The 57,237-nt window shown below is 41.7% G+C and carries 63 protein-coding genes, 1 pseudogene and 1 riboswitch (2 of these 65 running past the window's edge); of the genes and pseudogenes, 59 read left to right on the top strand and 5 right to left on the bottom strand.

Annotation, left to right across the window (positions count from 1 at the left end; translation table 11 throughout):
* From EV207_RS02540 to EV207_RS02515, 6 genes are all read left to right on the top strand, one after another.
* On the top strand, positions 1-479 hold the 3' portion of the coding sequence (locus EV207_RS02540) for a response regulator transcription factor (RefSeq protein WP_207902908.1). It extends 244 nt beyond the left edge of the window; only the last 479 of its 723 coding nucleotides appear in the window; its start codon lies beyond the left edge, outside the window; the stop codon is at positions 477-479.
* A complete protein-coding gene (locus EV207_RS02535) occupies positions 479-2,284 on the top strand; it encodes an ATP-binding protein (RefSeq protein ID WP_132743316.1) in 1,806 nt (601 codons plus the stop codon). The genes EV207_RS02540 and EV207_RS02535 overlap by 1 nt, the downstream gene beginning before the upstream one ends.
* Before the next feature lie 55 nt (positions 2,285-2,339).
* Positions 2,340-2,517: riboswitch (cobalamin riboswitch) on the top strand.
* Between the two features lie 134 nt (positions 2,518-2,651).
* Entirely contained in the window at positions 2,652-3,608 is a 957-nt protein-coding gene (locus EV207_RS02530) for an ABC transporter substrate-binding protein (protein WP_132743314.1), read from the top strand.
* Positions 3,574-4,626, top strand: coding sequence for a FecCD family ABC transporter permease (locus EV207_RS02525; RefSeq protein ID WP_132743312.1), 1,053 nt, complete (start codon positions 3,574-3,576; stop codon positions 4,624-4,626). Before EV207_RS02530 ends, EV207_RS02525 begins: the two co-directional genes overlap by 35 nt.
* Before the next feature lie 3 nt (positions 4,627-4,629).
* Positions 4,630-5,814, top strand: a complete 1,185-nt coding sequence (locus EV207_RS02520) for an ABC transporter ATP-binding protein (RefSeq protein WP_132743310.1) — start codon at positions 4,630-4,632, stop codon at positions 5,812-5,814.
* A 648-nt stretch (positions 5,815-6,462) separates the two neighbouring features.
* Positions 6,463-8,889, top strand: a complete 2,427-nt coding sequence (locus EV207_RS02515; protein WP_243646915.1) for an immune inhibitor A domain-containing protein — start codon at positions 6,463-6,465, stop codon at positions 8,887-8,889.
* A 35-nt stretch (positions 8,890-8,924) separates the two neighbouring features.
* On the opposite strand, the gene EV207_RS02510 is transcribed toward EV207_RS02515, so the two are convergent.
* A complete protein-coding gene (locus EV207_RS02510) occupies positions 8,925-9,170 on the bottom strand; it encodes a ferredoxin (RefSeq protein ID WP_132743308.1) in 246 nt (81 codons plus the stop codon).
* A 135-nt stretch (positions 9,171-9,305) separates the two neighbouring features.
* Between EV207_RS02510 and EV207_RS02505 the strand changes: the two genes are divergently transcribed.
* The 5 genes from EV207_RS02505 to EV207_RS02485 are packed head-to-tail and all read left to right on the top strand — an operon-like array spanning position 9,306 to position 13,180.
* Positions 9,306-10,364: a YpbB family protein gene (locus tag EV207_RS02505; RefSeq protein WP_132743306.1), complete on the top strand. Its 1,059-nt coding sequence runs from the start codon at positions 9,306-9,308 to the stop codon at positions 10,362-10,364.
* Positions 10,357-11,856: a RecQ family ATP-dependent DNA helicase gene (locus EV207_RS02500; protein WP_132743304.1), complete on the top strand. Its 1,500-nt coding sequence runs from the start codon at positions 10,357-10,359 to the stop codon at positions 11,854-11,856. Before EV207_RS02505 ends, EV207_RS02500 begins: the two co-directional genes overlap by 8 nt.
* Positions 11,849-12,430 carry a CPBP family intramembrane glutamic endopeptidase gene (locus EV207_RS02495; RefSeq protein ID WP_132743302.1) on the top strand — a complete coding sequence of 194 codons (582 nt, stop codon included), beginning with the start codon at positions 11,849-11,851 and terminating at the stop codon, positions 12,428-12,430. Before EV207_RS02500 ends, EV207_RS02495 begins: the two co-directional genes overlap by 8 nt.
* Before the next feature lie 3 nt (positions 12,431-12,433).
* Positions 12,434-12,670: a hypothetical protein gene (locus tag EV207_RS02490; RefSeq protein WP_132743300.1), complete on the top strand. Its 237-nt coding sequence runs from the start codon at positions 12,434-12,436 to the stop codon at positions 12,668-12,670.
* A 60-nt stretch (positions 12,671-12,730) separates the two neighbouring features.
* Positions 12,731-13,180: a DUF2663 family protein gene (locus tag EV207_RS02485; protein ID WP_132743298.1), complete on the top strand. Its 450-nt coding sequence runs from the start codon at positions 12,731-12,733 to the stop codon at positions 13,178-13,180.
* Positions 13,181-13,216: 36 nt separating this feature from the next.
* On the opposite strand, the gene EV207_RS02480 is transcribed toward EV207_RS02485, so the two are convergent.
* Genes EV207_RS02480 through EV207_RS02470 form a run of 3 tightly spaced genes read right to left on the bottom strand, consistent with a single transcriptional unit; the run spans position 13,217 to position 14,352 of the window.
* A complete protein-coding gene (locus tag EV207_RS02480; protein ID WP_132743296.1) occupies positions 13,217-13,786 on the bottom strand; it encodes a manganese catalase family protein in 570 nt (189 codons plus the stop codon).
* A gap of 39 nt (positions 13,787-13,825) precedes the next feature.
* Positions 13,826-14,092 carry a spore coat protein CotJB gene (locus tag EV207_RS02475; protein ID WP_132743294.1) on the bottom strand — a complete coding sequence of 89 codons (267 nt, stop codon included), beginning with the start codon at positions 14,090-14,092 and terminating at the stop codon, positions 13,826-13,828.
* An 8-nt stretch (positions 14,093-14,100) separates the two neighbouring features.
* The gene (locus tag EV207_RS02470) at positions 14,101-14,352 is read right to left on the bottom strand and encodes a spore coat associated protein CotJA (RefSeq protein ID WP_207902909.1); all 252 of its coding nucleotides are present in this window, start codon (positions 14,350-14,352) and stop codon (positions 14,101-14,103) included.
* Positions 14,353-14,526: 174 nt separating this feature from the next.
* Between EV207_RS02470 and EV207_RS02465 the strand changes: the two genes are divergently transcribed.
* The 6 genes from EV207_RS02465 to EV207_RS02440 all read left to right on the top strand — a co-directional run bounded on the left by EV207_RS02465 (position 14,527) and on the right by EV207_RS02440 (position 20,121).
* Positions 14,527-14,898 (top strand): hypothetical protein, encoded by a 372-nt coding sequence (locus EV207_RS02465; RefSeq protein ID WP_132743290.1) that lies wholly within the window; start codon positions 14,527-14,529, stop codon positions 14,896-14,898.
* 1 nt (position 14,899) lies between these two features.
* A complete protein-coding gene (locus tag EV207_RS02460) occupies positions 14,900-15,691 on the top strand; it encodes a metallophosphoesterase (protein ID WP_132743288.1) in 792 nt (263 codons plus the stop codon).
* 133 nt (positions 15,692-15,824) lie between these two features.
* Complete coding sequence (locus EV207_RS02455; protein WP_132743286.1) at positions 15,825-16,427, top strand: genetic competence negative regulator; 603 nt, start codon at positions 15,825-15,827, stop codon at positions 16,425-16,427.
* A 144-nt stretch (positions 16,428-16,571) separates the two neighbouring features.
* Complete coding sequence (locus EV207_RS02450) at positions 16,572-17,495, top strand: D-alanine--D-alanine ligase (RefSeq protein WP_132743284.1); 924 nt, start codon at positions 16,572-16,574, stop codon at positions 17,493-17,495.
* Between the two features lie 240 nt (positions 17,496-17,735).
* A complete protein-coding gene (locus EV207_RS02445) occupies positions 17,736-19,016 on the top strand; it encodes a Glu/Leu/Phe/Val family dehydrogenase (RefSeq protein ID WP_132743282.1) in 1,281 nt (426 codons plus the stop codon).
* Positions 19,017-19,110: 94 nt separating this feature from the next.
* Positions 19,111-20,121 carry a YpdA family putative bacillithiol disulfide reductase gene (locus EV207_RS02440; protein WP_132743280.1) on the top strand — a complete coding sequence of 337 codons (1,011 nt, stop codon included), beginning with the start codon at positions 19,111-19,113 and terminating at the stop codon, positions 20,119-20,121.
* Positions 20,122-20,183: 62 nt separating this feature from the next.
* On the opposite strand, the gene EV207_RS02435 is transcribed toward EV207_RS02440, so the two are convergent.
* Entirely contained in the window at positions 20,184-21,158 is a 975-nt protein-coding gene (locus EV207_RS02435) for an asparaginase (RefSeq protein ID WP_132743278.1), read from the bottom strand.
* 82 nt (positions 21,159-21,240) lie between these two features.
* On the opposite strand from EV207_RS02435, the gene prsW reads away from it, so the two are divergent.
* The 42 genes and pseudogenes from prsW to EV207_RS02230 form a co-directional block, all read left to right on the top strand.
* The gene (prsW, locus tag EV207_RS02430; RefSeq protein WP_132743276.1) at positions 21,241-21,930 is read left to right on the top strand and encodes a glutamic-type intramembrane protease PrsW; all 690 of its coding nucleotides are present in this window, start codon (positions 21,241-21,243) and stop codon (positions 21,928-21,930) included.
* Positions 21,931-22,049: 119 nt separating this feature from the next.
* Positions 22,050-22,907, top strand: a complete 858-nt coding sequence (gene sleB / locus EV207_RS02425) for a spore cortex-lytic enzyme (RefSeq protein ID WP_132743583.1) — start codon at positions 22,050-22,052, stop codon at positions 22,905-22,907.
* Between the two features lie 16 nt (positions 22,908-22,923).
* Positions 22,924-24,246 carry a germination protein YpeB gene (gene ypeB, locus EV207_RS02420; RefSeq protein ID WP_132743274.1) on the top strand — a complete coding sequence of 441 codons (1,323 nt, stop codon included), beginning with the start codon at positions 22,924-22,926 and terminating at the stop codon, positions 24,244-24,246.
* A gap of 179 nt (positions 24,247-24,425) precedes the next feature.
* Positions 24,426-25,097, top strand: coding sequence for a (d)CMP kinase (gene cmk, locus EV207_RS02415; protein WP_132743272.1), 672 nt, complete (start codon positions 24,426-24,428; stop codon positions 25,095-25,097).
* On the top strand, positions 25,097-25,681 hold the full coding sequence (locus EV207_RS02410) for a lysophospholipid acyltransferase family protein (RefSeq protein ID WP_207902906.1): 585 nt from the start codon (positions 25,097-25,099) through the stop codon (positions 25,679-25,681). Before cmk ends, EV207_RS02410 begins: the two co-directional genes overlap by 1 nt.
* Positions 25,682-25,811: 130 nt before the next feature.
* Positions 25,812-26,963: a 30S ribosomal protein S1 gene (gene rpsA, locus EV207_RS02405; RefSeq protein ID WP_132743270.1), complete on the top strand. Its 1,152-nt coding sequence runs from the start codon at positions 25,812-25,814 to the stop codon at positions 26,961-26,963.
* 93 nt (positions 26,964-27,056) lie between these two features.
* The gene (locus EV207_RS02400) at positions 27,057-27,674 is read left to right on the top strand and encodes a YphA family membrane protein (protein ID WP_132743268.1); all 618 of its coding nucleotides are present in this window, start codon (positions 27,057-27,059) and stop codon (positions 27,672-27,674) included.
* A gap of 83 nt (positions 27,675-27,757) precedes the next feature.
* Positions 27,758-29,074 carry a ribosome biogenesis GTPase Der gene (der, locus tag EV207_RS02395; RefSeq protein ID WP_132743266.1) on the top strand — a complete coding sequence of 439 codons (1,317 nt, stop codon included), beginning with the start codon at positions 27,758-27,760 and terminating at the stop codon, positions 29,072-29,074.
* Between the two features lie 9 nt (positions 29,075-29,083).
* Positions 29,084-29,683: a glycerol-3-phosphate 1-O-acyltransferase PlsY gene (plsY, locus tag EV207_RS02390; RefSeq protein ID WP_132743264.1), complete on the top strand. Its 600-nt coding sequence runs from the start codon at positions 29,084-29,086 to the stop codon at positions 29,681-29,683.
* A 20-nt stretch (positions 29,684-29,703) separates the two neighbouring features.
* Entirely contained in the window at positions 29,704-30,759 is a 1,056-nt protein-coding gene (locus tag EV207_RS02385; RefSeq protein WP_132743579.1) for an NAD(P)H-dependent glycerol-3-phosphate dehydrogenase, read from the top strand.
* 81 nt (positions 30,760-30,840) lie between these two features.
* Entirely contained in the window at positions 30,841-31,101 is a 261-nt protein-coding gene (locus EV207_RS02380) for a stage VI sporulation protein F (RefSeq protein WP_132743262.1), read from the top strand.
* Between the two features lie 223 nt (positions 31,102-31,324).
* The gene (locus EV207_RS02375) at positions 31,325-31,507 is read left to right on the top strand and encodes a DUF2768 domain-containing protein (protein ID WP_132743260.1); all 183 of its coding nucleotides are present in this window, start codon (positions 31,325-31,327) and stop codon (positions 31,505-31,507) included.
* 61 nt (positions 31,508-31,568) lie between these two features.
* Positions 31,569-32,282, top strand: coding sequence for a hypothetical protein (locus tag EV207_RS02370; RefSeq protein WP_132743258.1), 714 nt, complete (start codon positions 31,569-31,571; stop codon positions 32,280-32,282).
* A 208-nt stretch (positions 32,283-32,490) separates the two neighbouring features.
* Positions 32,491-33,969 carry a stage IV sporulation protein A gene (gene spoIVA / locus EV207_RS02365; protein ID WP_132743256.1) on the top strand — a complete coding sequence of 493 codons (1,479 nt, stop codon included), beginning with the start codon at positions 32,491-32,493 and terminating at the stop codon, positions 33,967-33,969.
* 290 nt (positions 33,970-34,259) lie between these two features.
* Entirely contained in the window at positions 34,260-34,532 is a 273-nt protein-coding gene (locus tag EV207_RS02360; RefSeq protein WP_132743254.1) for an HU family DNA-binding protein, read from the top strand.
* Positions 34,533-34,624: 92 nt separating this feature from the next.
* Positions 34,625-35,239, top strand: coding sequence for a GTP cyclohydrolase I FolE (gene folE, locus EV207_RS02355; RefSeq protein ID WP_132743252.1), 615 nt, complete (start codon positions 34,625-34,627; stop codon positions 35,237-35,239).
* A gap of 39 nt (positions 35,240-35,278) precedes the next feature.
* The gene (mtrB, locus tag EV207_RS02350) at positions 35,279-35,503 is read left to right on the top strand and encodes a trp RNA-binding attenuation protein MtrB (RefSeq protein WP_132743250.1); all 225 of its coding nucleotides are present in this window, start codon (positions 35,279-35,281) and stop codon (positions 35,501-35,503) included.
* A 149-nt stretch (positions 35,504-35,652) separates the two neighbouring features.
* Positions 35,653-36,435 carry a heptaprenyl diphosphate synthase component 1 gene (locus EV207_RS02345; RefSeq protein WP_132743248.1) on the top strand — a complete coding sequence of 261 codons (783 nt, stop codon included), beginning with the start codon at positions 35,653-35,655 and terminating at the stop codon, positions 36,433-36,435.
* A 3-nt stretch (positions 36,436-36,438) separates the two neighbouring features.
* Complete coding sequence (locus EV207_RS02340; protein WP_132743246.1) at positions 36,439-37,185, top strand: demethylmenaquinone methyltransferase; 747 nt, start codon at positions 36,439-36,441, stop codon at positions 37,183-37,185.
* Positions 37,176-38,144 (top strand): heptaprenyl diphosphate synthase component II, encoded by a 969-nt coding sequence (gene hepT, locus EV207_RS02335; RefSeq protein ID WP_132743244.1) that lies wholly within the window; start codon positions 37,176-37,178, stop codon positions 38,142-38,144. Before EV207_RS02340 ends, hepT begins: the two co-directional genes overlap by 10 nt.
* Positions 38,145-38,227: 83 nt before the next feature.
* Entirely contained in the window at positions 38,228-38,671 is a 444-nt protein-coding gene (gene ndk, locus EV207_RS02330; RefSeq protein ID WP_132743242.1) for a nucleoside-diphosphate kinase, read from the top strand.
* 57 nt (positions 38,672-38,728) lie between these two features.
* Positions 38,729-38,893, top strand: a complete 165-nt coding sequence (locus EV207_RS23845) for a hypothetical protein (RefSeq protein WP_424511337.1) — start codon at positions 38,729-38,731, stop codon at positions 38,891-38,893.
* A 21-nt stretch (positions 38,894-38,914) separates the two neighbouring features.
* Positions 38,915-39,217 (top strand): annotated as a pseudogene (locus EV207_RS23840) (CheR family methyltransferase); the annotation flags it as partial.
* Between the two features lie 5 nt (positions 39,218-39,222).
* Entirely contained in the window at positions 39,223-40,389 is a 1,167-nt protein-coding gene (aroC, locus tag EV207_RS02320) for a chorismate synthase (protein WP_132743240.1), read from the top strand.
* Complete coding sequence (aroB, locus tag EV207_RS02315; RefSeq protein WP_132743238.1) at positions 40,389-41,462, top strand: 3-dehydroquinate synthase; 1,074 nt, start codon at positions 40,389-40,391, stop codon at positions 41,460-41,462. The genes aroC and aroB overlap by 1 nt, the downstream gene beginning before the upstream one ends.
* A 310-nt stretch (positions 41,463-41,772) precedes the next feature.
* Positions 41,773-43,284, top strand: coding sequence for an anthranilate synthase component I (gene trpE / locus EV207_RS02310; RefSeq protein WP_132743236.1), 1,512 nt, complete (start codon positions 41,773-41,775; stop codon positions 43,282-43,284).
* Positions 43,277-44,299, top strand: a complete 1,023-nt coding sequence (trpD, locus tag EV207_RS02305) for an anthranilate phosphoribosyltransferase (RefSeq protein ID WP_132743234.1) — start codon at positions 43,277-43,279, stop codon at positions 44,297-44,299. Before trpE ends, trpD begins: the two co-directional genes overlap by 8 nt.
* Positions 44,292-45,059 (top strand): indole-3-glycerol phosphate synthase TrpC, encoded by a 768-nt coding sequence (gene trpC, locus EV207_RS02300; RefSeq protein WP_132743232.1) that lies wholly within the window; start codon positions 44,292-44,294, stop codon positions 45,057-45,059. Before trpD ends, trpC begins: the two co-directional genes overlap by 8 nt.
* On the top strand, positions 45,056-45,721 hold the full coding sequence (locus EV207_RS02295) for a phosphoribosylanthranilate isomerase (RefSeq protein WP_207902905.1): 666 nt from the start codon (positions 45,056-45,058) through the stop codon (positions 45,719-45,721). Before trpC ends, EV207_RS02295 begins: the two co-directional genes overlap by 4 nt.
* Entirely contained in the window at positions 45,705-46,913 is a 1,209-nt protein-coding gene (gene trpB / locus EV207_RS02290; protein WP_132743230.1) for a tryptophan synthase subunit beta, read from the top strand. Before EV207_RS02295 ends, trpB begins: the two co-directional genes overlap by 17 nt.
* Entirely contained in the window at positions 46,897-47,772 is an 876-nt protein-coding gene (trpA, locus tag EV207_RS02285; RefSeq protein ID WP_132743228.1) for a tryptophan synthase subunit alpha, read from the top strand. The genes trpB and trpA overlap by 17 nt, the downstream gene beginning before the upstream one ends.
* Positions 47,720-48,796, top strand: coding sequence for a histidinol-phosphate transaminase (hisC, locus tag EV207_RS02280; RefSeq protein ID WP_132743226.1), 1,077 nt, complete (start codon positions 47,720-47,722; stop codon positions 48,794-48,796). The genes trpA and hisC overlap by 53 nt, the downstream gene beginning before the upstream one ends.
* Positions 48,793-49,893, top strand: a complete 1,101-nt coding sequence (locus EV207_RS02275; RefSeq protein ID WP_132743224.1) for a prephenate dehydrogenase — start codon at positions 48,793-48,795, stop codon at positions 49,891-49,893. The genes hisC and EV207_RS02275 overlap by 4 nt, the downstream gene beginning before the upstream one ends.
* An 18-nt stretch (positions 49,894-49,911) precedes the next feature.
* Positions 49,912-51,195, top strand: a complete 1,284-nt coding sequence (gene aroA / locus EV207_RS02270) for a 3-phosphoshikimate 1-carboxyvinyltransferase (RefSeq protein WP_132743575.1) — start codon at positions 49,912-49,914, stop codon at positions 51,193-51,195.
* A gap of 295 nt (positions 51,196-51,490) precedes the next feature.
* Positions 51,491-52,750, top strand: a complete 1,260-nt coding sequence (locus EV207_RS02265) for a tetratricopeptide repeat protein (RefSeq protein WP_132743222.1) — start codon at positions 51,491-51,493, stop codon at positions 52,748-52,750.
* Positions 52,751-52,808: 58 nt separating this feature from the next.
* Positions 52,809-53,351, top strand: coding sequence for a ReoY family proteolytic degradation factor (locus EV207_RS02260; protein ID WP_165886811.1), 543 nt, complete (start codon positions 52,809-52,811; stop codon positions 53,349-53,351).
* A 91-nt stretch (positions 53,352-53,442) separates the two neighbouring features.
* A complete protein-coding gene (locus EV207_RS02255) occupies positions 53,443-53,907 on the top strand; it encodes a DUF2487 family protein (RefSeq protein ID WP_165886810.1) in 465 nt (154 codons plus the stop codon).
* Positions 53,908-54,030: 123 nt separating this feature from the next.
* Positions 54,031-54,537, top strand: a complete 507-nt coding sequence (locus EV207_RS02250; RefSeq protein ID WP_132743216.1) for a Rieske (2Fe-2S) protein — start codon at positions 54,031-54,033, stop codon at positions 54,535-54,537.
* A 3-nt stretch (positions 54,538-54,540) separates the two neighbouring features.
* Entirely contained in the window at positions 54,541-55,212 is a 672-nt protein-coding gene (qcrB, locus tag EV207_RS02245; RefSeq protein ID WP_132743214.1) for a menaquinol-cytochrome c reductase cytochrome b subunit, read from the top strand.
* Positions 55,213-55,243: 31 nt separating this feature from the next.
* On the top strand, positions 55,244-56,011 hold the full coding sequence (locus EV207_RS02240) for a menaquinol-cytochrome c reductase cytochrome b/c subunit (RefSeq protein ID WP_132743212.1): 768 nt from the start codon (positions 55,244-55,246) through the stop codon (positions 56,009-56,011).
* 82 nt (positions 56,012-56,093) lie between these two features.
* Positions 56,094-56,681 carry a lipoprotein heptaprenylglyceryl N-acetyltransferase LhaT gene (gene lhaT, locus EV207_RS02235; protein ID WP_132743210.1) on the top strand — a complete coding sequence of 196 codons (588 nt, stop codon included), beginning with the start codon at positions 56,094-56,096 and terminating at the stop codon, positions 56,679-56,681.
* Positions 56,682-56,736: 55 nt separating this feature from the next.
* On the top strand, positions 56,737-57,237 hold the 5' portion of the coding sequence (locus EV207_RS02230; RefSeq protein WP_132743208.1) for a sporulation protein YpjB. 285 nt of this gene lie beyond the right edge of the window; 501 of the gene's 786 nt are visible here — the first part of the coding sequence; the start codon lies at positions 56,737-56,739; its stop codon lies beyond the right edge, outside the window.

Below are 57,237 nucleotides of genomic sequence, written 5' to 3'. Positions count from 1 at the left end.
TGCTGACGGCAAAGGGTGAAGAGGCTAACAGGGTACAAGGATTCGAAGTAGGAACAGATGATTATATTATCAAACCGTTCAGCCCGCGTGAAGTTGTTCTGCGAGTCAAAGCGCTGTTGCGCCGCTCTTCAAAAACTAAGTTTTTGGAAACAGACACCACGGCGAAAAATGTCCTTGTTTTTCCGCATTTGACCATTGACCATGATGCACATCGTGTGACGGTCAATCAGAATGAGGTAAATTTAACGCCAAAAGAATATGAATTATTATACTATCTTGCTCACTCTCCTGATAAAGTCTTTAACCGTGAAGAGTTGCTTAAGGATGTATGGAATTACGAGTTTTTCGGTGATTTGAGGACAGTGGACACCCATGTCAAACGGCTCCGGGAAAAATTAAACCGCGTATCTGAAAAGGCGGCGAATATGATCGTCACAGTATGGGGTGTCGGTTATAAATTTGAGGTGGGTACGGATTGATGATCTGGCGGAGTGTTGTCGGCAAACTTTGGCTGACCATTCTTTTGCTCGTATCCGTCGTCTTGTTTTTTTTAACCGTCCTGCTGCTGCAATTCTTTGAGAATTTCCATGTAGGTGAAGCAGAGAACCAAATGAAACAAATAGCCTTAAAGGTATCCGATATTGTTTCAAGCAGCAACGAGTCAAAGGAATCGTTATTAACATCTTCCGAGATCGTTGATTCCCATTCGGCAAGAGCGGTTATTATTGGGAACGATTCTTATTGGGTGTCACCTAATGAAAATAATCTTCCTAAACTTCCAAAACGTTTTTTTGAAAAAGATGACACATTAAGCAGAGCACAGACGCTAAAAGGAAATAATTATGTTGTCAAACAGGGTGATTTTCCAATAAAAGTGAATGGCGTCGTGTCACACAGCCGGATGATGGTCGTCGGGGTTCCTATTAAATTCAGTAATGGCCACCACGGTGCGGTCTATGTGTTCCAATCTCTTGATGTGATTCAGGATACAACAAATAATGCAAAAAAGCTGATATATATCAGTGCTTTTATTGCGATTATCCTAACAACTTTTTTTGCCTTTTTCCTGTCAACAAGAATAACCGCGCCGCTCCGCAGCATGCGTGAAGCAGCATTACAGGTTTCACAAGGTAAATTCGATACCGAGGTCCCTGTTTTAACAAAGGATGAAATTGGCGAACTTGGTACAACCTTTAATAGGATGGCCGGGCAGTTAAAGCAGAACCTGACAGCATTGAATCAGGAAAAAGAACAATTGTCAGGGATATTGGAGAGCATGGCTGACGGTGTTATGACCTTTGATCGAGAGGGTCAATTGCTTATTCTTAATCCCCCGGCAAAACGATTTCTGCACGCTTGGCGCTATGAAGACGGAGAGGGACCCGCCCCTGATCAAAAAATACCAGAACCCGTTCAAGCCTTGTTCCATACAGCGGTGACAACAGAGAAAAAGGACGTAGCTGAAGTCTCATACCAAGGCCGTTCTTGGGTGATTGTCATGACCCCTCTTTATGATCAGGCTGTTGTCCGCGGGGCTGTCGCTGTGCTGCGTGACATGACTGAGGAAAGACAGCTTGATCAATTAAGGAAAGGCTTTATCGCAAATGTAAGCCATGAATTGCGGACACCGATCGCCATGCTGCAGGGATACAGTGAAGCGATTGTTGATGATGTCGCCGAAACGGCGGAAGACAAAAAGGAAATGGCCAAAATTATTTATGACGAATCACAACGGATGGGGCGGCTTGTCAATGAATTATTAGATTTGGCCAGACTTGAAGCAGGCCACTTCCAACTCAATCAAACGGAGGTCGAGCTAGGGGACTTCTTTATGAAAGCTGTCCATAAATTTAAAACGCTAGCAAAGGAAGAAAACATCCTGTTGACACTTAATGGTCCTGAACACCCGGAATCCACCTTGACATTTGATCCTGACAGAATTGAGCAGGTTATCACTAACCTTGTCGATAATGCCATTCGCCATACTTCCAAAAATGGCACTGTCACAGTTGATGTTGAAGAAAATGAAAATGGTGTTGTTGTTAAAGTTCATGACACAGGATCGGGAATTGCCCAGGAGGACTTGCCTTTTGTGTTTGAGCGTTTCTATAAAGCAGACAAAGCTAGAACAAGAGGGAAATCCGGTACGGGGCTCGGCCTCGCTATTGCAAGGAACATTGTTGAGGCTCATGAAGGCAAGATCATAGTGAACAGCAAAATGGGAGAGGGAACGACATTTACGTTCTTTTTACCACGAAAGATGAAGAAACCCGCGACAATTTGACGATTTTAATTGGTTAATAATACACGGTGTGCTATGATAAAAAATGGAAAAATAAATAATCATTCGAAAGTAAGGTGCAGTATTGCTTAATAGGGAATTTGGTGCGAAACCAAAGCTGTCCCCGCAACTGTTAGTGCTGACGATATGGATGAACCACTGCACGAAAGAGTGCGGGAAGGACCATAAAGGCTAAAGGCACGAGCCAGTAGACCTGCCTGACTTCAATCATCGTTTCATGATCTTCGGGGATTTGAGATTCTTAAGCGGCTGTTACGATTCATGTGAACATGTTTAACAACCATCATAACTTGCCCGAGAACCTCATCCTATGTCAGGGATGGGGTATTTTTTTGAAGGAGAGAAATCTATGAAAAGAACTAGTCTAATTTTTATGTCTCTTTTGTTTGTTTTAACACTAATCCTGTCGGGATGCAGCGGTGCACAGGATCACAAAGATCAATCCGCTGACAAAGGAAAAACCGGACAAAACAATCAATTCCCAATGACTATTAAGGACGCTTCAGGGAAAAAAGTAACGATAGAACATCAGCCAAAAAGGATTATTCCTCTTGTTCCGAGCAATACGGAAATTGTTTATGCGCTTGGACTTGGTGATCATGTTGTCGGTGTGACAGATAATGATGACTATCCTGCTGAAGTCAAGGAAAAACCGAAAGTCGGCGGTTATCAGTTAAATATTGAAAAGATTTTATCACTAAAGCCTGACCTTGTTCTTGCTCAGCAGCTTTTGGGCAAACAACAGATTCACAGGCTCAGACAATCTGGTCTGAATGTCTTTGTCGTTAAGAATCCAACATCTTTCAAAGAATTATATGGGTCGATTCAAATGATCGCCAAAATGACTGGAACCGGGAAGAAGGGTGACGAAGTCATTTCTGGTATGAAGTCAAAAATAAAAAACGTACAAGAGAAGTTGGCGAAAAGACCTCACCCAGACAAACAAAAGAAGGTATGGGTCGAAATTTCCGGACCTCCGGAAATTTACACAACAGGCAAAGGCACATTTATGGATGAGATGCTGAATAAAATTGATGCAAAGAATGCTGCAGAATCATTATCAGGTTTTCCAAAAGTATCGGAAGAACAGGCAGTAAAGTATAACCCCGACGTGATTGTTCTGACATATGGCGGTGCTAAAGATATCAAAAAGGTTGAAGACCGCAAAGCTTGGAATCAAGTTTCAGCTGTTAAGCATCATCACGTCTATACCATTGATGAAGGGATCATTTCAAGACCTGGTCCAAGGATGGCAGAGGGAGTCGTTCAACTTGCAAAAAAAGTCTATCCGGACGCGTTTAAATAGATTATCGCGTTATACGATATCAATATTACTAGCATTATTAATAATTGTATTAGCCACAGCAATCGGGAGTGTACCACTCCCTTTTTTATCTGTCATAAATAGTATCGCTCATCACCTGTTTGGGGCGAGTATTTTGGATGTGAACCGGACAAATGACAATATTATATGGCTGATTCGCCTTCCGAGAGTCCTGCTCGCATTTCTTGTAGGCGCATCACTGTCGGCGGCAGGCTGTGCCTTGCAGGGACTTTTGCGCAATCCGTTAGCCGATCCCTACACTCTGGGTGTTTCTTCAGGTGCATCGGTCGGGGCGGTTTTTGTGATTTATACTGGTTTTACCCTTCCGTTTGCCGGAGTATACACATTGCCGATCATAAGCATTTTGGCAGGCGGTGCAACGTTAATTGTTATACTGGGATTGACCAGGATGATTAATAGAGGGATGACCGTAGAAATTGTCATATTGGCAGGAATCATCACGAGCTCCTTTTTAGCATCGCTTGTCTCGCTGATGGTGGCGTTATCCGATAAAAATTTAAAGAACATTGTGTCATGGCTGCTTGGAAGTGTTGCCATGAAGGGCTGGTCATATCTTTGGATCCTCATCCCTTTTGCCGCTATTGGCTTCATTCTTTTGCTAATGAATCGTTCCGAGTTAAATTTACTTTCAGTCGGAGAAGAAAATGCACACTATCTCGGGTTATCCATTAAGCAGAGAAAGGCTGTTATTCTCATTGCGGCGACTTGTCTGACAGGAGCGGCAGTGGCAGTTTCAGGGACGATTGGGTTTGTCGGCTTGGTTATCCCTCATATGCTGAGATTAATATGGGGACCAAATTACCGTGATTTATTAGCCCTTTCGTTTATTAATGGCGGGACTTTTCTTACGGCAGCTGATCTTGTCTCTAGAACAATTATTGCACCAACCGAATTACCTGTGGGTGTCATTACTTCAATTATTGGCGCGCCTGTCTTTGCCGTGATTTTAGTCTACCAACGAAGAAAAGGGGGCGTTTAACCGATGCTCACCGGCAAAAACTTAACGATTAAATACGACCATTTTACAGCAGTAAAAGATGTTAGCTTTGAGGTTAAGCCAGGTGAATTTTTTGGCATCGTCGGACCGAATGGCAGCGGCAAATCAACACTGTTAAAAGCTGTGAGCGGTCTGTTGTCTTATGAAGGGACAATAATGGTTCGGGATGAAAATATTAAGACATATTCTTCCAAAAAAAGGGCGCAGAGCATCGCCGTCCTGCCCCAGAGAATCGAACTCTCCTTTTCATATCGTGTCATTGAAATCGTAAAGATGGGAAGGTACGCTTATCAGAAAGGGCTACTCAAGACATGGCTTCCGAAAGATGAAGAAAAAGTCCGGGAAGCTATGGACCAAACCGGCATCGCCCATTTCGCGGAAAGGGATATTCAAACATTGAGCGGCGGTGAGCTTCAAAGGGTTTTTCTCGCAAGGGCATTAGTCCAGGATCCTCTCCTTTTACTTTTGGATGAACCAACCAACCACTTGGATATTTCAAACCAAATCAAACTTTTGGAGCTTATTAACCAACTATCAAGGGATAAGGGTCTTACCATTGTCGCCATTTTCCATGATTTGAATATCGCCGGATTGTTTTGTGATCGGGTCATGATGTTAAAGAAGGGACAGGTCCAAACGATTGACACCCCTCAACAAGCATTGCAGGAAGAGAGACTTAAAGACATATATAATCATGACCTGCTGCGCGGTGACCACCCGACTCTTCCGGTACCGACTATTAATATACAAAGGGAAATGACTAATCGGGCGCAACTTAATTGGGAGCCGGGGGAAGATAATCAGGGACGTTTTACAATCGACTTTAACACTCCGTTAAAAGTAATGGGAAATCAAGGTATGCGGTCAGCATTTGAATGGAAGGACCACATCTGTATTGGTCAGCTTCCTGACCTTAGACTAGTAAAAAAAAGGCATAAGGAATGCTCGATGCTTGTTGGGAAAACAAATGGCAGATCAAATTGCATCGTCCTTCTACTCGATGGGAAAATCACTGAACCTGAATATTTAACCTATTTTCAAACTGTTCTGCTTGAGCTTGCACGCAAAACACCTGATCAAGCCCCAATGCCTATTTATATAGCAGCCACTCAGAAAGGTCATCCAATCGATCCTCAGGAAACCATTTGTTGGATGAAGACATGTTTATAGGGTTTTAACTGTAGAATAACTGAATATATATATAAGAACAAAAATGATTTGCTGTTTCAGCAAAGGGGCGATAGGTATGCCATCACATTTCTTTAGGATGTTATTGTTTGTCATTTTATTAATAACATTGGCTTGGCCTATCTATAGCTTTTTTTATTTTCCTGAATACAAAGTTCCTTTCATCGCATTACTAATCATGCTTATACTCATAGATATGTTTTTAATTTCTGCTATATTTTTTTAACATAAAGAAAACTTGGCTTACGCCTGCGCCTTTAATGGCGGAAGCCTTAGTTGCCCTTATGTGCGTAAGAAAGTTTATACTTTCTTATTAACTGAAAAATCCCCCAATCAAATTGATTGGGGGATTTTTATTAGGATTTTATTTTTGTTCTTGAAAACGTTGTCTTAGAATGATTATCGATGAAAAAAAGGCCATTTGTACTATTTAATAGTTATAAAGTCCTTGTTAATAAATTTAACGACAGGGTCTTTAGTTGTCTTTTTATCAAAAATCTTACAAAAAGAAGGTAATAACGACCATTTACTAGAAATATTTTAATTGTTTGAAAGTCTAATGACGGTGTTTTTTAGGGGGGATAATCAAAAACCGTCAAAAAAAATTATTATTTGGAGGGGATTAGTCAATTGAAACATTGGAAATCTAAATTGAGTGTACCGTTACTGTCAGCAGGACTCGTCTTTAGCGCTGTCGCACCGGCATCCGCAGCGGATAACCATTCGACTGTAAGCGCCAAGGAACCAACAAATGTGCTGGCAAATGGCAAATATCAAAGCGGACCGTTTGATCCAGGCATGGTCAATGAAGACAAATTATTAAAGAGCCTGATTAAGCAAGGTGTGATTGACAAGGATTCATCGAAAAAAACTCAGCAGAAGCAACTAGCTACATATATCAACAAACGTGAAAATAAAACCAAGGCTGAGGTCGATGAAAAAGCAGAAACGAAGGCACAGCTTAAATTAGGGATTAAGCCTGGCAAGACAGAAAAAGCCAAAAAGACAGCAAAAGATAAAAGTAAAAAAGACCCTTCTTTTACAAAAGGAAATGGGCATAAATACGGCCATAAAAATAAACTTCGGAGTATTCGCAAAGATGGCTGGGACGGCAAGGTTAGAAATGATAAGGTGCTGATCCTAAAGATCGACTTCCCTGACTATGCCCATGACAGCATTACAAAAGATGAAACAGATATGTATTATGATAATTATACCAAAGAACATTTCCAAAATATGATCTTTGGGAAAAACGGTTATAAAGGACCGAACGGCAATAATTTAATGAGCATGAAGCAATTTTATGATCAACAATCAGGCGGCAGCTATACCATTAGCGGTGAAGTTGCAGGCTGGTATACAGCGAAACATCCCGCCGCGTATTATGGCGGCAATGATCCTCAATCCGGAAGCGATAGGGATGCCAGGTCTTTAATCAAAGAGGCTTTGGATGATGCAGCCAAGGATCCTAACATCAATTTAAGTGATTACGATAAGTACGATCGGAACGATATGGACGGTGATGGCGTCTACAACGAGCCAGACGGCATTATTGACCACCTTATGGTCATCCATTCAGGTGTCGGTGAAGAAGCAGGCGGCGGAAAGCTAGGTGCTGACGCGATCTGGTCCCATCGCTGGAATCTAGGAAACTACTACCAAATTCCTGGAACATCCACTGATTTCCCATACACTGACAAACTGCTCGCTTTCGACTATACGATTGAACCTGAAGATGGTGCGGCCGGTGTTTTCTCACATGAGTATGGCCATGATTTAGGCCTTCCTGATGAATACGACACTATTTACTCAGCCAACTCAGTCGGTGAACCGATTGCATACTGGTCCATTATGGCGAGCGGCAGCTGGGCAGGTGATGTACCGGGTACTGAACCGTCAAGCTTCAGTCCATATGACAAGGAATATTTGCAGTCAACCATGCCTGAAGCAAACTGGCAAAAAGGCATTAAAGTTAATGTTAATGATCTGTCGAAAAAAGGACAAACTGTGTTCCTTGATGAATCAAGTGTCAAAGGAACAAATGAGGATGCTGTAAGAGTTAATCTTCCTGAAAAGAAAACTGAAGTCAATACCCCAGCAAGCGGCTCAAAGGAATTCTTCAGCGGCAGTGCAAATGATATCGATCATTCAATGAGCACAACGGTTGATTTAACGAACGCATCAAAAGCTGAACTGACCTTTAAGGCTTGGTACCAAATTGAACAAGATTTTGACTATGCTTATGTTGAAGTGAAAGACGGCGACAAATGGGTGCCGATCCACGGCAACATCTCAACGATGACTAACCCTAATGACGCTAACCTTGGACATGGGATTACGGGATCATCCGATGGCTGGGTTGATGCTTCATTTGATTTAAGCGCTTACGCCGGCAAGAAAATTGAATTACGATTCCGCTATATCGGCGACCCAGGTGTTGCTCTGGCAGGATTCTATGCTGACGATATTAAAGTCACAGCTGACGGAAAAAATGTCTTGAGCGATGGTGCTGAAGGCGACAGCGGATTCGATCTGAACGGCTTCACGGTAAGTGACGGCAATAAATACTCTGAACAGTATTACCTTGTTGAATGGCGCGGCAAAGACGGTGCCGATCAAGGCCTGCAGCATATCCGCCGCGGCAACTCGCTGATGACTTACAATCCTGGAATGGTCGTATGGTATGTTGACAACAGCTATACTGACAACTGGGTAGGCAACCATCCTGGTGACGGCTTCCTGGGTGTTGTTGACGCTCACCAACAAATTGCCAAATGGAGTGACGGTTCACTCGCATCTACAAGGTATCAGATTGAGGATGCTGCCTTCTCCTTGGATAAAACCAATAAGGAATTTCTTGATTACCGAGACCTTCTTGGTCTTACATTAACCAAAAAGAAAGAGCGCCCAGTTCCTGTATTTGATGATTCCAGGGACTACAGCGATAAAGGCATGATCTATGCGGGAAGAAACATCCCAGAATTCGGACTTAAGATCAATGTTCTTGCTGAAAGCAAAGACAAATCCGTCGGCGCAATCCAGCTTTCTAAGAAATAAAGAGCATTAAAAGAACCCGCTCTAGAGCGGGTTCTTTAATATTTATCAGGGTCGCCGTCAAATGGTTGATCGGCCACTCGAATGGAATCAGTCGGACAGCCTTCGAACGCATCGATCATATCGTCCATAAGCTCCTCTGGTACTTCTTGTATGCCTTTGTTTTCATCTAGAAGGCAAAAGGCGATGCCTTCCTCATCATAATCATATATATCAGGAGCTGATGCCCCGCATGCCCCGCATGCGATGCATGTCTCAATATCTACTATTGTATATTTACTCATGATGTTTTAGCCTCCTTAGAGCAGCGTCTATCATCCATTGTATAATAGAAGTCTAGAGTTGACACGTTTTCTTGTCGAAAAATACCCTTTAATAGTATAAAATATGATTATGTTTTAAGCTTAGGAGATAAGAACATGTCTTTTACTGCATATTTCTTTTTAACTTTAATTCATCATTTTAAGGGTGAACGTTCAATTTCCGGAATCTATCATTTATTAAAAGGGAAAAAGTCCGCACAGACAATTCAGGACAGCGTGTTATTCAATGTTCAGCCCTTTTTTCAATCACTTGAAGTGATCACTAGGCAAGACCTGAACAAAATGTGTAATGAATGCGAGCAATCTAACTTGATACAATCAGTTGGTGACGGCCATTTCCGTCTTACACTAAGCGGTCTGGCTTATATGAATGAAGCAGGTGAACATTTCCAGCTCCCAAGCGGATTGGCTTATTTTCACCATTCAAGCACCGCCAAACGCTTTTGGAAGCGACTGAAATTAACGGTGCAAACGATGTCTAACTTGATTCGGGATGAAGGGCGCTTTCTTCCGGTTACAAATGATAAAGAACCGCTTGAGTGGACGAAACGATTTCTAAAGAAAGCAAAATTAGACAGACAAGAACTTGCTGCACAGCTACTAAATGAGCTGCAAAACAGTTTACAAACACGTCCTAATATTGAAGCAGACATTTTTGTTCTTCAATTATCAGGATACAAACAAACCGGTTTAACCTTGATGCAAGCCTCTGAGCTGCTAAATATTGATTATTATGAAGCAGCAGTGCTCATGACATCTTGTTTGAGAGCAGTAAGTCAGGAGATTAATGATGGGAAGGATAACTACCCTTTGCTAAGTCGCTTTTTGGAAAAGTCAGATAGCAAAGGTTTAACAGCTTCAACCCATAAAACACTGACCTTTATTAAGAAGGGGTTAACGATCCAGCAAATTGCCCAGTACCGGCGCTTAAAGGAAAGTACAATTGAAGATCATTTAGTTGAAATCGCCATGTATATGGAAGATTTTGATATTAATACATTTGTTTCCAGGGAGGTTTATCATAGGGTAAAGACTGTTTTGGAACAACAATCTATTAAACGCTTGAAACCTATTAGAGATATAGCGGGCAGCGATATAAGTTATTTTCAAATTCGGCTTGTCATGGCAAAAGAAAGTGTGGGTAAACATGATTGACACTATTCTCAAGGAAACATTTGGATATGAGCGTTTTCGCGAGGGTCAAAGAGAAGTCATTGAAGACGTCCTCAAAGGCTATGACGTCTTCGCTATGCTTCCGACAGGCAGCGGTAAATCACTATGTTACATACTGCCAGGGTATGTACTGGACGGTTTGGTTCTGATTGTGTCACCGCTTTTGTCATTGATGGAAGATCAGGTCCAGCAAATCAGAATGCTTGGGGAAAAGAAGGTTGCTGCACTTAACAGCTTTTTAACCCCGCAAGAAAAAGATGATGTGCTAAATAGCATCCGCTTCTTGCGCTTCCTGTTCGTTTCACCGGAAATGCTGCAAAATAATCTTTTGATTAATAGGTTGTCCATGCTAAAACTCAGCCTGTTTGTCATTGATGAAGCGCATTGTATCTCGCAATGGGGCCATGAATTCCGCCCTGATTATTTGAAGCTTGCGCAAATTAGAGAAGCGGTTGGCAAGCCGCCATGCCTTGCCCTGACAGCGACTGCTAATCCTAAAGTCAGACAAGATATACTCAATTATTTGGACTTTAAGGACGACCGTCAGCATATATATAGCGTTGACAGAAAAAATATTTCGTTATTTGTGGACAAGCTTGCAAATGTTGAGGAAAAGATTAAAAGAACAATCAAGATCATATCGTCACAGCCATCACCAGGAATTATTTACTGCTCGACGAGGGACTGGACGGAACGTTTGGCAAACCAAATCAGGATGAAGACAGACCTCCATGTCGCTTATTATCATGGCGGATTATCATCGGATGACCGCTTAGCTATTCAATATCAATTTTTAAATGATCAACTTGATATCATTTGCTGTACGAATGCTTTTGGTATGGGGATTAATAAGCCGAATGTTCGTCTTGTTCTTCATTTCCATTACCCTAAGCATATGAATGCCTACATACAAGAAATCGGCAGGGCCGGACGCGACGGGCTGCCAAGTGCAGCAGTAACCCTTTATACTGATGAGGATGACCTCCTGCCACAGGCATTGATTGAAAAGGAATATCCTGACCAACCGATGCTGCTAAGAATATTAAATAGGATGGAAGCCACTGGTGCCAAAGCGGGAACAAAAGGATGCTTTAGCATAATGATGGAGGAGGGAGCAAGTGAAACGGCAGCCCGTTTTTTAACTTATCAGCTGACGAAAGTTTTCCCGGAGGAGCATAAGAGCGAAGAGTTATTTTCGAAAATTGACCAAACCATTAAGCTTAGGAAACAAAAGAAGATCTCTGAACTTTATGAGGTCAAACGGTGGCTGGCGACGACGGATTGCAGACGTGAGGCATATCTCAATAGCTTCCAAGAAAAGTTATCTGATAAGGTTCCCTGTTGTTGTGATGCTTGTGGCTGCTTGCTGGATGATTTTGTGAAAGTTGATCCTGTTATAAAAGAGACGCAAAGGATCGGATGGCAGGTAAGATTACGGAAACTTTTGGGCCTGGATAAGATTGACCATGAGTAATGATGGCATGTTAAGTCAAATGACCGACAGAGAGGTTATTAAAACACTCTATTTATCCCAGGGACTTGTCATACTGGCGGGTATTGCCTATTACTTTATTTTTTTCCGAGATGCATCTCTTTTCATGTCACTTTGGATTTTCAACTGGAAGAATGTCATTTTGCTTGGCTTTGGCACCTCAATCGTTATCGTTATTTTGGAATGCATCATCGATAAAATGGTACCTGAAGCATGGTATGATGACGGCGGTATTAATAAACGAATGTTCAAGGCTTTATCATATCCACAGATTTTCGTATTAATGGCTGTAGTGGCTATAGCTGAGGAATGTGTATTCCGCGGTTTAATTCAGACACAATTTGGTTTAACGGCAGCAAGCCTCTTTTTTGCCCTAATCCATGTCAGATATATTAAGAAGCCTTTATTGCTGACGACCGCAATTGTTCTCGGATTTTATTTAGGCTGTTTATTTTTGATCACAGAGAGCCTGCTTGTTCCAATCATTGCACACTATACGATCGATGTTCTTCTTGGCATTATCCTTAAAAGGCAGTTGAAGAAACAGGAGGGATAAAGGATGGAGCAGGAAAATAATCAAATCCAAACAGAGGAATTTGACCAATTCCCTTCCAGATTAGACAGGCATCGTAAAAAAGGAATCTTAAGGAAAAGAGCAAAATCACAACATGAAGATGAACATTCTGAAAAGAAAACAATAAAAACCCCTGAATTTATTTTCTCAAATATCATTTTATGGGCGTTTATCGCAATGGTATCTTTTATCCTTATTTTCGTTATATCATCATATAATTAGGCTTCCTTGTCCTAAAATAATGGGTCCAATCATATTTTAGGAACAAGGGGGAGAGATCGGATGCAGGAGCTTAAAAACTTGAGAGATGAGGGCATGGTGCCTGAATTGACATATGACATTTTGTTGAAGCTGATCAAGCGCAAAGATAAAGAGGCTAAATACAAGAAGATTAGAACGTTTTGGGGCTTTTCTTTGATTATTATTTATACAATTCTGCTATACTACCTTTTTTACTTCAAATTATCTGGATCCAGCCAGTTGCATCAATTAAGCTCGATCTTGGCCGATCCGTTTGTTTTATTGCTCGCTATTGTTGCCATCGGACTAACCGTAATCTGGGTAACGATTCAAAAAAAGTATGATGATGCAGATGATGATTATAATGATTTAAGAAAAGAAGTAATTGACCGCCATTTTGAGCTTTGGTATAAACAGCTTGACGGCAGAGGAAAACGTGAGGTTCTGGCTTTACTTGATAAAAAGAAAGATATTAACTTATATCATAAATAATCACCTGCAAAGAAAAGATGCCTCCTGTGCAGGCATCTAAAAGATTCTCTTTTTGCCTTGTTCCTCTTTAAGAATTTCGACAGCCTCGCGAAACCGTTGTGAGTGAATGATCTCCCGCTCCCGAAGAAAAGTGAGAGAGTCATTAATAAAGGGATCGTCAGACATATTAATAATCCACTGATAGGTCGCGCGGGCCTTTTCTTCGGCAGCGATATCTTCATACAAGTCTGCTATCGGATCACCCTTTGCCTGAATGTATGTTGCAGTCCAAGGGGCACCTGCGGCATTTTCATAATATAAAGCCTTGTCGTGATTGGCATAATGCGCACCAAGGCCCGCCTCCTTTAATTGTTCCGGCGTCGCATCCTTAGTTAGTTTATAGACCATCGTTGCAATCATTTCCAGATGAGCGAACTCTTCTGTTCCAATATCATTTAACAAACCAATAACTTTATCAGGGATCGTATATCTTTGGTTAAGATAGCGAAGGGCTGCAGCTAGTTCACCGTCCGCACCGCCATATTGCTCAATAAGAAATTTTGCTAGTTTTGGATTACAGGTGCTGACTTTAACAGGATATTGAAGTTTCTTTTCGTAATACCACATCTGCCTGCATTCACTTCCTTCCTGGTTTCCATTAAATGATCATACTTGCCATGGCCAAGGAGTATCATTCCATTTCCATGGATAACTTGAATAACTATGGCCAAATTGATCTAGCGGCCCAAATTGTTCCTCAAATCGGTCCCTTAATTCACGGCTTTTTTTGGAAAATGTGTTGAATTGCTTTAACGCCTCCAGGTCATCGGGATGGGTATCTAAGTACAAATTCAACTCAACAAGGACAAAATCAACCGTTTGCAGTTCCTCAAGCATGTCATAATATGCTTTTGGAAGGTGGGTCTCTGTCATGAGATGCTTCACTCCCTTTTATTTTTTTCATAGGGGCTGGTATAAGGCGAGTATAAAGCAGGCCATAGCGTCCCTTTTTTCAGCGCTTCGGACGGCTGATACTGGTCTAGGCCTTTTGGTTGGAATCCCAAATATAATTGTGCAGGTGTCTCATATGTCTTTGTTTTAATTGGGGGGCACGGGTCAAACGGACTAATATACGGATGATATGATTTTCGATGGGTTGGCAATCCGGAAACCTCCTCCTGTAAAATCGTCATCATTGATGATATATGCTTAGACAGCTTGGCAAATGTCCAGCTTATGTTTCGGCAATAGAAAATGGGAAGTTTAGGATTTTAAGTATTAAAGAAGGGAAATAGACAATAGGCTTGTATTAGTTTGTAAATGTTTCTAAGCCTTTTCATACAAATATGTATGGGAGGGTTTGTTTTATGAAAAGAATCGTCTGGTTAATGGTCGCCATATTAAGTGCTTATCGTGCAAATGTCATCATTCCTGAAAATGAATCCATTTCCTTTTATTTATCGTATTATATCCTTAATCCATACAATTTTTTTATCGTTGCTGTATTCCTGTTATTTGCGGTTTTAATTTTTTCTTACACTTTAAGAGAAACTCTCAGTATAATGGTGAATGATCATACTTTTGCAGCAGCTGCCATCGATATCCTTATTTTTGTCGGGGGCATTATTTTCCTGGCAAGGCTTCATATTATTGTGGCTGGCTTATTGATCATATGTCCAGGTATTCACCTCCTTTTGTCTTTAGATAAGGTTAAAGAGAGGGATCGGCAAAGGGGGTAGGATGATTATTTTGTGGCTTATTATTATTTCCGCTTTGTTGATGATCATCTTAGGGGCGGGTCTGATCTTTATGTATCTTGAAGCTCATCGGGACAGAATCATAAAGCATTTTGTAGCCATCGACCATTTACCTCATGCCTTTCATCATTTCAGGATATTCTTTATATCTGATATTCATCGGCGTGAGATTACTTCGGATTTATTGAATGCTATAAAGGAAAAGCCCGATCTCGTTATCATTGGAGGTGACTTAACTGAAAATGGCGTCCCATTTGAAAGGGTCGAAGAGAATGTCAAAAAACTGACATCACTTGGCCCAGTCATTTTTGTATGGGGAAATCATGATATACAGGTTGATCGGGAAAAATTTCTGGAAATATTAAAGAAACATGGGGTTAAAATAGTTGAAAATGATACTTATGTCGTGTCATCGCAATCTTCACATTTGAATTTAGTCTGTGTTCACGATGCGACGAATGAACTCGACGATTTGGACCGGGCCATCATGATGAAGAAAGCAGGTCCCATCATCCTGATTAGCCATAACCCGATCATAAAAAATCAAATAAAAGAAGATGATAATATATCTCTTATCGTCAGCGGCCACACACATGGAGGGCAGATTCGTCTTCTCGGATGGGGACCTAGGGAAAAGGGGGGTGTTAAGAAGGTGTTATCAAGCACTTTAATAATCAGCAATGGTTATGGTACAACTCGGTTGCCATTAAGATTTGGCGCACCGCCTGATACACTATTTTTAGAATTGGTCCATAACCTGTGTAAATTGGTGTGAAAACAATGGTTTTGGCTTGTACACTGACAGAATCACGTTGTATACTACATTAAAGCCATCCGTTTATTAACACTCTTAGGTGGCGGAGCATAGAATACAAAAAGAGTTCGCTTATGGTAAGGAGGACGATAGGATGCGGTTGGAGCGATTAACTGGCGACAAGATCAAAATATTTTTAACATTTGACGATCTTAACGAACGCGGCATATCTAAAGAAGATATGTGGCATGATTTACCTAAGGTGCAACAGCTGTTTCGCGACATGATCATGGAAGCCGATGATGAACTTGGCTTTCAGGCTGAGGGTCCAATAGATGTTGAAGTGTTTTCCTTACCTGCCCAAGGGATGGTAGTCATCGTCTCCAAGTCTCTCGACCATGAGATGTTTGATGATGATCATGATGAATTTATCGAAATGCAGGTTACATTAGATGAAAGCTGTGAAATCCTATACAAATTTGATGATTTTGAAGATGTCGTCTCCCTTTCACACAAATTATATGATTTAGGTGTTACAGAGGGGGCGCTTCATCTATTCGAAGGAAAGTATTATTTAAGCTTTGAAGAAGAAGAATACTTTATTGACCTTGATCTTCTGATCGCTGTCCTAGCTGAATATGGGAATACGTCGACAATGACAAGCCATCGTTTGTTTGAATATGGCAAAGAAATCATATCGGACCATGCCATCAGACAACTTTATACGTATTTTGTTGAAAGAAAAACCTCACAGTGACATTTGTGAGGTTTTTACTGTATGATAATGTATATGTAAAATTGAAAGCTTTTATGTGTGAGAAGTGCCTGTATAATGGGCACTTTTCGGCCGAACTTAGCGAAATTATATTAAGTTAATTTAACAGCACCAAGGAGGTTTGTCATGGAAATAGCGGTTATTTATGGGGGGACATCTTCCGAAAGGGATGTCTCTTTATCCACGGGCAAAGGCGTTATCGAGGCTTTGCGAAGAAAGGGATATACAGTAACAGGAATAGATTTTAATCCTGAGGAATTATCACCAATCATTAACCTAAAGGCGGATCTCGCTTTTATCGGTCTCCATGGAAAATATGGAGAGGACGGAAGCATTCAAGGCCTCCTCGATATTCTAAATATCCCTTACGTTGGTTCAGGTGTCATGGCTTCTGCACTTGCTATGGATAAATCAAGGGCGAAAATTCTTTTTGATGCTGCCGGCATTCCTACTGCCAAAGGGACCGTTGCATGTTCGGGACATAGTTTAACAGCATCGCCGTATGGGTATCCTGTTGTTGTTAAACCAAATCGGGAAGGGTCGACGATTGGACTCACGATCGCTGAAGACGATACAACTTTTCAAAAGGGATTAGAGGCGGCATTAGAATTTGATGATCATGTTCTTATCGAATCGTTTGTTTCCGGAAGGGAACTGACTGTGTCTGTCATTGATCATGGTAATGATGTTGAAGCACTGCCTGTTATTGAAATTGTACCAAAAAACAAATACTACGATTATGAAGCAAAATATGAGCCTGGTATGAGTGAACATATTGTCCCTGCAAGGCTTGATGATGACATAACGAAGAAGCTGAAGGAATGGTCTGTTAAGGCGCACAAAGAGCTTGGTTGCAAGATCTATTCAAGGGTTGATTTTATCCTCCCGAATGATGGCAGTGATCCAATCATTCTTGAAGTTAATACGCTGCCCGGAATGACGCCCACAAGCCTGTACCCTGATGCCGCAAGGGCTGTGGGCTTATCATACGATGATATGGTTGATCGATTGGTTAAGCTGACTCTTAATAATGCGGTTGCAAAGTTATAATCAATAGGGGGTTGTTTTACTCCCCCCTTTATATATTCCTTACAATTTAAATTTGTAATAGAAAGAAAATATAAAAAACATCTTTTTTGAACACATGTATTGAAATATGGCGGCAAATTCACTATAGTTAATGTGTGAAAATGCTCCTTGCAAAAGGACATCATTATTTATAATTAAACATAACCAATAAAATTCTGTTATTAGATGCAGATGAAGGTAAAGTCACAGGAGGGTAATAAAATGGTAGCCAATAATGACTCCGACCAACCAAAAGTTGGGAAAGAAAAGCTTGATGTACTTGAATCCACACAAACAGTTATTCATGAAGCGCTGGATAAATTAGGTTATCCGGGTGAAGTTTATGAGCTGTTAAAAGAACCAATTCGAATGTTTACTGTAAGAATCCCAATTAAAATGGACGATGGTTCGATTAAAATTTTCACAGGCTACCGAGCGCAGCATAACGATGCAGTTGGACCAACAAAAGGCGGCGTTCGCTTTCATCCAAATGTTACCGAAACTGAGGTGAAAGCGCTCTCAATTTGGATGAGCCTTAAAGCCGGAATCGTCGATCTTCCATATGGCGGCGGTAAAGGCGGTATCATTTGCGACCCAAGGGAAATGTCATTTTCTGAATTAGAAAAGCTTAGTCGCGGATATGTAAGAGCAATTAGTCAAATCGTTGGCCCAACAAAAGATATCCCGGCACCCGACGTCTTTACAAACTCACAAATAATGGCATGGATGCTGGATGAATACAGCCGAATCAGGGAATTTGATTCACCAGGGTTTATAACGGGTAAACCGGTTGTTCTCGGTGGTTCTCATGGACGGGAATCAGCAACTGCAAAAGGAGTCACCATTTGTATTCGTGAAGCAGCAAAGAAACGCGGCATTGAAATGAATGGCGCTCGCGTCGTCGTTCAAGGCTTCGGTAATGCTGGTAGCTTTTTAGCCAAATTCATGCATGATGCAGGAGCAAAAGTAGTCGGCATTTCCGATGCGTACGGGGCCCTTCATGATCCTGAAGGACTAGATATTGATTATTTGCTCGATCGTCGTGACAGCTTTGGCACGGTAACGAAACTTTTCAAGAATACAATAACAAACAAGGAACTGCTGGAACTGGATTGTGATATTTTGGTTCCTGCAGCAATTGAAAATCAAATTACAGAAGAAAATGCTGATAAGGTCAAAGCTGGTATCGTGGTTGAGGCAGCCAACGGACCAACGACACTTGGGGCAACCAAAATTTTAACTGAACGTGGTATATTGCTTGTACCGGATGTTCTTGCCAGTTCGGGCGGTGTGACGGTCTCATATTTCGAATGGGTACAAAATAACCAAGGTTATTATTGGACGGAACAGGAAGTTGAGGATCGTCTCGAAAAAGTGCTTGTGAATGCCTTTAACAGCGTTTACACAACATCCGAAAATCGCAAAGTTAACATGAGACTTGCCGCTTACATGGTTGGTGTTAGGAAAATGGCTGAAGCTTCCAGGTTCCGCGGCTGGATATGAACCTGCACACCATTTAGGCCTAATGTTTGCATTAATTTAAAGCTTCCCCTATGATCATGGGGGAAGCTTTCGTTTTTATAGGAGATGAAGACAATTGAAAGAAGATATCATCATAATTGGTGCCGGTCCTTGTGGGCTATCTGCAGCAATCTTTTTACAAAACAAGGGTTACCGGCCATTAGTCATTGAAAAGGGCAATGTTGTCCAGGCGATTTATCGGTATCCAACCCATCAACAATTTTTTAGTTCCAGTGAAAAATTAGAAATTGGCGACATGCCGTTTGTTATTGAAGAACAGAAGCCCAAACGCAACCAGGCGCTAGCGTATTATAGAGAAGTCGTTAAAAGAAAAAACATTCGCATTCACGCCTTTGAAGAGGTGATCAATGTCAAAAAAACGGGTGACAACGATACGTTTTTCGATGTAACAACCAGAAAACAAAACGGCGTTGAGGGAAGCTATCAAGCCCGCAATATTGTAGTCGCAACAGGCTATTATGATCATCCAAATATGATGGGCATACCAGGTGAAGACAAAGATAAAGTATTTCATTATTTTAAAGAAGCTCATCCTTATTTTGATTGTAACACTCTTGTCATCGGCGGCAAGAACTCAGCGGTGGATGCCGCAATGGCATTGCATAAAGCAGGCGCACACGTTACGTGCATCTACAGAGGCAGTGATTATTCTCCTAGTGTGAAACCCTGGATATTACCTGAATTTCAGGCTTTGGTTAAGCACGATAAAGTAACGATGATATTCGCAGCCGAAATTGAAGAAATCAAGGATAAGTCGGTTATATATAAGAAAAATGATCTAAAACACGAAATAGCAAATGATGTTGTGTTTGCCATGACCGGTTACCATCCTGATCACTCATTCCTAACACGGATGGATGTAGAGATTGAAAGTGAAACTGGAAGACCTGTGTTTCATCCCGATACAATGGAAACGAATGTGGCAGGGATTTTTATCGCTGGGGTCATTGCTGCCGGCAATAATGCAAATGAAATATTTATTGAAAATGGGCGGTTCCATGGCGAGGCCATAGCGAACACCATTCATGAACGAGATAAAGAAAACTTGGCTTTTCGCCAAACCTAAAAACGGCGAAAGCCTTAGTTGAACTTATGTGCGCCAAAAAGTAAGCACCCGTAATGGGTGCTTTAATTTAAGAAAATGTCTTCAAGCTTTTTGTGATCATCGGTTATTTCCAAGGCAACCATCAATTTTAATCTCGCTTTTTGGCCGTTTAATCCGTTGCTGAAAATGACGCCTAATGATTTAAGCTGCTTGCCGCCGCCTTCATAGCCATATATATCCTGCACGATGCCATTAAAGCATCTTGATACGATGACAATGGGAACACCCTTTTTAATTAAGTTATCAAGCTCGGGCATCAGTTCAGGGGGAAGGTTACCCTGACCGAGGGCTTCGATCACCAATCCGTCATACCCCAAATGATCCACAGCTTGCAGAAGATCAGGCTCCATGCCGGCATACGCCTTTAGCAGTGTTGTCTTTTTGTCAAGCTTATTAATGTTATAATTATCCCTGCTTGTTGGATGGTGGTGGAAAAAAACCCCGCGCTTTGTGACGATGCCAATTGGTCCAAATTGAGGGCTTTGAAAGGTTGCAACATTGCTTGTATGTGTTTTGGTTACGTTTTCTGCAGTATGAATGTCATCGTTCAAAACGACTAGCACACCTTTCCCCCTTGCTTCACCTGCTACAGCTGTTTTAACCGATGCAATAAGGTTGTGCGGACCGTCATATCCCGTCTCATTGCTTGAACGCATGGATCCTGTGACGACAACAGGTTCATTCACATCCAGAACAAGGTCAAGAAAATATGCCGTTTCTTCAAGGGTATCGGTGCCATGGGTCAACACAATGCCGTCGTAATTATCCGCTTCCAGCTTTGTTTTGATGAGTCGTGATAATTCGAACATATCCTTTGGTTTCATATGTGGTGAAGGAATATTTAGAAATTGCATTTCGGTTATATCAGCTAAACCCGTTAGTTCAGTCACTGTATGGCTTAATGGATTGCTGTCACCGGGTGTCACAGCGCCTGTCTCCTTATTTTCAGACATGGCGATCGTCCCGCCTGTATGGATAATAAGTATTTTCTTTTTCATAAGTTTCAACTCCTGTTGCGTATATTTCCATAACTAAGATAACATGTTACGATAGAAAAAAATAGTGAAATGAGGATGCGTTATGCTGGCCGTTGTTTCTGCAGGTATTGCACCTGGCATCGCGCTTTTATTTTATTTTTACTTAAAAGATAAATATGACACTGAACCGATAGGTATGGTTGTAAAGACCTTTATTTTCGGTGCGCTTATTGTGTTCCCTGTTATGGTTATTCAATACGCATTTAAATCTGAAGGCGTGCTTCAGGGCTTATTTTCTAATGCTTTTATCCTAACTGGATTGCTGGAAGAATTCTTTAAGTGGTTTATTATTATCTATACCGCCTACCACCATGCCGCTTTTAATGAGAGATATGATGGCATCATCTATGCTGTAGCGGTTTCATTAGGGTTTGCAACCGTTGAGAATATCTTCTATTTAACGGCCTATGGCATTAACTATGCATTGATTCGGGCACTTCTTCCTGTTTCCAGCCATGCGTTGTTCGGTGTGATAATGGGTTATTATATAGGCAAAGCAAAATTCTCTAAGAAGAAAAAAACAAACCTTCTAACAGGGTTGATGACTGCGGCGTTGCTTCATGGTTTGTATGATCTCATCCTCCATATTGAATCCGTGTGGCTGTATATCATTATTCCCTTTATGATTTATCTATGGTGGAATGCGCTCAGAAAGGTAAAAATGGCACACAGTCAACACCAGTCTTGGCTTAAAACACATTCAAATAAAATGTTACACAAGGAAAACGGCTGATCGGCCGTTTTTTTATTGCCCAAAACCAAAGGTCTTTCATAATATGCTTTGCATAAAATGTCATCTTTAAGAAAAACTACACTCATAAAAACAACCGCAGATTATGAGGAGGATTGATGATGATTTTGAAGCGTCAACTTTATTTGACGGGTATCCTTTCCCTAATTATCTTAGGCTGGGCATTGTTTGCTGATCAGCCTCAAGATCAGGCAAAGGCATTTTCACCACAGGTCATACAACATGGCGCAACAGGTGATGATGTCATTGAGCTGCAGGCAAGGCTGCAATATATCGGGTTTTATAATGGGGACATAGACGGGATTTTTGGATGGGGAACCTACTGGGCATTAAGAAACTTTCAAAATAAATACGGTTTGAAGGTCGATGGACTGGCGGGAACATCAACCAAGAAAAAACTTGCTTCAGTTTCAAAATATAATGCCAGTTATGTCAAAAGAAACATAAGACAAGGGAATGATTTTACTTACTATGGCGGAACACCGCTGAAGCAACAGAGTTCAGGCACCGCGAACCAATCAAATGGGAAACAAGCCCCTGCTAATAATGCCGGCGGTAACCAAAATAAAGGGAAATACAGTAAAAAAAATCTGCCGGAAGGGTTCTCCCAAAGTGATTTAAACTTAATTGCCAACGCTGTTTATGGTGAATCACGCGGTGAACCATATGTTGGCCAAGTCGCGGTTGCCGCGGTTATTCTAAACCGGATCGACAGCAACAAATTTCCTGACAACGTGTCAGGTGTGATTTTTCAACCTGGCGCTTTTACCGCCGTTGCTGACGGACAAATTTGGTTAACGCCAAATGATAAGGCAAAGCAAGCGGTCATGGATGCCATTAATGGCTGGGATCCTACCCATGGAGCCATCTATTATTTTAATCCGGATACCGCAACTTCAGCATGGATTTGGAGCAGACCACAAATCGAAAAAATCGGAAAACATATTTTCTGCAAATAAATGGAGGTGATGCGTTGTGATCCGTTCAGTGATTATTGGAATCCTGGCCGTAGCTGTTGTCGGTGTTGGTTATTGGGGTTACCAAGAACACAAAGAAAAAAATGCTGTACTTATTCATGCAGAAAATAATTATCAACAATCTTACCATGAATTAACGTATTATGTTGATCAGCTGCAAAATAAAATCGGTACAACTTTAGCTATGAATTCACGTAAATCGATGCGGCCGGAATTAGCGGATGTCTGGCGCCTTTCGGCTTTAGCTCATGGCGCAGTCGGTGAGCTGCCTTTGACGCTTTTACCCTTTAACAAAACGAACGAGTTTTTAACAAATGTAGGAAAATACAGCTACCAGACGGGTGTAAAGGATAAGGGAGACAGCGCCTTGTCAAAGCAAGAATATAATACTCTGGAAAATCTGTACAAACAATCAACGGATGTAGAAAAAGGGCTTAGAAAAGTTCAAAATGTCGTGATGCAAAATCATCTCCGTTGGATGGATGTCGAACTTGCTTTATCTTCGCAAAAGCAAAAAAATGATAATCAAGTTATAGACGGGCTAAAAACCGTCGATGGCAAAGCTGAAACATTTTCAGAGCAGTGGGGCCCGGAAATGAATCAGTTGAACACCGATGAAGAGAAGAAATTCAAAAAGATCAGTGGAAAGCCTGTTGATAAAAACACGGCGGTATTAAGGCTAAAACACTTTTTAAACCTGAATAACACGGATACCATTTCCATTCAAAAAACGGGCAAAGGATCCAATTATCCAGCGTACAATATGACGGTTAAAGATAAGAAAACCGACAATAGCATTGTCGCTTCCGTTACGAAAAAGGGAGGCCATGTCATCTGGTTTATCAAGAATAGACCTGTAAAATACGACAAGCTCAGCTTGCATGAGGCTTCGCAAAAAGCTGAAAGCTTTCTAAAGAAACATGACTTCAAGAATATGACAATGGTAAAAAGTGATCAATATCAAAACATCGGTGTTTTCACCTATGTTAAAAAAGTAGGAGATGTCCGGGTATACCCTGCATCATTAAGGGTCAAAGTGGCACTTGATAATGGTGAGATCATTGCATTAGATGAAACGGATTATCTTATCAACCGGTCGATAGATATTGATATGACACCAAAGATTTCTAAATCCGAGGCACTGAAAGATCTTAATTCAAATATTAAAGTCCAAGAGACTCATCTGGCAATATTCCAAAATGAATCAGGCAACAATATCCTTTGTTATGAACTTCTCGCAACGAAAGGGAACGACACATACCGCATCTTTATCAACGCAAATGACGGCACTCAGGAAAACGTAGAATTACTCACGGATTAACAAAGGGGGAAGGCCAAAAAAGGCTTTCCCTTTTCCTTTAACCATGACATAATTATTCTAAAAGTCAGACTTCCCATATTGCTTTGAGCAAGAACTGCTAATGAGAAAATTAAAGTGATTTATGGTATAGTAATAAACATAATAAGGATGAATAATAGGATGGGAGTTAAAGGTTATTTATGGAAAAAAAGTTTCAAATCGCCATTGATGGTCCGGCTGCAGCGGGAAAAAGTACAGTTGCCAAGCATATTGCAGACCAATTATCTTACATATATATAGACACAGGTGCTATGTACCGAGCTATAACATATAAAGCTTTGCAAGAGAAGGTTGATCTCCATAAGGGTCAGGCATTACAAGAATTGTTAACTGATACGACAATTAAACTTATTCCCACAGAGCAAGGGCAAAGGGTATTATTAGACGGAAGAGATGTATCTGATGCCATTCGTTTTGAAGATGTGACAAATCACGTTTCTCTTGTCTCACAGCACCAGGAGGTTAGAGAAGAATTGGTCCGTCGGCAGCGGTTGATGGCTGACCAAGGCGGCGTGGTAATGGATGGCCGCGACATCGGCACTCATGTCCTTCCAAATGCCAAGGTGAAAATTTTTCTTAGAGCTTCTGTGGATGAACGCGCCGAACGCCGCTACAGGGAGCAACAAGCCAAAGGTATCCAAACGCCATTGGAACAGCTTAAGAACGACATTGCCCTTCGCGATAAAAAAGATAGTGAAAGAGAAGTTTCACCTCTAGTAAAAGCGGCCGATGCTGTTGAAATTGATACGACCTCACTTTCTATCAGTGAGGTCATCACCCGTATTTTGGATATCGTGAAAGAGAGGGTGTAATGGTGAACCTTTATGGAATCGGCAAACAAACAGCTAAGATTTTCTTTGGGATTTTTAACCGCGTCCATGTTTATGGTGCGGAAAATTTGCCCAAAGAGGGAGGCATTATTCTATGCAGCAATCATACATCCAACTTTGATCCGCCTCTGATTGGTGCCACATGCCCAAGAGATCTAACCTTCATGGCGAAATCCGAATTGTTTGAAGTGCCTTTGTTTGGTCCGCTGATTAGTCGGCTCAATGCGTTCCCTATCAAACGGGGTTCAGGTGATAGGGGAGCAATCAGAATGGCGATGAAGCTGTTGAATGAGAATAGGACACTTTTGATTTTTCCTGAGGGTACACGAAATACGGCCGAGCATTTGAGAAAGGGCTTATCCGGGGCGGGCTTTTTTGCTCTTAAAACAGATGCGGCAGTCGTTCCTTGTGCTGTGATAGGGCGGTATAAATTTTTAAAGCCCGTTAAAATAGTATTTGGGAAACCGATAGATCTATCAGAAGAAAAGCAACAGAGGGCCAAAGCCTCTGAAGTTACCGAGATAATAATGACGCATATTCAGCGAATTATCGACCAGAATAAATAGAAGCAGCGTTTTGGTCGTTTGATTTAATCTTAAGGTAATCTACTTGACAAAATACTCTGTTTGTAAGAAGTTTAAAGTATGGTATTTTTATGTGTTTTGTTTTGGTTCAATTAAAGGAGGTCACTGATTTATGGTTGAAGAAACGAACAACGAAATGGCAACATTCGATGCATTATCAATCGGCGATGTCGTTAACGGCAAAGTAACCACAGTGGAAGAAAAGCATGCATTGGTTGATGTAGGCTACAAAAAAGAGGGCATATTGCCTATTAGCGAGCTGTCAAGCCTGCATGTTGAAAAGGTGAGCGATCTTCTAACTGTCGGTGACGACGTGACGGTTAAAGTGACGAAATTATCTGATGATGAGCTTGTCCTTTCCAAAAAGGAAGTTGATGCAGATAAAGCATGGGAAGATCTTGAGAAAAATTATGAAGAAAAAACGACTTTTGAAGTTGAAATAGCTGATGTTGTCAAAGGCGGGCTTGTCGTTGATTTAGGCGTCCGCGGCTTCATTCCTGCTTCCTTAGTAGAACGGCATTTTGTAGAGGACTTCGGTGAATACAAAGGCCGCGAATTGGATGTTAAGATTGTTGAGCTCGACCGGGAAAAAAGAAAGGTTATTCTTTCCCACCGTGCCGTTCTAGATGAAAAAGCCGATTTGGCGAAAGAAAAAACACTCGCTAACATTCAGGCAGGTGATGTTTTGGAAGGGACCGTACAACGACTAACCGATTTTGGTGCTTTTGTTGATATCGGCGGTGTTGACGGGCTTGTACACATTTCTCAGCTTGCCCACAACCGAGTTGAATCACCATCTGACGTTGTGTCTGAAGGTGACACGGTTAATGTTAAGGTGCTGTCTATCGACCGTGACAACGAACGTATTTCGCTTTCAATCAAAGATACGCAGCCAGGCCCTTGGGAAGATGCTCAAGGAAAAATTAAGGCGGGGGATATCTTAGAAGGCACTGTCAAAAGACTTGTACCATTTGGTGCCTTTGTTGAGCTTTTACCTGGCGTGGAAGGCCTTGTGCACATTTCGGAAATTTCGCACAGCCACATTGGTACCCCTGGGGAAGTGCTCTCTGAAGGCGAGCAAATTAAAGTTAAAGTATTGGATGTTAACTTTAATGAAAAACGCGTATCACTTAGTATTCGAGAACTTGAGGAACCGCAAAAACAAGAACAGACTCACCACCATGCTGATCTTCCGCAGGATGATAACTCCTCGGGCTTTTCCCTTGGTGATATGATTGGCGATCAGTTAAAGAAATACAAATAATTTTGATAAAGCAATCCTTAATGGGTTGCTTTTTATTTGAATCACGTTTATCATTCCGTCTCTTCTCCCATAATGACATATGAGGTGAAGCTAATGGACGGGATGATTTTTTATTGGGTTTTTTGGGGGGTTTGGATCTTAGCAACATTTATCATGCGTAAAAGAGGCTTAAGATTATGGATGGCTGCAGGATGCCTTATTGTGATTATTGCCTCCGGTATAACCCTTCATATCAATAGTTATGATGTTAATGCTGCATTCATACTCATGTTTTTAATCGGTATCTGCATCAACATAGGCTCACCACTCATAAAACTTTTTTATCATACCGTTGTAAACTATATTTTAATGATGCTTTACTTTTTATATCATTGCTATCAGATGTATGATCCAGCGATCAGGTTAATTGTTCCGCAATGGCTCTTTTTGATGGTGATTTTTGGCACCATACAGATGCTCATCAAGCCATTTCGATTCAGGCTTTCAATATTGCTTAGTGGCACATGTATGGGGGAAGGATTGAAAACGGTGATCATCCAACCCAAAAACGACACCATTGGCAATTATAACGCGCTCGATACACTGGCATTTTTTATCCTTTTAGCAGTGGGCTGGCATGTGCTGAATTGGTCGCTAAACTTTTTACAGCAAGTCATAAATAAATCACAAGTACCCAAAACCAAAGTTGGCCGACCTGTGGAAAGAGATTGAGTGGCGAATGTTTTTTTGGTACTATTAAAAAGCAATATAAGGCTTGGCGTTAAGCCAAGTTTTTTTGAGAGGAAGTGCAGTGTATGGCAAAACCAACCGTAGCCATTGTCGGACGGCCGAATGTTGGGAAATCAACAATATTTAATCGCATTATCGGAGACCGTGTGGCGATTGTAGAAGATATACCGGGTGTTACTCGAGACCGTATTTATGGGAGCGGTGAGTGGCTTAACCATTATTTTAATATCATTGATACTGGAGGCATTGAAATCGGTGATGAGCCGTTGCTTATACAAATGCGTGCTCAAGCTAACGTGGCGGTTGATGAAGCCGATGTAATATTATTTATTGTAGATGGCAGGGACGGCCTGACAGGCGCTGATCAGGAAGTGGCCGAAATGCTTTATCGTTCTAAGAAACCTGTCGTCCTTGGTGTCAATAAAATAGACAATGTTAAGCAGGAATTAAATCTATATGAATTCTATTCGCTTGGTGTAGGCGAACCGTTTGCAATATCAGGATCCCACGGTTTGGGTTTGGGCGATTTATTAGATGCTGTCATCGCCCACTTTCCTGCTGAAGAAGATGATGACTATGATGAATCTACGATCAAATTTTCGATCATCGGCCGTCCTAATGTCGGTAAATCCTCGCTGGTTAATGCAATCTTGGGAAAAAAGCGTGTGATTGTCAGTGATATCGCGGGGACAACTCGAGATGCGGTGGATACTCCTTTTACAAAGGATGGACAAGACTATGTCATCATAGATACCGCGGGAATCAGAAAACGCGGCAAGGTGTACGAAAAAACGGAGAAATACAGCGTGCTGCGGGCCCAAAAAGCCATTGAAGGCTCCGATGTTGTCTTAGTTGTCATAAATGGCGAGGAAGGCATCATTGAACAAGATAAAAAGATTGCAGGCTATGCCCATCAAGCGGGCCGGGCCATTGTTATTGTAGTTAACAAATGGGATGCCGTCGAAAAAGATGATAAAACAATGGAATCCTTTAAACGAAAGATACGTGATCATTTTCAATTTCTGAGCTATGCACCTATTGTCTTTCTGTCAGCCCAGACAAAGCAAAGACTTACATCTCTTTTGCCTATGATTCAAACTGTTGCTGAAAACCATAGCATGCGCGTTCAGACAAGCTTGCTTAACGATGTGATAATGGATGCGACAGCGATGACACCGCCGCCATCTGACAAAGGCAGACGTCTGAAAATTTATTATGCGACACAAGTCAGTGTAAAGCCGCCAACATTTGTTCTGTTTGTAAATGATCCGGAATTACTGCACTTTTCATATGAACGCTATCTTGAAAATAAGATAAGAGATACTTTTGGCTTTATTGGAACACCAATCAGAATTTTTTCTCGCAGAAAACATGAACAATAGGGGGATGTCATGTTTATTTTAGCGTTTGTTATTGCCTATCTCATTGGCTCAATCAGTTTTAGCTACTTGATCACAAAGAAAATTAAGAAGGTCGATATCCGAGAATTTGGCAGCGGCAATGCCGGGGCGACAAATACGCTTCGAGTTCTTGGTGTTGGCCCTGCAGTGACTGTCTTGTTGCTGGACGTTCTTAAAGGGGTCGTTGCTGTGTTATTCGCCATGGTTTTGAATTTAGATTCATGGGCGGTTGCAGCTACGGGGCTGTTCGCTATTCTCGGTCATAATTTCCCGGTGTTTTACGGGTTTAAAGGCGGCAAAGGTGTCGCTACAACAATAGGTGCTTTTGTCATGCTTATGTATTCACCGGCTCTTGCCGCGGGTGTTTTCGCTATCATATTAATTATACTGACACGTTATGTGTCACTCGGATCACTTATTTTTATTATCTTCACACCAATTTTTTCATTATACGTTGGCGACAATCCACTCAGCTATACATATATCGGTTTGATCATAGCACTTCTCGCTATATGGCAGCATCGGACGAACATCAAACGTCTGATTAGAGGTGAAGAGAACAGACTTGGAAAGAAAACAAAAGATATCTAAATACTGGAGGACTATAATTGATGACTAAAATAGCTGTAATTGGTGCAGGGAGCTGGGGAACAGCCCTTGCAATGGTTCTTGCCGACAATGGCCACACTGTGAATTTATGGGGCAGAAGAAAAGAACAGATAACTGAAATTAACAGCCGTCATACTAATGAACGCTATCTTCCGGATGTGTTATTGCCGAACAATATTATTGGCTGCGATGATATTGGCGAGGCCGTTAAAGATGTGGAGACGATCCTGCTAGTGACACCGACAAAGGGCATCAGGGATGTCTTAGGGCAAATAAAACCCCATCTCAAAGGACCTGTGTTATTTATCCACGGCAGTAAAGGCATTGAGCCACATACCTCCAAAAGGATTTCCGAGATGATTGAGGAGGAAATCCCAGAAAGCAAACGGGAGGCTGTTGTTGTACTCTCCGGCCCGAGTCACGCCGAAGAGGTGTGCCATCGCCAGCCAACAACAGTTGCCGTCGCGTCGTACGATGAAAAGGCTGCACATAAAGTCCAAGATTTATTTATTAACCAATATTTTCGAGTTTATACGAATGATGATGTCATTGGCGTCGAAATTGGCGGCGCATTAAAGAATATCATTGCACTTGGTGCGGGGATTTCCGACGGTCTTGGCTATGGAGACAACGCCAAAGCAGCTTTAATTACAAGGGGACTAGCAGAGATCAGCCGTTTGGGGACTAAGATGGGAGCCCATCCGTTAACGTTCACAGGCCTCGCTGGGATGGGTGACTTAATTGTAACGTGTACAAGCGTCCACAGCCGTAATTGGCGTGCGGGCAACCTGCTTGGCAAAGGCCATGATTTGGACGAAACGCTGGAAGAAATGGGTATGGTTGTTGAAGGTGTCAGAACAACTGAAGCGGCCTATTATTTATCTGAAAGGGAAGATGTCGACCTGCCAATTACTGCCGCCATATATGATGTTCTCTTTAACCAAAAGAGTGCAAAATTGGCTGTCGATGAACTGATGGGACGGGGAAAAACAAGTGAAATTGGGGAATTGACGGATATTCTTGCTGAAAAGCTTGAAGAAGGCAACAGCCCTTTTTGATATCATGAATTTGGATCCACAGCACAATGAGAGTCAGCCCAGCATATAATGTTTTGAAAGCAGGGAAAAGGAGGACTTTCATTGGATCCAAACAATCCTTTTTTTGATCACATTGAAAAGAAAACGAATGTGAAAAAAGAAGATATTTTTAGTCTGGCTAATTCGGTCTCGAATGCGAACTTTAAGGATGAAAAAACGGTAAGGCGGTTGGTCGGACAGGTCGCAAGGTTAGCTAATGTATCAGTTTCAAAAGAAAAGGAAGATGCGATCGTCAAAGCAATTGTTAATAATAACGTCCCTATGAATTTCTCTTCCTTGTCAAAAATGTTTGACCAAAAATAAAAAAACTAGGCCATAGTCAGCGGCAATATGTTATTCCAGGGCATACGGTATAGTGAATACACATCAATATTAATAAAGGGCAAATGATGCACGGAAGGTTTTTAGTCAATAAACCGGGGGAAAACAGCTTGTTTTCTTTCGGTTTTTTAAATTAAAAAAATTTTGCCTTTTGAAATAACCTGCTTTAAGATAAATATTAGGGTAACGGGAGGAGGGTTCGTTGATGACACCTGGTTTAATTAAAATGTGGCTCTCTTTTATAGCTATGGGTTTAATGGTTTTGGCAGCTGGGATGATAATGTTCGGCCGATTTAAGCTAAAAGGTATTTTCCGGTTTATGCTTTCGTTCGTTGCTTATATAATTTTACTTTTTTCCACCTTTTTAATGATTATCGTTATCATGTGATTCTTATAAAATACTAATAAAATGGTAGAAGCGTCTACATACATAAAGGATGTCGGTTGCAATGCACAAGATAATTGGTGTGATAATAGCATGCTGCATGACCGCCATGCTATCAGGGTGCTTGAACCCCGGAAGTGAAAAAACACAGAGCCATGTGGCTTATGAAGCCGAGATGGATGCGGTCCAAAACGCTGTGCTAGCTTATAAGAAAGATACCGGTGTGTTACCGATTAAGAACAGCAATGAAAAAACACCTTTGTATAAAAAATACCGGATTGATTTCAATCGATTAATACCAAAGTATATGGGGAAACCGCCGGATAACGCCTATTCGGAAGGCGGCCATTTCGAATATGTCATCGTTAATCCAGAACATGATTTGCAGGTGAAGGTCATTGATTTATCATTAGTGGCCAAAGTTCAAGAAATTAAGCAGCGAGTCGAGAACTACCGCTATAACAAGGGCTTTTCCCCAATCGGCGGCGTTATTAGAGCAAAGGTGTATAAAATTGACTTCAAAGATATTGGTTATAAGGAACCTCCCACAGTAATAAGCCCTTACAGCGGACAACCATTAAGTTTCGTCATGGATAATGAGTCCAATGTCTATATTAATTACTTGCCGGATATTTATAATGCCTACAAGAAATCGGGGAAATCCGCAAATAACGGTGAGGATCTAAGATATCTTCTTTTAAAAGAGCATCCTTACGTGCCCGTCGATTCGCTTCCGTATACGATCAAAAATAATCAGGTTGTTTTTTTGGTGAAATAGGAATTAAACCCTCTCTCAGTAAATAATTTATATGGGAGAGGGTTTTTCTATTTAGTTTAGAAACGGGTGAAACATGCGGATGATGATTTTCTAGTAAATGAAACTGCAGATGACTTGTGAAAGAAATTGGTATATTTAATGGACAAAGTCATAGGTATATAATATCGAATCACGTCTGCTTAATATGGAGACCGGGAGGGTGTTAATTTTGGAAAGAGTCGATATTTTTAAAGATATTGCCGAAAGAACTGGCGGAGACATTTATCTGGGAGTAGTTGGCGCTGTTCGGACGGGAAAATCGACGTTTATTAAAAAGTTTATGGAGCTCGTCGTACTTCCAAATATGACAAATGAAGCTGACCGAGCAAGAGCCCAAGATGAGCTGCCTCAAAGCGGAGCAGGAAAACAGATCATGACAACCGAGCCCAAATTCGTCCCAAATAATGCGGTAGCGATCAAGGTTGATGATGGTTTGGAGGTCAACATCCGCGTTGTCGACTGTGTGGGGTATGCCGTCAGCGGTGCAAAAGGATTTGAAGATGAGAACGGCCCAAGGATGGTGCATACGCCGTGGTATGATGAGCCGATTCCTTTCCAGGAAGCTGCGGAAATTGGCACAAGGAAAGTCATACAAGAACATTCCACCCTGGGTGTTGTTGTCACAACTGATGGCTCTATCGGCGAGATTACACGCGATGACTATCTCGAAGCAGAGGAACGCGTTGTGGATGAACTGAAAGAGGTCGGAAAGCCTTTTATAATGATTATTAATTCTGCTCATCCGCACCATCCCGAAACCGAGGCATTACGGCATGAATTAGTTGACAAATATGATATACCAGTCCTCGCTCAAAGCGTAGAAAATATGACAGAGCATGATATCAATAATATTTTAAGAGAAACCTTATATGAATTTCCTGTTCTTGAGGTCAATGTCAACCTGCCAAGCTGGGTTATGGTGCTCCGGGATAACCATTGGCTCCGGGCAAGCTATGAGGATGCAGTGAAAAATACGGTGAAAGATATTAAAAGACTTCGCGATGTTGACCGTGTCGTTGGTTACTTTAATGAGTATGAATTTATAGATGATGCCGAGCTTGCCGGGATTGACATGGGGCAGGGGATTGCGGAAATTGACTTATATGCTCCTGACAACTTATACGATCAGGTATTAAAAGAGGTTGTCGGGGTGGAAATACGCGGCAAAGATCACCTTTTACAATTAATGCAGGAATTTTCTAACGCAAAGCGTGAATACGATCAGGTTTCAGATGCCCTGACGATGGTGAAACAAACTGGATATGGCATAGCAGCGCCGGCTTTATCCGATATGAGTCTCGATGAGCCAGAGATTATACGGCAAGGATCAAGATTCGGTGTCAGGCTAAAAGCAGTCGCGCCATCGATTCATATGATTAAAGTCGATGTCGAATCAGAATTTGCGCCGATTATCGGTACCGAAAAACAAAGTGAAGAACTTGTCAGATATCTCATGCAGGATTTTGAAGATGACCCTCTCTCAATCTGGAATTCTGATATCTTTGGACGCTCTTTGAACTCAATTGTCCGTGAAGGCATATCAGCGAAATTATCGCTTATGCCTGAAAATGCAAGGTATAAACTGAAGGAAACCCTTGAGCGGATTATCAATGAGGGTTCAGGCGGATTAATCGCCATTATCCTTTAAGCAGCCCCTAGAATAACAAGCTTTTATACTTATTTTGAAAAAGACTCTTATCGGGTCTTTTTTTTATGCTTACTATATTTTTTACAAGGGTTTGCAGTTTACAAGGATGATAAAATGGGTATGATAGTATTGTATTTCATTAAAAACGGCAAAAAAACCTGTTGTAATGCGCATTTTTTATAAAAAAATGTTGAATTCCTGTATTAATTCGTATAAGATAAGCGTTGATAATGGTTTTTGTCAGTTTAACAAAATTGCACTGGACCATTTCTTGAGAGGAGGTGAAGGTGTTGAATAAGACTGAACTTATTAATGCTGTAGCAGAATCTACACAATTATCAAAAAAAGACGCCACTAAAGCAGTTGATTCTGTATTTTCAACGATTGCTGATGCTCTCAAAGAAGGAAGCAAAGTCCAACTTATTGGATTCGGTAATTTTGAAGTTCGTGAACGCTCTGCTCGCAAAGGACGCAATCCGCAAACGGGTGAAGAAATTGATATTCCTGCAAGCAAAGTTCCAGCATTCAAACCTGGTAAGGCCCTTAAGGATGTTGTGAAGTAATTAAATACATAGGGCTGTAAAAGGAGTCGCGTGCGCGTGGCTCCTTTTTTATTTGGTGAGTCCCTCTTTACTCTTTATTTTATTACAGGCGTATGCTAGAATTTTTGTTATTAAGAGAGGATTTTGGGAACGGAGGAAACAGCGTGAGCGTTAACCATAAAAAAATCGAAGAAGCGGTAACGATGATCATTGAAGCCATTGGTGAAGACCCAAACCGGGAAGGTCTTTTGGACACTCCAAAGCGTGTCGCCCGAATGTACGGAGAAGTATTTCAAGGTTTGGAACAAGATCCCGAAGAATATTTTGCAACCGTCTTTGGGGAAGATCATGAAGAACTTGTACTCGTTAAGGATATTCCGTTTTATTCAATGTGTGAGCATCATTTAGTGCCTTTTTACGGCAAAGCACACGTGGGATATATTCCACGTGGCGGCAGAGTAACAGGGTTAAGTAAGCTTGCCCGTGCAGTCGAAGCGGTAGCAAAGCGTCCCCAACTTCAGGAGAGAATAACAACAACAATTGCGGATTCTATTGTTAATACACTCGAACCTCACGGCGTGATTGTTGTCGTTGAAGCCGAACACATGTGTATGACGATGCGCGGAGTGAAGAAGCCGGGGGCTAAGACCATCACATCCGCTGTAAGGGGAATTTTTCAGAAAGACCAATCTGCTCGCGCAGAAGCGATGATGCTAATAAAAGAATAGGTATAATCAAATTGGTAATTGAGAAGAGGGGCATATACAATGGGACAAGCATCTGACGGCAATGATTTTTTTGTTATAAAAGCCGAAGAAAACGGTGTAAATGTTATTGGTTTAACCCGCGGGTCTGACACACGGTTTCATCATTCGGAAAAGCTTGATATGGGCGAAGTGATGATCGCTCAATTTACTGAACACACCTCAGCTGTTAAGGTAAGAGGGAAAGCTACAATCCAGACAAAACACGGGGAAGTTAAATCAGATTAAAGCAGGGAAACCTGCTTTTATCCATTTCTTACCGGTTGGGTAAGGATGTTTTCTTTATTGGGTGCTAACCTTTATGGTATAATATTTAAAGGCATTTTTAAGATGCGACAAAAGGATGACGACCTACTTTATTGTGCGGGGGACCGATCATGACCATCAATGATGAACTGTTAGAAATTCATAATAAATTATTACATATTATTGAGCATCCATACCTAAAAAGGCATCTCCCCCAGCCGGAGATAGATCGGGATCGGCTTTACGTGTATTATTTACTCTTTAAAGAGAATGGATCATATTCTGATGTTGAGGACTATATTATCAGCATTATGTTGGTGCAAATAGCTCTTGACACACATGAGACTGTGACAACGGAACGATTAAGCAATCAAGATGACAAACGGACGAGACAGCTTACCGTCTTGTCTGGCATTTACCATAGTTCCCTTTATTATTATATTCTTGCAAAGACACCCGATGTACAAATGATAAAATGGATCGCCAAAGGCATTCAAGATTTTAATGAATATAAAATGCGCTTTTTTGTCAGTGAACACCTTCAATGGAACTATTTATTTGAACAATTAGGGAACATTGAATCTGCTTTATTGAGCAAAGTTACTCAAGCGCTGGGCATGTCAGATTGGAATGCCGCGTTGCATGATTATTTTTATTTAAAACGATTGAATATCGAAAAAAAAGCATTTCTTAATGGTGAGAAACAAACATCATTTTTTCATCATATTTTCAAGAAAAAACCTGACTACCGCAAAATTTTTATCCAAAAAATTGATCAATGTATTCAGGAGACAGTGTCTCGGCTGAAGGACCATACAAATCATCCTTCACAATCCAAGCTAATAAATACACTATTACAACACATTTCCAAGGAAACAAGTGTCAACTTTGCTCGTTTAGCGGAGGAAGGTTAAATCATGAATGAAGCAAAACACGAAAAAGTTCACCACGTCTTTCAAACCATTTATAAGAAATATGATTTCATGAATTCCCTGATCAGTTTCAATCAGCATAAGGCTTGGCGCAAAAAAACGATGGCCATTATGAATGTTCAAAAGGGGGCATCAGCACTTGACCTTTGTTGCGGAACCGGTGACTGGGCACTTTCCCTAGCTGAAGTTGTAGGACCTAAGGGTAAGGTGGCAGGGCTAGATTTTAGTGACAATATGCTAAAGGTTGCTGAGATGAAGCTTAAAGAAACACCCTTCAAGAACGTTACCTTGGATCATGGCGATGCAATGAATCTACCGTATAAGGATAATACATTTGACTATGTTACTATCGGCTTCGGCCTAAGGAATGTGCCAGATTATTTAACAGTGTTAAAAGAAATGCAAAGGGTTTTAAAGCCGGGAGGAATGGCTGTTTGTCTAGAAACCTCCCAACCTACAATGCCTGTATACACCCAACTTTACTTTTTTTATTTCAAACGTATCATGCCAATACTTGGTAAAATTTTTGCTGGAAGTTATGATGAATATGTCTGGTTACATGAGTCAACGAAAAATTTCCCTGATAAGAAAACACTGGCAATGATGTTTGAAGAGGCCGGTTTAACAGATGTTAGGATAAAACCATTTACAGGCGGGATCGCTGCAATGCATCATGCAGTGAAACCAGAGATTCAAGGTGACGGGGATAAAGGTGAAAGCGTATGTCGTTAGTAGGAATTTATAAAGATTTAAAACGTGATTTAAATGATATCGAAAAACAGTTGGAACTTACAATAGCTGCCGATCATCCGGTCCTATACAAAGCAGCTTTTGATTTGCTAAAGGCAGGCGGTAAACGGATTCGTCCCGTTCTTGTTTTACTGTCTTCACAATACGGTGACAAAAAGTCTCCATCGGTACATAAAACAGCTGTAACCCTGGAATTGATTCATATGGCTTCACTTGTCCATGATGATGTGATCGACAATGCGGAGCTTCGCCGTGGAAAAAAAACAGTCAAGGCAAAGTGGGATAATCGGGTTGCCATGTATACCGGTGACTTTATTTTCGCCAGAGCTGTCGATTTAATGACCGATTTTGAAGGGGCGGAAGCTCATCAGCTGTTGTCAGCAGGTGTTATGGAGATGAGCCTTGGAGAAATTGAACAAATCAAAGATCAATATAACTGGCAACAGAACCTAAGACGCTACCTTCTTCGCATTAAACGCAAAACAGCGTTATTAATGGCATTAAGCTGTCAATTAGGTGCAGTGACGTCCGGGGCACCTGCTAACGTTGGCAAAAGACTCTATTACTTTGGTTATTTTATGGGTATGTCATATCAGATTACCGACGATATTTTGGATTTCGTAAGCACGGAGAAACAACTTGGCAAACCAGCGGGAAGTGATTTAAAACAAGGCAATATTACATTGCCTACCTTATATGCCCTAAAGCAGCCTGAAATGAGAGATAGAATCGTCCAAGTTCTAGAATCAGACCTTGCAACTGATGATGATTGGCAAGAAGTTATCAGTTTAATTAAGAATTCCAAAGCAATCAGCTTATCCCAGGAACTTAGTGAACGATATCTCATGAAAGCTTATCAGGTATTAAAGGATTTACCTGACCATGCTGCCACTCGCTCTTTTCGCCAAATTGCCGATTATATTGGTAAACGCAAATATTAGTTTGTCATGTAACAAAAATTTTGATAGACTAAAATCGTTGCTTAAATGTTGCATCATATACATATTAGGAAGTGGGGAGCACAATGGAAAAAACTTTTCTGATGGTTAAACCTGACGGCGTTCAGCGCGGTTTAATTAGTGAAGTTGTACGCCGTTTTGAAAGCAAAGGCTTTCAACTCATTGGAGGAAAACTCATGATGATCACCAAGGAACTTGCTGAAAAGCATTATGGTGAACATAAAGATAAGCCATTCTTTGGCGAATTGGTTGGTTTTATTACTTCAGCACCAGTTTTCGCAATGGTTTGGGAAGGCGAAAATGTTATTGCACAAGCACGCCAAATGATGGGGGCAACAAACCCTAAGGATGCTGCACCGGGAACGATTCGCGGTGATTATGCTGTCCAAGTCAGCCAGAATATTATTCACGGTTCCGATTCTCCGGAAAGCGCGGAAAGGGAAATCAACCTATTTTTTAATGAAAGCGATTTAGTTGAATATAAAAAAGACATTAATAAATGGGTTTAATTAAAAAAACCAGCCTTTGAAGGCTGGTTTTTTATACAATCGGCGGATGGGGGATGGATGGTGTCTCTGGATTACGACATCTTTAAGAAGCGGCTTTTTGAATTAACCGGAATCAATTTAACGCTGTATAAAGAGGATCAAATGAAAAGACGCTTAAATTCACTGCGACTGAAACATGGCATTGATTCATTTGCTGATTATTATCAAAAATTAGCAGAATAAGACGGATTATTCTATAAGCTTGACAAAAAGTATCAAAATCCGGTAAGATTCAAACACCAAAATCTGTTGGCTGATCCTGTCGACGAGCTGTTTGATTTGATTGTTTGCAGGAACGTCTTAATTTATTTTACAAATCAAGCCAAACAGTATTTATATGGAACATTCAGCCGTGTATTAAAGCCAGGGGGAATTCTTTTTGTCGGCAGTACAGAACAAATTTTTCACCCTGAAAACTATCAATTAAAACCAGCAGAACCTTTTTTTTATGAGAAACAAGTTGCACCACAAATTGTTCAAGCAAAAAAACAGGAGAAAGAAGGGTGAAATAAATGAGATTTTTAACAGCGGGCGAGTCCCACGGCCCACAGCTTACAGCTATCATTGAAGGTTTGCCATCACAATTGGAAATTGATACACAGATCATTAATCAAGAACTAAAAAGGCGTCAAGGCGGATATGGCCGCGGCCGCAGAATGCAAATTGAAAGTGACCAGGTTCGAATCCTGTCAGGTGTCCGTCATGGTAAAACAACTGGTGCACCGGTCACCTTGGTGGTGGAAAATAGGGATTGGAAGAACTGGGAAGATATAATGGGGGCTGCCCCTGTAGCTGATCCAAGCAATGTGAAAAAACGGGTGACACGTCCGCGTCCAGGGCATGCAGATCTTAATGGCGCTGTGAAATATGGTCATCGCGATATGAGGGATGTTCTAGAACGCTCATCAGCGCGAGAAACAGCGATCCGTGTTGCCGTTGGATCTGTTGCCAAACAATTATTATCCAATTTTGGCATCGACATCGCGGGCCGGGTCATTGAACTTGGCGGCGTCAAAGATGAAACACCTGTCACGGAGTCATTGGAGGAAATAAAGAAGGTGACTGAGGCTTCCCCTTTACGCTGCCTCAATAAGGATTTGGAAGAAAAAATGATAGCCGTGATTGATGAAGCGAAGCAAAACGGTGATTCAATCGGTGGAGTTGTTGAAACCATAGTAACAGGTGCGCCGATTGGTCTCGGGAGTCATGTTCATTACGACCGAAAGCTTGATGCACGAATTGCGATGGGCGTAATGAGTATTAATGCATTTAAAGGGGTTGAATTTGGGATTGGCTTTGCTGCGGCTAGTCGACCGGGGAGCCAGGTGCATGATGAAATTTTATGGTCGGAAGACAAGGGTTATTCCCGCAGAACCAATCGCCTCGGCGGTTTTGAGGGCGGCATGACAACTGGAATGCCCATCATCGTCAAAGGTGTCATGAAACCTATCCCGACGTTGTATAAACCTCTGCAAAGTGTTGATATCCAAACAAAAGAGCCTTTTAAAGCAAGCATTGAGAGGTCTGATAACTGTGCGGTTCCGGCAGCAAGTGTTGTTTGCGAAAATGTTGTCGCGTGGGAAATGGCCTGCGCAATAATGGAGAGATTCTCGGGCGACCAAATGCCGGATGTCCTTCAAGCTTACGAAAGCTTTCAAAAACGGGCGTTGGAATTTTAATGGACGACATCATTATTCGCACAAAGACGGCAGCCTATCCGGTTTATATCGGTCCGAATATTCGATTTGACTTAACCAAATTATTACCAAACAATTATAAAAGCTATTATATCATTACGGATAAGCATGTCGGTCCGTTATATGCTCAAGATCTGACTGCGGCACTTTCTGGTAAAGAGGTCTATCACTATACGATCCCGGCATCAGAAAGTGCAAAAAGCATGACGTGCTATCAAGCGGTATTGGACGATATGCTGGAATCCCATCTTGACAGGGGGAGCTGTGTTATTGCTTTAGGCGGTGGTGTAGTTGGCGATTTGGCGGGCTTTGCTGCTGCCACTTATATGAGAGGGATCGCATTTATACAAATGCCAACAACATTGTTAGCACATGACAGCAGCGTCGGCGGCAAGGTTGGCATCAATAGCGCCCACGGCAAAAATTTGATCGGCGCCTTCTACCATCCGGAAGCGGTTATTTATGATACCTCCACTTTAGACTCGTTGCCAATGCGTGAAATGCAGTCAGGTTTTGTTGAAGTTTTAAAACATAGTTTGATTGATTCCGAATCGTTTTATTTGTCATTGATGGAAGAAATACCAGATGCTGCCTCTCTCACCCCGAAAAAGGTTGAGCCTTTTATCGCAAAGGGGATCAAGGTAAAAGCTGGTATCGTACGAGAAGATGAACAAGAAAAAGGCATAAGGGCGCACCTCAATTTTGGCCATACATTAGGACATGCCATAGAAAAGGAACTCGGTTTTGGACAGATGACCCATGGCGAAGCGGTTGGGATCGGCATAGTCTTCGCAATGATGTTAAGCGAAAGACACTATCATCTATCCCTTCCTATTAAAGCATTCAGGAAATGGCTCAAGGCTTTGGGTTTGCCCGACCGTGTCCCAAGCATGTTAACTTCTGAAGCCTTATTAGGACGAATGATGTATGACAAAAAGAACAAGGATGGCCGGCTTCGATTTGTGTTAATGGAAAAAATAGGCATCGTTCAAACGGATATCCTGCCGAAATCATTAGTCGAGGAAACATTGCAGGATTTTATGAATGAGACATGAGTTTTCGGTTGACAAAAGGCCGATTATTGTTTAAAATTTGTTAAAATAACTGAATAATATATTTATAAATGATATGAACTGCCGTTGGGATTGATCCGTTAGAGTGAGGTCATACAACGCGCTGTTTAAGGTTTTAATTAGCTGAGTAGAGAATGAGATTGTTGAGCAGAGGAGAGCTTAGGGTTTATAAAACACGAGACACCCATAGGCTTATTGGTCCTATGGGTTTTTATATTTTAAGTAAGATTTATTGCATATCTCCTTTTATTTCCTCAACGACTCATTCCTCAACCATTGGAGGAGTGAGCCTATGTTTAACCAACGATCAAGCGATGGCGCTTATCTTACCATCCCGCTTAGGGAAAGCTTTTTCACCGACCGTTTTACACCCATTGAAATAGTAGAGTGCTTTAAAGACCGATTTGCCTATTTACTGGAGAGCCGTGATCAAGGCTCCTGGGCCAGATACTCGTTTATCGGTATTGATCCTTTTGCCTTTGTCAAAAAAGGTGATGAAGAATTTGTGCTGAATGATGTTAATGGCGAAGCATTAGCCCGGGCAAGTCATCTTAGGGAATTGTTTGAAAATGCGATGGCATACTTAAAAGTTCAACCCATTGATTCACCGCTTCCTTTTACAGGTGGTGCCGTCGGGTGCATAGCATATGATGCGATTTCCGATTTTGACAAGGTTCCAAGACATGATAACCACGATCTTTGCATGCCGGCTTATCATTTTGTCTTTTGCAAAACAATCATCGCTTTTGACCATTATGAGCAGAAAATTACAGTCATTCATTTCGCCATGCTTCATGATGCAAGAGATGAAGAGCAGAAAGAAATTGAACTAGAAAAGGCCAAAATCTCTATTAAAAATATTGTGCATATGCTGCAGACAAATAAACCGGACAGCCAAGTTAATCCTTGGCCAGAAGCAAGTCATTCAAAGGACATAGATCAGATTAAATGGCGTTCGACAATGGCAAAATCAGAATTTGTCGAAAAAGTTAAACGCATCAAACAGTATATTGCTTCAGGAGATGTTTTTCAAACTGTGCTTTCACATAGAATAGAAATCGATTTGCCCGTCACGTCATGGGATTTATATCGAACACTGCGCGTGACAAACCCCTCACCCTATCTTTTTTATTTAAAATGCGGTGATTTCGAGGTTGTAGGGAGCTCGCCAGAACGTATTGTTAAGGTGCAAGGAAATGACATTGAAATACATCCAATTGCAGGGACAAGGCCGCGCGGTCAAAATCAAAAGGAGGATGATCAACTGGCACAGGATTTACTAGAGGATGAAAAGGAGCGGGCTGAACACATGATGCTTGTCGATTTGGCGAGAAACGACGCGGGGAAGGTAAGTGATTTTGGCAGTGTAAAAGTACCTAAATTAATGGCTGTCGAAAGGTTTTCTCAGGTGATGCATCTCGTTTCTATTGTTAGTGGAACGATGAGAAGAGACTGCCATCCTGTAGATGCCTTTACAGCCGCCTTTCCAGCAGGAACATTGTCAGGAGCGCCAAAGATAAGAGCCATGGAAATCATACATGAGCTTGAACCAACGGCAAGAGGATTTTATGGCGGTGCAGTCGGGTATTTTGGCTTCGATGGTTCGGTTGATACGTGTATCACGATTCGCACGTTTTCATGCAAAGGGAACAAGGCATATATCCAGGCTGGGGCAGGCATTGTCGCAGATTCTGACCCAGAACTTGAATGGGAAGAAACGTTTAATAAAGCTCGCGCATTAATAAAAACAGTCGAAAGAGCAGAAAAACTTTTTCGGCGTGCCGGGGAGGTTCACCATGTTTAAAAAGGTGTTAAATCAATTGATGGACGGAAAAACATTAACAGAATCAGAAGCCGCCTCAATGATGGATATGATCATGACAGGCGAAGCATCGAAAAGCCAAATCGCGAGCTTCTTATCAATCATCAGGTATCGGGGAGAGACAACGAGTGAGTTAACGGGATTTACCCGTTCGATGCGGTCTCATGCATTAACGTTAGTCCATGATGAAGATGTAATGGATACTTGTGGAACCGGCGGAGATGGCGCATCAACCTTTAATATTTCCACAGCTTCAGCGATCTTGCTTTCCTCGATGGGTGTTAAAGTTGCAAAACATGGCAACCGGGCTGTCTCTTCAAAAAGCGGAAGTGCAGATGTTCTGGAACAATTAGGTATTCCAACGCAAACAACAACGGCTGAAGCTGTGCGGTCTCTTAAAGAGAATGACATGTGCTTTTTGTTCGCGCCGCTATACCATGGGTCTATGAAACATGCTGCGGGTCCAAGACAAGAGTTAGGTTTTCGAACAACCTTTAACATTCTCGGTCCTTTGGTCAATCCAGCAGACAGCCAAAAACAGCTGATCGGTGTTTATGATCACGAATTAGCAAGGAAAATGGCGGAAACATTGGTCCGCCTAGGAACTAAGCGTTCTCTGTTTGTTACCGGTGCTGGCGGGTTGGACGAAGTCGCAGTATATGGGAAAACAGAAATGATTTTAGTTGACGATGGCCGGATCGAAGCCTTTTCATTAACACCAGAAGAGGTGGGTTTAGAAAGAGGGCCAATTGAAGCAATACAGGTTAATAATGTCAAGGAAAGTGCAGAACTAATTGAAGCCATTTTTTCTGGAGAAGCTGAAACCGGAGCGGTCAACACCCTTTTATTAAATGCGGGTTGCGGACTGTATGTTTATGGGAAAGCCAAAACGATTGCTGAGGGTGTTCATGAAGCCAGAAATGCTTTGGTTTCTGGTCGGGCTTACAGGCACCTTGAAAGTTTACGCACTATGAGGGAGATGAGACACCATGCTTGAAGACATAATTAAAACGAAAAAGGAAGAACTGGCAGGCTTTCTTATGCCTGCAGAAGATCGCTCAACACAGCCAAAATCCCTTCAGGGGGCACTCGCAAACCCCAACCGAAACCTGGGTCTGATTGCTGAGGTGAAAAAGGCCTCTCCGTCTAAAGGCATTTTTCGGAAAACGATAAACCCGCAGCATGTCGGAACATCATATGAGAGTGCAGGTGCAGATGCGATTTCGGTGCTCACAGATAAGACTTACTTCCAGGGATCGAACGAAAATTTAATTAAGGTTAAAACGGCAGTCGATGTGCCTGTATTAAGAAAAGATTTTATTATTGATGCAAGACAAATTGAAGAAAGCCGAAGAATTGGTGCCGATGCCATTCTTTTAATTGCAGCGGCTCTTGATCCCGGCCAGCTGCAGGAATTCTATTTGCAAGCCTACGAACAAGGGCTTGAGGCCCTGGTAGAAGTGCATAACGCTCGGGAGTTAAATGATGTTCTTTCCCTTTTTAAACCGGAGATTCTAGGGATCAACAATCGGAATTTAAAAACCTTTGAAACATCCCTGACAACAACTGAAGAGCTGCTGCCGATGGTGCCTGATGACATTCTTGTAGTCAGTGAATCAGGCATCCAAAGCGGGGGGGACATCCAATGGTTGATTGATCATCATGTCAATGGCGCTCTTATAGGTGAAGCTTTAATCAAAGCTGGCACCCCGGGTGATGGTATACGTGAATTGTTTGGCAAGGCGCGGGTGTTATGACACAGCAACCTATGCTGAAATACTGCGGAAATCAGTCTTTACAAGATGTGGTGATTTCTCTTCGCAGTAAAGCGACGCATATCGGTTTGATTTTCACACCTGAGAGCAAGCGGAAGGTCAGTGTCTATGAAGCCGAATCATGGTTCCGGGAGTTAGGCGATCAGATAAAAGGCAAAAAAATTGTAGGGGTGTTTGTGAACAGCACCATTGACGCGATCAAGGAGGCTGTCAACCGCCTTCCGATTGATATTATTCAATGTCACGGCAATGAATCAGCTGAGGATTTGCTCTTTCTAAAAAAACAAATAAAAAAGCCGGTTTGGAAAGCGATTCATCATGGGGATCACGCCATTGAGCTTATGAGATCCTATCAAGGCATTGCCAGCGGCTTTGTTATTGATACAAAGGTGCAGCATGCGTGGGGGGGGAGCGGTCAATCCTTTAACTGGGCGGCCGTTCCGGACTATCTCGAAGAAGCGGCCAGGCAAGGGGCGTTATGTTTTATTGCCGGCGGCATTCATGCAGATAATGTCGAGAAATTATTGCACTTTGAACCGGCGGGTATAGATATCGCCTCCGGAATAGAGACGAATGCAAAAAAGGACCGAAGCAAAATAAAAATGATCGAAAGAAAGGTGACAGAACATGATTCAGCAACCTAATACAATGGGACGATATGGGGAATTCGGAGGAAAGTTCGTGCCGGAAACATTGATGTATGCCTTGGAAGAACTTGAATCAGCCCTGAATGATGCGATGGAGGATGACACTTTTATCAAAGATTATCATCAAACACTTAAAGATTATTCAGGCCGGCCGACACCGGTGACATTTGCCAAACAATTAACTGAAGAGATTGGCGGCGCACAAATCTATTTAAAGAGAGAAGATCTTAATCATACAGGCGCTCATAAAATTAATAACGCCATCGGCCAAGGCTTGCTTGCCCTCCGTATGGGAAAACAAAAAATAGTTGCTGAGACGGGCGCAGGCCAGCACGGTGTGGCCGCTGCGACGGTCGCCGCTTACCTTGGCCTGTCTTGCAAAGTCTTCATGGGGAAAAAGGATGTTGAAAGACAATCTCTCAATGTCTTTCGGATGAAGCTGCTCGGGGCGGAAGTCATCCCGGTAGAAAGCGGCAGCCAAACATTAAAGGATGCAACAAACGAAGCATTGCGGTATTGGGTAACAAACGTAGAGGATACCTTCTACCTGATAGGATCGGTTGTCGGACCTCATCCTTATCCCATGTTGGTGAGAAACTTTCAGAGAATTATCGGTGATGAGGCTAGGGAACAATTTAAGGAATTGACTGGCGGGCTTCCCGATGCTATAACGGCATGTGTCGGCGGAGGAAGTAATGCCATTGGCATGTTCTACGCCTTTCTTGATGACGATGTGAGGCTTTATGGTGCGGAGGCAGCAGGAAAAGGAGTAGAAACGGCACATCATGCTGCAACATTAAAAAAGGGGAGAAAGGGCGTCATCCATGGTTCACTAACCTATCTCATTCAGGATGATGATGGTCAAATACAAGAACCTTACTCTATTTCAGCAGGTCTGGATTATCCTGGAATAGGACCGGAACATGCCTATCTCTCTGATACTGGGAGAGTTAAGTACGAAAGTGTCACTGATGAACAAGCGTTATTGGCCTTAAAACAATTATGTGAAAAAGAAGGAATCCTTCCGGCATTGGAAAGTGCTCATGCCCTTGCTCTCGCTACCCGTCTTGCAAAAACTTTAACTAAAGATCAAAGCATCCTCGTTTGTCTGTCAGGCCGCGGTGATAAGGACGTGCACACGATCATGCGAACTATGGAGGAGGAAAATACAAATGAAGCGACTAAATAACTACGTAAATAAAAATAATAAGATGCTTTTCATTCCATTTATCACTGTCGGCGACCCGAATACCGAAACAACGATAGAACTTGCTTTAGAACTCCAGGCAATGGGTGCTCATGCCCTTGAATTGGGAATTCCTTATTCAGACCCATTGGCCGACGGCCCAGTGATTCAAAGGGCATCCATAAGATCATTAGATAAAGGCATGACACTGGCAAAAGCTATGAAACTAGTGGAGGTGCTTCGTGATAGGGGGCTTGAAATTCCTGTTATCATATTTACTTACTATAATCTTTTGTTACAATTAACTGAAGAGAAGTTTGTGGAATATGCAAAAGCTTATGACATTGATGGACTTCTCGTTCCTGATTTACCTTTTGAGGAGAGCATAAGCCTTAGAGACATGTGTGCCAATAATGGTATTGCACTTATTTCCTTGGTCGCACCGACAACCTCAGCAACTAGGCTTCAGGAGATTGGCAAGGCATCACATGGGTTTCTATATTGTGTTTCATCACTTGGGGTAACAGGGGTCAGACAAGACTTTCACCCAGATGTGTACAGCTTTCTGCACCATGTAAGGAAGGAGAGTAGTTTGCCGATTGCCGTTGGATTCGGTGTTTCTTCAGCAAAACAGATCATAGCTCTCCAAGATCATTGTGACGGCTTTATTGTCGGCAGCGCAATTATCAAGGAGGTCGAACAACGTCTAAGCCTTCTTGAAGATGAAGAGACAAGGTGTCAGGCGGTGCGCGATATCAGGAAAGTGTTAGAAAAAAACTTAGATTACAACGACGAGGTGTTAGGGAATCATGAAGGAACAGCTCAAAACACTCAAACCTTACCAACCAGGGAAACAAGTTGAGGAAGTAAAAAAAGAACTCGGACTAGAAAAAATCGAGAAGCTGGCATCCAACGAAAATCCTTTTGGCTGTTCACCAAAAGCCATCAAAGGCATGCAAAAAGTTTTTGGAGAATTAGCGATTTATCCCGATGGATACGCTACGGTTTTAAGAAAAAAGATAAGTGCACACTTCCACATTTCTGAGGACCAAATTATTTTTGGGAATGGGACTGATGAAATCATCCATATGATCAGCCGTGCCTACCTGGAACCAGGTCTAAATACGATTATGGCTGATCTGACTTTTCCACAGTATAAAAGGAATGCTGTGATTGACGGGGCGGAGGTAAGAGAGGTGCCGCTCGTCCACGGCCGCCATGATCTTGATACTATGCGCAGCTTGATTGATGAAAATACCAAAGTTATTTGGCTTTGCAACCCGAATAATCCATCAGGTGAATATATCAGGGAAAGTGAATTGACGGCATTCCTTGACACTGTTCCGTCAGATGTGCTCGTTGTCTCGGATGAAGCCTATTATGAATATGTTACTGCTGAAGATTATCCGCAGTCGCTTAATCTGATTCAAAGTTACCCCAATCTGATTTTCACACGGACGTTTTCTAAGGCATATGGGATGGCTGCGCTTAGAATTGGTTACGGCATAGCAAATCCGGAGTTGATTCGCTCACTTGAAGCGGTTAGAGAACCTTTTAACGCATCGCGTCTTGCCCAGGCGGCCGCCGCAGAAGCTCTCGAGGATCAAGAATTTATTGCAAAATGTGCAGAGAAGAATAACGAAGGCAAACAACAATATTATGATTTTTGTGATGACATGGGTTTAGCCTGCTATCCAACTCAAGGAAACTTTATTTTGATTGATGTCGGTGGTTCTGGAGAAGAAGCCTTTAAATACCTTCTGAGTAAAGGGTATATCGTCCGTTCCGGTGCAGCGCTTGGTTACCCCAAAGGCATCCGCATCACAATAGGAAATAAGGAACAAAATGATGCGATCATTAGTCATTTGAGGAATTACCTGACATGAGAAAAAAGGTTTTGATAGTTGGATTAGGCTTAATTGGCGGGTCGTTAGCCAAAGCCATCCGGGCAGCGCATGATGTTGACATCACGGGTTACGATACCAATCAAGAATCATTAATAGAAGCAAAATCACTAGGCATTATCGACCATTATACAGCTGTCATAAGTGACAGCGCAAAAGCTGCTGACTTTATATTGCTGGCCGCCCCAGTTAATTCAATCCTTGAGCATATCGAACTATTGTCAAAAATTGATTTAAAACCGGGTGTTATCATCACCGATGTGGGAAGTACTAAGCGGCAAATTGTTAATAAGGCCGCAAATGTTTTCCAAGGGCGTTGTACTTTCATCGGCGGTCACCCAATGGCAGGCTCTCACAAAAGCGGTGTTTCCGCATCACAGCCAAACCTTTTTGAGAATGCTTATTATTTTATTGTTCCGGATACCATTGATAAGACTAAGGAGGCAGACCAGCTTCAAACCTTGCTTAAAGGCACTCATGCGAAGTTTATCACCGTTACACCGGATAAGCATGACGACATTGTCGGCATCATTAGCCACTTTCCTCATCTTATCGCGTCTGGGCTCGTCCATCATCTGAAGGAGCATCCCGAACAAGAGTTTAATTTGCGCAATCTCGCGGCGGGAGGCTTCCGTGATATAACACGAATCGCATCAGCAGATCCTGTCATGTGGCAGGATATTATTTCTAACAACAGCGATATCATGTTAAAGCTCTTTCATTCGTGGGAAGAGGAAATGGGCCGGATTAAAACCATGTTGATGAGTAATGACAGGGACCAAATTAAGACTTTCTTTTCAGATGCAAAGGCTTATCGCGACGGCTTTCCCCAAAAAGAAAAGGGTGCTATACCAGCTTATTATGATTTATATGCCGATATACCCGATCAGCCATTGGCGATATCGGACATTACCAGGTTAATTGGTGAAGCGGATCTTAACTTAACTAATATTAATATTATTGAACTAAGAGAAAACATCTTTGGTGTTTTGAGACTGTCATTTCCGACATTGCAACAACGGGAACAGGCAATGGCTGTCCTTTCAAATAACAACTATAAGACATATCTTAATGATTAGGTGGTAAATATGGCAGAAATGATATTTAAGGGCTATAAAAAAAAGGTTGTTGGTGCGGTCCGGGTTCCCGGTGATAAATCGATTTCCCACCGCGCTGTCATATTTGGGGCGATTGCCCATGGGGAAACAAAAATAGAAGGATTTTTAACAGGTGACGATTGTCTTAGCACGCTTTCCTGTATGCGGCAACTCGGTGCTGAAGTTGAAAGGGACGGCGAAACCGTTATGGTAAAGGGATCAGGTTTTAATGGCTTGAAGGAACCGGAAAATGTACTGGATGTCGGTAATTCCGGCACATCTATCCGACTGTTAATGGGACTTCTTTCTGCAAGACCTTTCCACAGTGTCTTAGTGGGAGATGCGTCGATCCATCGGCGGCCAATGGACCGGATTATGGCCCCCTTAGAGAAAATGGGCGGACAACTTTTTGGACGGGCAAATAACCGTTTAGCCCCCGTCGCTATTAACGGAACAAAGCTTGAAGCGGTAACTTATAATTCACCGATAGCAAGCGCTCAAGTCAAATCGGCATTACTCTTGGCAGCCATCCAAACCGAAGGACAAACAACAATAAATGAGCCTTATTTATCCCGGGATCATACAGAAAGAATGATTAGGGCTTTTGGCGGGGAAATTAAGACATCAAAGGCAAGCTGTTCGCTAAACGGTCCGCAAAAATTAACCGGAACCACGATTAAAGTCCCAGGTGATATCTCATCTGCGGCATTTTTTATTGCGGCTGCCCTCATTACCCCCGGCAGTGAACTGAAGATCGAATCCGTAGGTGTGAACCCGACTAGAACAGGTCTTTTGGATGTTCTAAAAGACATGGGCGCTGATATATCGGTAAACAATCCACGGGAGTTGAACAACGAACCGGTTGCTGACCTTGTCATCCGCCATAGCCAGTTAAAATCAACGACTGTTGGCGGTGAAATGATTCCAAAATTAATTGATGAAATTCCAATATTGGCTTTGCTTGCAACTCAGGCGGAAGGGGAAACGGTGATCCGTGACGCTGCCGAATTGAAGGTTAAGGAAACAAATAGGATTCAGACAGTTACAACTCAGCTTAACAAACTTGGCGCAGATATTAGAGAAACAGAGGACGGCATGATTATCACCGGGCATCCTGGACAGCCTTTAACAGGTGGAAAGGTTGAAAGTTTTGGCGACCATAGGATTGGCATGATGTTAGCAATAGCCGGCCAAGTAGCCAAGCAGGGTGTTACTCTAGAGGGCAGCGAAGCCATCTCAGTTTCATTCCCATCATTCGTTAAATTATTGGAAACAGTGAGATAAATCATATTTTTTAGAAAATACCTTGCATTTCAATATTGTTATCGTTTATAATATTCTCAAATGGTTTCTCTCCACTCCATCCATATGTTGATGAAAGCCTTATACGCATTGTATAAGGTTCTTTTTTTCCCTTCCGAATCATAGAATTGCTAGTGAAGGCATACTAGGACGAGGATAATTGCACCCTTTTAATTTTATTAATCTTTACGGGAGGTAAATTTACTAATAGATATGATAAAATAGACATTCATCAAAAACTTCTCCCGTAATTGACCTAGAAGGAGTGCACTTTTATATGGTAAATGATTTAGACACAGCCATTTCGCTTGTTGAAACAGGACAGACTGAGCAGGGTTTAGCAATGGTGAAAGAACTATTGACTTCAGCCGATGATGATACAGCTTACAAAATCGCGGTTCTCATGCAAGATTGGGGATTGATTGAAGATGCTGAAGCGGTATTTAATGATCTTTTAATAAAGTATCCAGAAGACAGCGATTTGATCCTGCAAATCGCGGAACTTTTGGTTGATAAGGATGAAGAAGAAAAAGCGATAAATTTATTAAACAGCATCAGCAACTATGATGAAAATTATTTAAGCGCACAACTTTTGCTTGCTGATTTGTATCAAATGCAAGGTTTAGATGAGGTTGCTGAAAGTAAGCTTAAAACAGCCTTGCAAATGGCACCGGATCAACCGATTTTATTGTTCGCATTAGGAGAATTTTATTTATCGGCAGGCTACCCGGCAGAAGCGGTCCCTTATTATAAAAAGGTTCTGCATGCTGATGTGCTGTCACACGAGAATGTAGAGGTTAAATTGGCTGAAGCCTTAAGTCTAAACGCACAATTTGAAGAGGCATTAATTTATTATCAAAAGGGACTTGATAAAAGCAAAACATTGGATGGATTGTTTGGTTACGGGATGACAGCTATGCAGGTTGGAAAATATCAAACTGCAATCTCAGCTTTTGTTGAATTAAAAGAGCTTGATCCGGGGTATAGTACCCTTTATCCCGTCCTTGCAGAAGCTTACCAAGAAGAGGGAGCAACAAATGAAGCTTTGGTTGTCCTTGAAGAAGGCATGAAGACTGATGAACTGAATGAAAGGCTGTACAATAAAGCCGGGGAGCTGTCATGGAAACAAAAGGATTGGGACAGGGCTAAGCGTTATTATAATGATTTATTAAAAATTAACCCTGATAATATCGAAGCGTTTAAACGTGTTATTGAGATAAAAATAAATGATGATGATGCGTTCGATGAGGTTATTGCAGACCTTGAAGACAGCCAACATGACGATCCCACCCTAAAATGGTATTTAGCAAAAGCCTATATGCGTAATGATCATTTAGATATGGCAGAGTCAATCTATAAAGACAATATCCAGTATTTTAATGAAAATCCCGAGTTTCTAAGTGAATATGGGGAACTGCTCTGGCAGCTCGGCAAAAGAGAGGAAGCCTTGCTGAAACTCAATCAGGCGCTTTCTTTCGACCCGCAAAATCAAATTTTGCAAGGATTTGTCGAACGAATTGAGCAGGATTTTTCATAAGGTAAAAAGAAAGTATAACCATAACTTGATGTATAAAAGGAAGAAAGGGGATGAGAGCATGGAACAAATAATTTCAGTTAATGAAAAACGTGATTTTTTGAAATGGTTTTTAAATCGCTTTCATTTGAAGAGCCGCGAATGTGTTTGGCTGCTGAACTATTGTATCAGCGACGATCACCTTTTGAGCCTCTTTCGATTTGTGGACAATATTCATGGCTGCACCCGTTCAATGGTCATATCGGAAAAATCAGTGAGTGATAAAGCTTTTGAATACCACAAAAGGCACGTGACGACCGATGATCCTGAGAAGGCCTTTCACGACATTCGGCTTAATCAAGAAGAACCAATCTTTGTCCAGGTCAATTTCTCATCCCCATATCGAACACCTGAATATGTTGGGGTGCTTGAGGATAACCCATTCTGCCATAAAACAGTGCATGACCGTTTTGGGGAAGAAGCTGACAAAATTATTTTAAAAGCCGAAGAGAAATATTTAAGAGAAACATTAAATAAAGAAATTGATAAGGCGCTTGACGAGGGAGATAAAGAAACCTTCGAAAAACTAACTAACAAATTGAAAATGTTAAACATCCTTGATTAATAATCAAGGGTTTTTATTTATGTAAGTTTTGATAAAATTTGTATAAAATTAATTTTTGAAAAGCCCATTCACAAATAGAAGGAGCATGTATATGAAATGGTGTACAAAAGATATTATCCTGTTTAATAAAGAAAAAGAATTCGTAGACACTGTGGTTGTGCCTTTAGTTCCGATATCCTGGGACAAAAATATGACGGCCACAGTTAGGGAAGGCGAGCATATCACTATACTGGCTCGGGAAATTGAACATCAACTAATGGGGAGAATGGTTGAAGCACCTCCTTTTACATATCTAAAATCTGAATCTATGGAAGAACGGATGAAACGACTAAAGTTATGGGAAAAGAATATAAAAGAAAGTGGCATTGGCTATATTTTTTATCTGACTTCCGATGTGGACTGGAATCAGAAGAATCACAATATGCTAGATATGATATGGCTGCCTGCTGTACCTCTTGAGCATATGGAAGGGAAAGCCCGTGATGCTTATCTCGATGAAACAGTTCAGGATATTCTGAAAGTCATCACAGAATCATGGCAACAATTTTCTGAATAAATCCATAAGAGTTGTCAATATTTATTGACAGTTATAAATCGTTTGCGCTATCATGGGAATGTCCTAGTAATATGTGTGATAGTTAAATATTTTCGGAAATTCCTTAGAATAGGGGGGGAATCGATGAGCAACAAAGAGCATGATGTCACCAGACGTCAATTCCTTAACTACACGCTGACCGGTGTCGGAGGATTTATGGCTGCGGGCATGCTCATGCCAATGGTTCGTTTCGCCGTTGACCCGCTTTTGCAAAATAAGAAAACGGGTAAAATGGTTTCCGTTGTGTCAGTTGATGAACTAACAGATCAGCCGCAACGCAAAACTTTTAAAGTGAAAAAAGTTGATGGCTGGCATGAATTCGAAGAGCAGAAAATCGCTTATGTTTTCAAAAAGAAAAACGGTGATATCATGGCACTATCACCAATCTGCACTCACTTGGGCTGCACGGTCAACTGGAATGATCCCGCTTATCCAAATGAGTATCATTGTCCTTGTCATGGTGGCCGCTACACCAAGACTGGCATAAACATTCCGGGTACACCGCCGCCTGCGCCTTTGCATGTATATGACATGAAGGTAAAGGATGGCACTGTCTACCTTGGAGATGCACATCCAAGAGGAGGGGCGTAATAAATGTTAACCAAACTCTATGATTGGGTTGATGAGCGTTTAGATATTACGCCGATGTGGCGTGACTTGGCTGACCACGAAGTGCCTGAACACGTCAACCCTGCCTACCATTTTTCAGCGTTTGTTTACTGCTTTGGTGGGTTAACCTTTTTCACAATTGTCATTCAAATCCTATCCGGTATGTTCCTAACAATGTATTACGTGCCAGACATTAATAACGCATGGGACTCCGTCTTTTATTTACAAAATAAAGTCGCCTATGGTCAAATTGTCCGTGGCATGCATCACTGGGGTGCCAGCCTAACAATTGTTATGGTGTTCCTACATACCTTACGCGTGTTTTTCACCGGTGCATATAAGAAACCACGTGAACTGAATTGGATTGTCGGCGTATTATTGTTTTTTATCATTCTAGGTTTAGGGTTTACCGGTTATTTATTACCTTGGGATATGAAAGCGCTGTTTGCGACAAAAGTAGGTTTGCAAATCGCCGCATCCGTTCCATTTATCGGAAATTGGATCGAAGTGCTCCTCCAAGGAAGCGACATTGTTGGTGCACAAACACTAGCGAGATTCTTTGCCATCCATGTATTTTTCTTACCAGCCGCACTGCTTGGACTATTGGCAGCACACTTCATCATGATCCGAAAACAGGGTATTTCCGGCCCGCTTTAAGATTTAGTTATTGTAAAAAGGAGGGGAACTTATGCATCGCGGCAAAGGAATGACATTTGTCGGTGATTCCCGAATTCCAAAGCGCGGGAAATTCATACCGCCAAAAGATTACTCTGAATATCCCGGCAAAACAGAAGCTTTCTTGCCTAACTTCTTGTTAAAAGAATGGATGGTTGGCGCAGTATTCCTAATCGGCTTTCTGGTACTGACAGTATCGGAAGCTTCACCATTAGAAGCCGAGGCTGATCCGACGAAAGCAGGCTATATCCCGCTGCCTGACTGGTACTTTTTATTCTTATATCAATTACTGAAATATCCTTATGCTGCAGGCGATTACAAAGTCATTGGCATCGTTATTCTACCCGGTCTGGCCATGATCGCTTTGCTAATCGCTCCTTGGCTTGACAGGGGTCCGGAACGCCGGGCAGCAAGACGACCTATTGCTACCGGCTTAATGCTGTTGTCATTAATCTCAATCATTTATTTGACTTGGGAGTCATCTGTTTCCCATGACTGGGCCAAATCCGAAGAACAAGGTAAAATCGTCAAAAAAGTCGATATTGATAAAAGTTCGGAAGGTTATAAAATTTATTCCAGTCAATCATGTGTTAACTGCCATGGAGAAAATTTAGAAGGAAAAGTGGGGCCGGCGCTCGTCGGCAAAAACATACCCGCTCAGCTTGTTGAAAAGGTTGCTGTGAATGGTATTCCACCAAAAATGCCGCCTAATGCCTTTAAAGGTTCAGACAAGGATCTAAAAACTTTGGCAAAATTCATTGAAAAAGTAAGCAAAAAGTAAGCAAAAAGTAAAGATAAAAGCTGGCTATTTAATAGTCAGCTTTTCTTCTGCCAATACCAAAAGAACAAGGAGAACCAAACGAATGACAGGAATATATTTTCTATTAAAACAAAAATGGGTGTTATGGACGCTGCTTATCATTAATTTGCTTGGTACAGTATACGGTTACTACTGGTATCTCTTTCAACTTAAAGACACTCCTATAAAATTCATGATATTTGTTCCTGACAGCCCCACAGCCAGTTTGTTTTTTTGCATCGTATTGTCGGGTTTCTTATTAAAAAAGCATTTTCGCCTGTTTGAAGCATTGGCTGCTGTCACTTTATTTAAGTATGGGGTTTGGGCCGTCGGTATGAATGCCGTGTCAAGTTCATTTGGCTACAAACTGGAATTTGAGAATTGGATGCTGATTTTCTCCCACGGGTGCATGGCCATAGAAGGACTATTATATGCACGGTTTTATCGCTTTAAGGGATGGCATCTTCTGATCGCTGCCATTTGGACAGTCCATAATGACTTTATCGATTATATCTTTGGCATGGCGCCATGGTACCCTTACCTTGCCGCAAATATCCAAACCATCGGTTATTTGACCTTCTGGCTCAGCCTTATTAGTATCGGTCTTGTCTATCTGCTTGCAATGAGAAAAAACAAACTCACTTTAAGTTAGGTCTACTCTTGTCCCTATTCTCATATAATGCCCATATATAGGGGAGGGGACATAGATGAAGGCCTTTTTTACATGCTTATTAATTTTGATCGTGTTATTTGCCCCGGTTCATGCCTTTGCAAAAGATAACTCTTCAGACAAAGCTTGGGAGCAGCTTACTGATTTATCTGATCAAATTTTCCAGTACGTTGATAGTAAGCATTACTCTGAAGCGACTGCCGTCCTTAAGCAGTTTAACAATAAGTGGCATAATATATCTCTCACGGTTCTTAACGTGTCAGACTTAGAGAATAGAATTATTCAATCAAGCATTATAGATGTGAATAAAACGATCAACAGTGTATCGAGTGACAAGAGTAAGCGTCAAACAGCAATAGAATTTCGGCTTGCTGTTGACGCCGCAACGCACAATCAGCAGCCATTATGGATGGGACTTAAACCAAAACTGATTAAGCCCATAGATGACATGAAGGAAGCGGTGAAGAAAGGGGATGACCAGACGTTTCAACATGGTTTAAATGAATTTTTATCCGTGTATCAAATGATCTATCCCTCT

The sequence above is a fragment of the Scopulibacillus darangshiensis genome, assembly GCF_004341035.1.
Taxonomy (GTDB): Bacteria; Bacillota; Bacilli; order Bacillales; family Sporolactobacillaceae; genus Scopulibacillus; species Scopulibacillus darangshiensis.
This window is presented reverse-complemented; position numbering and strand designations above follow the sequence as displayed.

What these genes read in the sequence shown, in the direction of transcription:
- EV207_RS02535 (WP_132743316.1), top strand. Translation starts at nt 479, where the DNA reads ATGATCTGGCGGAGTGTTGTCGGCAAACTTTGGCTGACCATTCTTTTG.
- EV207_RS02530 (WP_132743314.1), top strand. Translation starts at nt 2,652, where the DNA reads ATGAAAAGAACTAGTCTAATTTTTATGTCTCTTTTGTTTGTTTTAACA.
- EV207_RS02520 (WP_132743310.1), top strand. Translation starts at nt 4,630, where the DNA reads ATGCTCACCGGCAAAAACTTAACGATTAAATACGACCATTTTACAGCA.
- EV207_RS02510 (WP_132743308.1), bottom strand. Translation starts at nt 9,170, where the DNA reads ATGAGTAAATATACAATAGTAGATATTGAGACATGCATCGCATGCGGG.
- EV207_RS02505 (WP_132743306.1), top strand. Translation starts at nt 9,306, where the DNA reads ATGTCTTTTACTGCATATTTCTTTTTAACTTTAATTCATCATTTTAAG.
- EV207_RS02500 (WP_132743304.1), top strand. Translation starts at nt 10,357, where the DNA reads ATGATTGACACTATTCTCAAGGAAACATTTGGATATGAGCGTTTTCGC.
- EV207_RS02495 (WP_132743302.1), top strand. Translation starts at nt 11,849, where the DNA reads ATGAGTAATGATGGCATGTTAAGTCAAATGACCGACAGAGAGGTTATT.
- EV207_RS02490 (WP_132743300.1), top strand. Translation starts at nt 12,434, where the DNA reads ATGGAGCAGGAAAATAATCAAATCCAAACAGAGGAATTTGACCAATTC.
- EV207_RS02485 (WP_132743298.1), top strand. Translation starts at nt 12,731, where the DNA reads ATGCAGGAGCTTAAAAACTTGAGAGATGAGGGCATGGTGCCTGAATTG.
- EV207_RS02480 (WP_132743296.1), bottom strand. Translation starts at nt 13,786, where the DNA reads ATGTGGTATTACGAAAAGAAACTTCAATATCCTGTTAAAGTCAGCACC.
- EV207_RS02475 (WP_132743294.1), bottom strand. Translation starts at nt 14,092, where the DNA reads ATGACAGAGACCCACCTTCCAAAAGCATATTATGACATGCTTGAGGAA.
- EV207_RS02470 (WP_207902909.1), bottom strand. Translation starts at nt 14,352, where the DNA reads ATGACGATTTTACAGGAGGAGGTTTCCGGATTGCCAACCCATCGAAAA.
- EV207_RS02465 (WP_132743290.1), top strand. Translation starts at nt 14,527, where the DNA reads ATGAAAAGAATCGTCTGGTTAATGGTCGCCATATTAAGTGCTTATCGT.
- EV207_RS02460 (WP_132743288.1), top strand. Translation starts at nt 14,900, where the DNA reads ATGATTATTTTGTGGCTTATTATTATTTCCGCTTTGTTGATGATCATC.
- EV207_RS02455 (WP_132743286.1), top strand. Translation starts at nt 15,825, where the DNA reads ATGCGGTTGGAGCGATTAACTGGCGACAAGATCAAAATATTTTTAACA.
- EV207_RS02450 (WP_132743284.1), top strand. Translation starts at nt 16,572, where the DNA reads ATGGAAATAGCGGTTATTTATGGGGGGACATCTTCCGAAAGGGATGTC.
- EV207_RS02445 (WP_132743282.1), top strand. Translation starts at nt 17,736, where the DNA reads ATGGTAGCCAATAATGACTCCGACCAACCAAAAGTTGGGAAAGAAAAG.
- EV207_RS02435 (WP_132743278.1), bottom strand. Translation starts at nt 21,158, where the DNA reads ATGAAAAAGAAAATACTTATTATCCATACAGGCGGGACGATCGCCATG.
- prsW (WP_132743276.1), top strand. Translation starts at nt 21,241, where the DNA reads ATGCTGGCCGTTGTTTCTGCAGGTATTGCACCTGGCATCGCGCTTTTA.
- sleB (WP_132743583.1), top strand. Translation starts at nt 22,050, where the DNA reads ATGATTTTGAAGCGTCAACTTTATTTGACGGGTATCCTTTCCCTAATT.
- cmk (WP_132743272.1), top strand. Translation starts at nt 24,426, where the DNA reads ATGGAAAAAAAGTTTCAAATCGCCATTGATGGTCCGGCTGCAGCGGGA.
- EV207_RS02410 (WP_207902906.1), top strand. Translation starts at nt 25,097, where the DNA reads ATGGTGAACCTTTATGGAATCGGCAAACAAACAGCTAAGATTTTCTTT.
- rpsA (WP_132743270.1), top strand. Translation starts at nt 25,812, where the DNA reads ATGGTTGAAGAAACGAACAACGAAATGGCAACATTCGATGCATTATCA.
- EV207_RS02400 (WP_132743268.1), top strand. Translation starts at nt 27,057, where the DNA reads ATGGACGGGATGATTTTTTATTGGGTTTTTTGGGGGGTTTGGATCTTA.
- der (WP_132743266.1), top strand. Translation starts at nt 27,758, where the DNA reads ATGGCAAAACCAACCGTAGCCATTGTCGGACGGCCGAATGTTGGGAAA.
- plsY (WP_132743264.1), top strand. Translation starts at nt 29,084, where the DNA reads ATGTTTATTTTAGCGTTTGTTATTGCCTATCTCATTGGCTCAATCAGT.
- EV207_RS02385 (WP_132743579.1), top strand. Translation starts at nt 29,704, where the DNA reads ATGACTAAAATAGCTGTAATTGGTGCAGGGAGCTGGGGAACAGCCCTT.
- EV207_RS02375 (WP_132743260.1), top strand. Translation starts at nt 31,325, where the DNA reads ATGACACCTGGTTTAATTAAAATGTGGCTCTCTTTTATAGCTATGGGT.
- EV207_RS02370 (WP_132743258.1), top strand. Translation starts at nt 31,569, where the DNA reads ATGCACAAGATAATTGGTGTGATAATAGCATGCTGCATGACCGCCATG.
- folE (WP_132743252.1), top strand. Translation starts at nt 34,625, where the DNA reads ATGCTAGAATTTTTGTTATTAAGAGAGGATTTTGGGAACGGAGGAAAC.
- mtrB (WP_132743250.1), top strand. Translation starts at nt 35,279, where the DNA reads ATGGGACAAGCATCTGACGGCAATGATTTTTTTGTTATAAAAGCCGAA.
- EV207_RS02345 (WP_132743248.1), top strand. Translation starts at nt 35,653, where the DNA reads ATGACCATCAATGATGAACTGTTAGAAATTCATAATAAATTATTACAT.
- EV207_RS02340 (WP_132743246.1), top strand. Translation starts at nt 36,439, where the DNA reads ATGAATGAAGCAAAACACGAAAAAGTTCACCACGTCTTTCAAACCATT.
- hepT (WP_132743244.1), top strand. Translation starts at nt 37,176, where the DNA reads ATGTCGTTAGTAGGAATTTATAAAGATTTAAAACGTGATTTAAATGAT.
- ndk (WP_132743242.1), top strand. Translation starts at nt 38,228, where the DNA reads ATGGAAAAAACTTTTCTGATGGTTAAACCTGACGGCGTTCAGCGCGGT.
- EV207_RS23845 (WP_424511337.1), top strand. Translation starts at nt 38,729, where the DNA reads ATGGTGTCTCTGGATTACGACATCTTTAAGAAGCGGCTTTTTGAATTA.
- aroC (WP_132743240.1), top strand. Translation starts at nt 39,223, where the DNA reads ATGAGATTTTTAACAGCGGGCGAGTCCCACGGCCCACAGCTTACAGCT.
- aroB (WP_132743238.1), top strand. Translation starts at nt 40,389, where the DNA reads ATGGACGACATCATTATTCGCACAAAGACGGCAGCCTATCCGGTTTAT.
- trpE (WP_132743236.1), top strand. Translation starts at nt 41,773, where the DNA reads ATGTTTAACCAACGATCAAGCGATGGCGCTTATCTTACCATCCCGCTT.
- trpD (WP_132743234.1), top strand. Translation starts at nt 43,277, where the DNA reads ATGTTTAAAAAGGTGTTAAATCAATTGATGGACGGAAAAACATTAACA.
- trpC (WP_132743232.1), top strand. Translation starts at nt 44,292, where the DNA reads ATGCTTGAAGACATAATTAAAACGAAAAAGGAAGAACTGGCAGGCTTT.
- EV207_RS02295 (WP_207902905.1), top strand. Translation starts at nt 45,056, where the DNA reads ATGACACAGCAACCTATGCTGAAATACTGCGGAAATCAGTCTTTACAA.
- trpB (WP_132743230.1), top strand. Translation starts at nt 45,705, where the DNA reads ATGATTCAGCAACCTAATACAATGGGACGATATGGGGAATTCGGAGGA.
- trpA (WP_132743228.1), top strand. Translation starts at nt 46,897, where the DNA reads ATGAAGCGACTAAATAACTACGTAAATAAAAATAATAAGATGCTTTTC.
- hisC (WP_132743226.1), top strand. Translation starts at nt 47,720, where the DNA reads ATGAAGGAACAGCTCAAAACACTCAAACCTTACCAACCAGGGAAACAA.
- EV207_RS02275 (WP_132743224.1), top strand. Translation starts at nt 48,793, where the DNA reads ATGAGAAAAAAGGTTTTGATAGTTGGATTAGGCTTAATTGGCGGGTCG.
- aroA (WP_132743575.1), top strand. Translation starts at nt 49,912, where the DNA reads ATGATATTTAAGGGCTATAAAAAAAAGGTTGTTGGTGCGGTCCGGGTT.
- EV207_RS02265 (WP_132743222.1), top strand. Translation starts at nt 51,491, where the DNA reads ATGGTAAATGATTTAGACACAGCCATTTCGCTTGTTGAAACAGGACAG.
- EV207_RS02260 (WP_165886811.1), top strand. Translation starts at nt 52,809, where the DNA reads ATGGAACAAATAATTTCAGTTAATGAAAAACGTGATTTTTTGAAATGG.
- EV207_RS02255 (WP_165886810.1), top strand. Translation starts at nt 53,443, where the DNA reads ATGAAATGGTGTACAAAAGATATTATCCTGTTTAATAAAGAAAAAGAA.
- EV207_RS02250 (WP_132743216.1), top strand. Translation starts at nt 54,031, where the DNA reads ATGAGCAACAAAGAGCATGATGTCACCAGACGTCAATTCCTTAACTAC.
- qcrB (WP_132743214.1), top strand. Translation starts at nt 54,541, where the DNA reads ATGTTAACCAAACTCTATGATTGGGTTGATGAGCGTTTAGATATTACG.
- EV207_RS02240 (WP_132743212.1), top strand. Translation starts at nt 55,244, where the DNA reads ATGCATCGCGGCAAAGGAATGACATTTGTCGGTGATTCCCGAATTCCA.
- lhaT (WP_132743210.1), top strand. Translation starts at nt 56,094, where the DNA reads ATGACAGGAATATATTTTCTATTAAAACAAAAATGGGTGTTATGGACG.